The 57671-nt window shown below is 65.2% G+C and carries 47 protein-coding genes and 4 pseudogenes (1 of these 51 running past the window's edge); 23 read left to right on the top strand and 28 right to left on the bottom strand.

The window, feature by feature from the left end:
* The 3 genes in view from QOH60_RS26280 to QOH60_RS26270 are tightly spaced (at most 10 nt apart) and all read right to left on the bottom strand, a layout consistent with a single transcriptional unit that may run on beyond the window.
* Positions 1 to 564, bottom strand: the 5' portion of a protein-coding gene (locus tag QOH60_RS26280) for an EthD domain-containing protein (protein ID WP_526424818.1). 138 nt of this gene lie to the left of the window's left edge; 564 of the gene's 702 nt are visible here — the first part of the coding sequence; it begins with the start codon at positions 562 to 564; the stop codon falls past the left edge of the window.
* Between the two features lie 10 nt (positions 565 to 574).
* Positions 575 to 1273, bottom strand: a complete 699-nt coding sequence (locus tag QOH60_RS26275; RefSeq protein WP_526424817.1) for a response regulator — start codon at positions 1271 to 1273, stop codon at positions 575 to 577.
* Positions 1270 to 2826: an ATP-binding protein gene (locus tag QOH60_RS26270; protein ID WP_526424816.1), complete on the bottom strand. Its 1557-nt coding sequence runs from the start codon at positions 2824 to 2826 to the stop codon at positions 1270 to 1272. The genes QOH60_RS26275 and QOH60_RS26270 overlap by 4 nt, the downstream gene beginning before the upstream one ends.
* Positions 2827 to 2931: 105 nt before the next feature.
* On the opposite strand from QOH60_RS26270, the gene QOH60_RS26265 reads away from it, so the two are divergent.
* The 3 genes and pseudogenes from QOH60_RS26265 to QOH60_RS26255 form a co-directional block, all read left to right on the top strand.
* Positions 2932 to 4329: a dicarboxylate/amino acid:cation symporter gene (locus tag QOH60_RS26265; RefSeq protein ID WP_526424815.1), complete on the top strand. Its 1398-nt coding sequence runs from the start codon at positions 2932 to 2934 to the stop codon at positions 4327 to 4329.
* Between the two features lie 386 nt (positions 4330 to 4715).
* The gene (locus QOH60_RS26260) at positions 4716 to 5747 is read left to right on the top strand and encodes a YncE family protein (RefSeq protein ID WP_526424814.1); all 1032 of its coding nucleotides are present in this window, start codon (positions 4716 to 4718) and stop codon (positions 5745 to 5747) included.
* A 180-nt stretch (positions 5748 to 5927) separates the two neighbouring features.
* Positions 5928 to 6389: pseudogene (locus tag QOH60_RS26255) on the top strand (AAA family ATPase); the annotation flags it as partial.
* 300 nt (positions 6390 to 6689) lie between these two features.
* Here QOH60_RS26255 and QOH60_RS26250 read toward each other — a convergent pair.
* Positions 6690 to 7151 carry a hypothetical protein gene (locus QOH60_RS26250; protein WP_526424828.1) on the bottom strand — a complete coding sequence of 154 codons (462 nt, stop codon included), beginning with the start codon at positions 7149 to 7151 and terminating at the stop codon, positions 6690 to 6692.
* Positions 7152 to 7280: 129 nt separating this feature from the next.
* Here QOH60_RS26250 and QOH60_RS26245 point away from each other — a divergent pair, with 129 nt between their 5' ends.
* Positions 7281 to 8711: a helix-turn-helix transcriptional regulator gene (locus QOH60_RS26245; RefSeq protein WP_526424827.1), complete on the top strand. Its 1431-nt coding sequence runs from the start codon at positions 7281 to 7283 to the stop codon at positions 8709 to 8711.
* A 21-nt stretch (positions 8712 to 8732) separates the two neighbouring features.
* On the opposite strand, the gene QOH60_RS26240 is transcribed toward QOH60_RS26245, so the two are convergent.
* Positions 8733 to 9578 carry an SDR family oxidoreductase gene (locus QOH60_RS26240; RefSeq protein WP_526424813.1) on the bottom strand — a complete coding sequence of 282 codons (846 nt, stop codon included), beginning with the start codon at positions 9576 to 9578 and terminating at the stop codon, positions 8733 to 8735.
* A 37-nt stretch (positions 9579 to 9615) separates the two neighbouring features.
* Positions 9616 to 10722 (bottom strand): NDMA-dependent alcohol dehydrogenase, encoded by a 1107-nt coding sequence (locus QOH60_RS26235; protein ID WP_526424812.1) that lies wholly within the window; start codon positions 10720 to 10722, stop codon positions 9616 to 9618.
* A 97-nt stretch (positions 10723 to 10819) separates the two neighbouring features.
* Here QOH60_RS26235 and QOH60_RS26230 point away from each other — a divergent pair, with 97 nt between their 5' ends.
* The 4 genes and pseudogenes from QOH60_RS26230 to QOH60_RS26215 form a co-directional block, all read left to right on the top strand.
* A complete protein-coding gene (locus QOH60_RS26230) occupies positions 10820 to 12445 on the top strand; it encodes a long-chain fatty acid--CoA ligase (protein WP_526424811.1) in 1626 nt (541 codons plus the stop codon).
* Between the two features lie 9 nt (positions 12446 to 12454).
* Positions 12455 to 14086 (top strand): long-chain fatty acid--CoA ligase, encoded by a 1632-nt coding sequence (locus QOH60_RS26225; protein ID WP_526424810.1) that lies wholly within the window; start codon positions 12455 to 12457, stop codon positions 14084 to 14086.
* Positions 14087 to 14098: 12 nt separating this feature from the next.
* On the top strand, positions 14099 to 14674 hold the full coding sequence (locus QOH60_RS26220) for a hypothetical protein (protein WP_526424809.1): 576 nt from the start codon (positions 14099 to 14101) through the stop codon (positions 14672 to 14674).
* A 143-nt stretch (positions 14675 to 14817) separates the two neighbouring features.
* Positions 14818 to 15087 (top strand): annotated as a pseudogene (locus QOH60_RS26215) (diaminopimelate decarboxylase); the annotation flags it as partial.
* Between the two features lie 139 nt (positions 15088 to 15226).
* Here the strand turns inward: QOH60_RS26215 and QOH60_RS26210 are convergent.
* Together QOH60_RS26210 and QOH60_RS26205 are read right to left on the bottom strand one after the other, a co-directional pair.
* On the bottom strand, positions 15227 to 16015 hold the full coding sequence (locus QOH60_RS26210; protein ID WP_526424808.1) for an ANTAR domain-containing protein: 789 nt from the start codon (positions 16013 to 16015) through the stop codon (positions 15227 to 15229).
* Between the two features lie 146 nt (positions 16016 to 16161).
* Entirely contained in the window at positions 16162 to 18036 is a 1875-nt protein-coding gene (locus QOH60_RS26205; protein ID WP_526424807.1) for an acetate--CoA ligase, read from the bottom strand.
* A 125-nt stretch (positions 18037 to 18161) separates the two neighbouring features.
* Here QOH60_RS26205 and QOH60_RS26200 point away from each other — a divergent pair.
* From QOH60_RS26200 to car, 3 genes and pseudogenes are all read left to right on the top strand, one after another.
* A pseudogene (locus QOH60_RS26200) lies at positions 18162 to 19127 on the top strand (nitronate monooxygenase).
* Positions 19128 to 19168: 41 nt separating this feature from the next.
* Positions 19169 to 19300 (top strand): annotated as a pseudogene (locus tag QOH60_RS26195) (SDR family oxidoreductase); the annotation flags it as partial.
* A gap of 280 nt (positions 19301 to 19580) precedes the next feature.
* The gene (gene car / locus QOH60_RS26190; RefSeq protein ID WP_526424806.1) at positions 19581 to 23114 is read left to right on the top strand and encodes a carboxylic acid reductase; all 3534 of its coding nucleotides are present in this window, start codon (positions 19581 to 19583) and stop codon (positions 23112 to 23114) included.
* Between the two features lie 10 nt (positions 23115 to 23124).
* Here car and QOH60_RS26185 read toward each other — a convergent pair whose 3' ends face one another.
* The 6 genes from QOH60_RS26185 to QOH60_RS26160 are packed head-to-tail and all read right to left on the bottom strand — an operon-like array spanning position 23125 to position 31272.
* The gene (locus tag QOH60_RS26185; RefSeq protein WP_526424805.1) at positions 23125 to 23805 is read right to left on the bottom strand and encodes a response regulator transcription factor; all 681 of its coding nucleotides are present in this window, start codon (positions 23803 to 23805) and stop codon (positions 23125 to 23127) included.
* A complete protein-coding gene (locus QOH60_RS26180) occupies positions 23802 to 26372 on the bottom strand; it encodes a DUF4118 domain-containing protein (RefSeq protein ID WP_526424804.1) in 2571 nt (856 codons plus the stop codon). The genes QOH60_RS26185 and QOH60_RS26180 overlap by 4 nt, the downstream gene beginning before the upstream one ends.
* 23 nt (positions 26373 to 26395) lie before the next feature.
* Positions 26396 to 27346 (bottom strand): potassium-transporting ATPase subunit C, encoded by a 951-nt coding sequence (locus tag QOH60_RS26175; protein WP_526424803.1) that lies wholly within the window; start codon positions 27344 to 27346, stop codon positions 26396 to 26398.
* Between the two features lies 1 nt (position 27347).
* Positions 27348 to 29510, bottom strand: a complete 2163-nt coding sequence (gene kdpB / locus QOH60_RS26170) for a potassium-transporting ATPase subunit KdpB (RefSeq protein ID WP_526424802.1) — start codon at positions 29508 to 29510, stop codon at positions 27348 to 27350.
* A 2-nt stretch (positions 29511 to 29512) separates the two neighbouring features.
* On the bottom strand, positions 29513 to 31183 hold the full coding sequence (gene kdpA, locus QOH60_RS26165; RefSeq protein WP_526424801.1) for a potassium-transporting ATPase subunit KdpA: 1671 nt from the start codon (positions 31181 to 31183) through the stop codon (positions 29513 to 29515).
* Positions 31183 to 31272 carry a potassium-transporting ATPase subunit F gene (locus QOH60_RS26160; protein ID WP_526424800.1) on the bottom strand — a complete coding sequence of 30 codons (90 nt, stop codon included), beginning with the start codon at positions 31270 to 31272 and terminating at the stop codon, positions 31183 to 31185. The genes kdpA and QOH60_RS26160 overlap by 1 nt, the downstream gene beginning before the upstream one ends.
* Before the next feature lie 777 nt (positions 31273 to 32049).
* Between QOH60_RS26160 and QOH60_RS26155 the strand changes: the two genes are divergently transcribed.
* Positions 32050 to 32820, top strand: coding sequence for a type III PLP-dependent enzyme domain-containing protein (locus tag QOH60_RS26155; protein WP_526424799.1), 771 nt, complete (start codon positions 32050 to 32052; stop codon positions 32818 to 32820).
* 60 nt (positions 32821 to 32880) lie between these two features.
* Entirely contained in the window at positions 32881 to 33744 is an 864-nt protein-coding gene (locus QOH60_RS26150) for a patatin-like phospholipase family protein (RefSeq protein ID WP_526424798.1), read from the top strand.
* Between the two features lie 11 nt (positions 33745 to 33755).
* On the opposite strand, the gene QOH60_RS26145 is transcribed toward QOH60_RS26150, so the two are convergent.
* The 4 genes from QOH60_RS26145 to lpqV all read right to left on the bottom strand — a co-directional run bounded on the left by QOH60_RS26145 (position 33756) and on the right by lpqV (position 38487).
* A complete protein-coding gene (locus QOH60_RS26145; protein ID WP_526424797.1) occupies positions 33756 to 35786 on the bottom strand; it encodes a zinc ribbon domain-containing protein in 2031 nt (676 codons plus the stop codon).
* Between the two features lie 46 nt (positions 35787 to 35832).
* Positions 35833 to 37500, bottom strand: coding sequence for a S53 family peptidase (locus QOH60_RS26140; protein ID WP_526424796.1), 1668 nt, complete (start codon positions 37498 to 37500; stop codon positions 35833 to 35835).
* Positions 37501 to 37583: 83 nt separating this feature from the next.
* Complete coding sequence (locus tag QOH60_RS26135) at positions 37584 to 37979, bottom strand: hypothetical protein (RefSeq protein ID WP_526424795.1); 396 nt, start codon at positions 37977 to 37979, stop codon at positions 37584 to 37586.
* A gap of 70 nt (positions 37980 to 38049) precedes the next feature.
* Positions 38050 to 38487, bottom strand: a complete 438-nt coding sequence (gene lpqV / locus QOH60_RS26130) for a lipoprotein LpqV (protein WP_526424794.1) — start codon at positions 38485 to 38487, stop codon at positions 38050 to 38052.
* A gap of 107 nt (positions 38488 to 38594) precedes the next feature.
* Here lpqV and QOH60_RS26125 point away from each other — a divergent pair, with 107 nt between their 5' ends.
* Both QOH60_RS26125 and QOH60_RS26120 read left to right on the top strand, forming a co-directional pair.
* Positions 38595 to 39173 carry a cysteine dioxygenase gene (locus QOH60_RS26125; RefSeq protein WP_526424793.1) on the top strand — a complete coding sequence of 193 codons (579 nt, stop codon included), beginning with the start codon at positions 38595 to 38597 and terminating at the stop codon, positions 39171 to 39173.
* Complete coding sequence (locus tag QOH60_RS26120) at positions 39170 to 39556, top strand: rhodanese-like domain-containing protein (RefSeq protein ID WP_526424792.1); 387 nt, start codon at positions 39170 to 39172, stop codon at positions 39554 to 39556. The genes QOH60_RS26125 and QOH60_RS26120 overlap by 4 nt, the downstream gene beginning before the upstream one ends.
* A gap of 4 nt (positions 39557 to 39560) precedes the next feature.
* Here the strand turns inward: QOH60_RS26120 and QOH60_RS26115 are convergent, their stop codons facing one another.
* Genes QOH60_RS26115 through QOH60_RS26105 form a run of 3 tightly spaced genes read right to left on the bottom strand, consistent with a single transcriptional unit; the run spans position 39561 to position 43182 of the window.
* Complete coding sequence (locus tag QOH60_RS26115) at positions 39561 to 41321, bottom strand: alpha/beta hydrolase (protein WP_526424791.1); 1761 nt, start codon at positions 41319 to 41321, stop codon at positions 39561 to 39563.
* A gap of 11 nt (positions 41322 to 41332) precedes the next feature.
* Positions 41333 to 42106, bottom strand: coding sequence for an enoyl-CoA hydratase (locus tag QOH60_RS26110; protein WP_526424790.1), 774 nt, complete (start codon positions 42104 to 42106; stop codon positions 41333 to 41335).
* 14 nt (positions 42107 to 42120) lie between these two features.
* Positions 42121 to 43182 carry a 3-hydroxyisobutyryl-CoA hydrolase gene (locus tag QOH60_RS26105; RefSeq protein WP_526424789.1) on the bottom strand — a complete coding sequence of 354 codons (1062 nt, stop codon included), beginning with the start codon at positions 43180 to 43182 and terminating at the stop codon, positions 42121 to 42123.
* A 144-nt stretch (positions 43183 to 43326) separates the two neighbouring features.
* On the opposite strand from QOH60_RS26105, the gene QOH60_RS26100 reads away from it, so the two are divergent.
* Positions 43327 to 44169 (top strand): Bax inhibitor-1/YccA family protein, encoded by an 843-nt coding sequence (locus QOH60_RS26100; protein ID WP_526424788.1) that lies wholly within the window; start codon positions 43327 to 43329, stop codon positions 44167 to 44169.
* 94 nt (positions 44170 to 44263) lie between these two features.
* Positions 44264 to 45124 (top strand): hypothetical protein, encoded by an 861-nt coding sequence (locus QOH60_RS26095; RefSeq protein WP_526424787.1) that lies wholly within the window; start codon positions 44264 to 44266, stop codon positions 45122 to 45124.
* Between the two features lie 59 nt (positions 45125 to 45183).
* Here QOH60_RS26095 and QOH60_RS26090 read toward each other — a convergent pair whose 3' ends face one another.
* Positions 45184 to 46401, bottom strand: coding sequence for an acetyl-CoA C-acetyltransferase (locus tag QOH60_RS26090; protein WP_526424786.1), 1218 nt, complete (start codon positions 46399 to 46401; stop codon positions 45184 to 45186).
* 42 nt (positions 46402 to 46443) lie between these two features.
* Positions 46444 to 47409, bottom strand: coding sequence for an SGNH/GDSL hydrolase family protein (locus tag QOH60_RS26085; RefSeq protein WP_526424785.1), 966 nt, complete (start codon positions 47407 to 47409; stop codon positions 46444 to 46446).
* A 241-nt stretch (positions 47410 to 47650) separates the two neighbouring features.
* On the opposite strand from QOH60_RS26085, the gene QOH60_RS26080 reads away from it, so the two are divergent.
* The 5 genes from QOH60_RS26080 (at position 47651) to QOH60_RS26060 (ending at position 52054) form a co-directional block, all read left to right on the top strand.
* Positions 47651 to 48703: an alpha/beta hydrolase gene (locus tag QOH60_RS26080; protein WP_526424784.1), complete on the top strand. Its 1053-nt coding sequence runs from the start codon at positions 47651 to 47653 to the stop codon at positions 48701 to 48703.
* Between the two features lie 55 nt (positions 48704 to 48758).
* Positions 48759 to 50153 (top strand): cystathionine beta-synthase, encoded by a 1395-nt coding sequence (locus tag QOH60_RS26075; protein WP_526424783.1) that lies wholly within the window; start codon positions 48759 to 48761, stop codon positions 50151 to 50153.
* 67 nt (positions 50154 to 50220) lie between these two features.
* The gene (locus tag QOH60_RS26070) at positions 50221 to 50865 is read left to right on the top strand and encodes a GNAT family N-acetyltransferase (RefSeq protein WP_526424782.1); all 645 of its coding nucleotides are present in this window, start codon (positions 50221 to 50223) and stop codon (positions 50863 to 50865) included.
* Positions 50866 to 50867: 2 nt separating this feature from the next.
* A complete protein-coding gene (locus tag QOH60_RS26065) occupies positions 50868 to 51308 on the top strand; it encodes a signal peptidase II (RefSeq protein WP_526424781.1) in 441 nt (146 codons plus the stop codon).
* A 5-nt stretch (positions 51309 to 51313) separates the two neighbouring features.
* Positions 51314 to 52054: a prolipoprotein diacylglyceryl transferase family protein gene (locus QOH60_RS26060; RefSeq protein WP_526424780.1), complete on the top strand. Its 741-nt coding sequence runs from the start codon at positions 51314 to 51316 to the stop codon at positions 52052 to 52054.
* Here the strand turns inward: QOH60_RS26060 and QOH60_RS26055 are convergent.
* Both QOH60_RS26055 and QOH60_RS26050 read right to left on the bottom strand, forming a co-directional pair.
* Positions 52041 to 52394 carry a hypothetical protein gene (locus tag QOH60_RS26055; protein ID WP_526424779.1) on the bottom strand — a complete coding sequence of 118 codons (354 nt, stop codon included), beginning with the start codon at positions 52392 to 52394 and terminating at the stop codon, positions 52041 to 52043. The genes QOH60_RS26060 and QOH60_RS26055 overlap by 14 nt on opposite strands.
* A gap of 14 nt (positions 52395 to 52408) precedes the next feature.
* A complete protein-coding gene (locus tag QOH60_RS26050; protein WP_526424778.1) occupies positions 52409 to 53869 on the bottom strand; it encodes a glycine-rich domain-containing protein in 1461 nt (486 codons plus the stop codon).
* Positions 53870 to 54070: 201 nt separating this feature from the next.
* On the opposite strand from QOH60_RS26050, the gene QOH60_RS26045 reads away from it, so the two are divergent.
* Positions 54071 to 55063 (top strand): diacylglycerol/lipid kinase family protein, encoded by a 993-nt coding sequence (locus QOH60_RS26045; RefSeq protein WP_526424777.1) that lies wholly within the window; start codon positions 54071 to 54073, stop codon positions 55061 to 55063.
* A gap of 8 nt (positions 55064 to 55071) precedes the next feature.
* Here the strand turns inward: QOH60_RS26045 and QOH60_RS26040 are convergent, their stop codons facing one another.
* From QOH60_RS26040 to QOH60_RS26030, 3 genes are all read right to left on the bottom strand, one after another.
* Positions 55072 to 55410, bottom strand: coding sequence for a hypothetical protein (locus QOH60_RS26040; protein ID WP_526424776.1), 339 nt, complete (start codon positions 55408 to 55410; stop codon positions 55072 to 55074).
* Between the two features lie 112 nt (positions 55411 to 55522).
* A complete protein-coding gene (locus QOH60_RS26035) occupies positions 55523 to 56260 on the bottom strand; it encodes an IclR family transcriptional regulator (RefSeq protein ID WP_526424775.1) in 738 nt (245 codons plus the stop codon).
* A 345-nt stretch (positions 56261 to 56605) separates the two neighbouring features.
* The coding region (locus tag QOH60_RS26030; protein WP_526424774.1) for an acyl-CoA dehydrogenase family protein at positions 56606 to 57671 on the bottom strand (1066 nt) is incomplete at its 5' end.

Genomic DNA, 57671 nt, shown 5'->3' with positions numbered 1-57671 from the left:
AAACGCATGCAGGTCGGAAATGGCCGCGGCCGGGAAGAGCTCCTCGACGATCCCGTCGATCGGCGGCGCGTCGGGCGTCAGCGCGCGCCACACCGCGTTCTGCGTGTACCCGAACGTCGACTGTGTCTCGATGGCGACCGGCGTGTGATCAAGCTGCCAACGTACCAGCCAGCTGTCGCGGTCGAGATCCGCAGGTCGGCGCAACAGCGCGATGTTAGCCAAACCTGTAGTGCGCTGGCCTTTTTCGGTAACCGTCGGCGGCAAGGGCGTCGACTCGGTGACCAGATATGCTGCCGTCGCCTGGCACTGCTCCGCCAGCAGCGCGACGGCGTCGCGCACCTGTGGTCCGTAGCACTGGTCCGTCCACAGACTCACGACTGCGACGACGGGTGGGGCAAGCGTCGTCAGCGTCATCAGCGACGCGCGCACCGCGTCGTCGCGGACGTTGACCGACAACCCGGCAACCCCCATGGCGAGAATCTCATCGGCGACCGGCCCCCGCAGACGTTGACACCAGCCGTCGTCGCGCTCGTCGTCGCGCAGCAGCACGATCACTTTTTCCATGACGATCAACCTAACGAGGCTTGCGCCATTGATAGCGCGTGTTCGGCCGGCCCGCCTTGCCGTAGTCCGTCAGGCGCGTGACGGTGCCGTCGTCTGCCAGGCGCTCCAGGTAGCGCCACGCGGTCACCCGCGACACGCCAACGAGCTTTGCTGCTTCGTTTGCCGTCAGCCCGTCGGCGCGATCACGCACCGCGCGGGCGATCTCGTCCGTCGTGGCAGGCGCGGCGCCCTTCGGCGCCACGGATCTGTCCGCGCCGATCCTCAATTCACCCAGAGCCCGGTCGACTTCGGCCTGACTTGCCGCGTCCGTCCCGGGCGACAACGCTGTCCGGTAGCGCTGGTAACGCTCCAGGCGGTCACGGAATGCCGCGAATGTGAAGGGCTTCAGCAGATACGTGACGGCACCGTGTGCGACGGCAGCGCGCACCATCTCGAGATCTCGTTCGGATGTGATCGCGATGATGTCCGGCGCCGGCCGCAAGCCCGACAGGCCCGACGCGAGCGCGATTCCGCTGGCGTCGGGCAGACCGATGTCGAGCAGCACCAGGTCGATCGGTTCGGCGGTGCTCACAGAGGCGGCGGCGATACGCATCGCCTCGCGGGCGGTGTGTGCAACGCCTGCTACCGAAAAGCCTTCCAGCCGTAAGACGTACGCGTGGTGAGCCTCCGCGATCAGCGGCTCGTCCTCGACAATCAGCACGCTGATCATCGCGGCTCGCGCGCCTGTATCGCGGCCGTCACCACCGATCCGTACGTCACATCCGCCGTCAGGGTGCCGTGGTGGCGCTTTATCACCTGGGCGACCAACGCGAGCCCCAGGCCGTGATGATCGGCGTCGCCTTTCGTGGAATAGCCGCGTTGCATCGCGCGGTCGAATGTCTTGGCGTCCATACCTGTTCCGCTATCTGCGACCCGGATCTCCAGCACGGACTCGGATTGCCGCACGGTGACTTCGACCCACGGGTCATCGCGATCGCAGGCATCGATCGCGTTGTCGATGAGGTTTCCCACCACCGTCACCATCTCTTGGGGATCCAACAGGGCCCGGTCAGCACTCGGCGACAACTGGGTGTCCTCCGTGATCGTCAACGCGACACCTCGTTCGTCGGCCTGTGCGACCTTGCCCAACAACAGCGCGGTCAGCGCCGGTTCGCGCACGTCGTTCGACAGCCGGTCGACTAGCTGTTGCGACAGAGCCAGCTCCTTGGTCGCGAACGTCACCGCCTCGTCGGCCTTTCCCATCTCGACCATCGTGATTACGGTGTGAAGTTTGTTGGCCGCCTCGTGTGCCTGAGCCCGCAGCGAGTCGGACAGCACCTTCAAAGAGGTCAATTCGCCCAGCGCGCCTTGCAATTCGGTGCGGTCGCGGATCGTGACCACCTCGGATTCGGGAGCCGAGGTCACTGACGAGCGATTCACCACGAGCACCCGGTCATCGGTCACGTGGACCTCGTCACGCGCGCCGGTGCCCGAGGATCGCAAGAACTCCGGCAGCGCGGACGGCTCGACCGGACCGTCGGGTAGGCCGAGCAATCGGCGTGCCTCGTCGTTGACCAGTGCCACGCGGTCGCGGTCCAACACGATGAGGCCCTCGGAAACCGAGTGAAGGATCGCGTCGTGGTGGTCGTACATCACGCGTAGCTCGTCGGGGCGCAGGCCGTGAGTTTGCCGCATCAGCCGACCACGTATCGCCCACACCCCGAGCAGCGAAAGACCAAGCGCGGTAGCCGCCAGGGCGGCGATCACCGGCCACTGTGCGTGCCAGTGCTGCGCGAGCGTCTCGAGAGTGATGCCCGCAGACACCAGCCCAACGATCTGCCCTGCCGGATTGCGCACAGGCACGATCGAACGTATGGAGGGTCCGAGCGTTCCCGTGTAGACCTCAGTGAAATCCTCGCCACGCAAAGCGGGTTCGATGGTGCCGAGGTACCGGCGGCCGATCTGAGCCGGGTCGGTGTGGGTATAGCGCGTGCCGTCCGGGGCCATGATCGTGATGAAGGCGACGTCGGTCGCCTTGCGGACCGCTTCTGTCACCGGCTGCAACACCGCTGTGGCGTTGCCATTTTGGATCGCTTGAGCGGTTGACGGCGAGTCAGCCAGCGCGGTGGCGATGGCGAGCACCTGCTGGCGAGCCGCCGCGTCGCCGTCCTGGCGCGCGTCGAACAACGCCAGCGCGCCGCCTGCGAGCACCACCAGGACGATGACGCTGACCTGCAACGTGAACGCCTGTCCCGCCAGGGAACGTGGCCACCAGCGGGCCATCAGAACCTCCCGGACCGTGAACGTAATGAACTAAAACGTGACCCGGCTCACGTCCTGCGATGAACATCCTTGCAGATCACATTTGCATCCGATCGGAGGAAACCCATGACCGCCCACCCCGAGCAGATATCCGCTTCGGAGGCGCCGCCGCCGAAGCGTCGCCGCGATCGCACCCACTGGCTCTATCTGGCCGTGATCGCTGCCGTCATCGGCGGCATCGCCGTGGGCCTTCTCGCACCCGGCCTAGGTAAGAGCGTCGGTGTGCTGGGGACGATGTTCGTCAACCTCATCAAGATGATGATCGTGCCCGTGATCTTCTGCACGATCGTGCTGGGCATCGGCTCGGTGCGGAAGGCAGCGACCGTGGGCAAGGTGGGCGGCTTGGCCTTCGGCTACTTCCTCATCATGTCGACGGTGGCGCTCGGAATCGGGTTGGTGGTCGGTAACCTCCTGAGCCCGGGGTCAGGCCTGCACATTTCGGCCTCGACAGCGAGCAAAGGCAGCCAGTTAGCCTCAACGGCAAAGGAATCCGGCGGTTTCCTGGACTTTGTTCAGCACATCATCCCCACGTCACTGTTCTCCTCGCTGACCGAGGGCAACGTGCTGCAGGCGCTGTTCATCGCGCTTCTCGTCGGCTTTGCGATCCAGGCTCTGGGTACCAGCGGCCAGCCGATCCTGCGCAGCATCGACTCCCTGCAGAAGCTTGTGTTCAAGATCCTCGGGATGATCCTGTGGCTGGCGCCGATCGGCGCGTTCGGTGCGATTGCCAACGTGGTGGGACAAACGGGGTGGAGCGCCGTCGGCCAACTGCTCGTGCTGATGCTCGGCTTCTACCTGACGTGCGTGGTGTTCATCTTCGGCGTGCTGGGCGTGCTGTTGCGAACGGTCGCAGGCGCGTCCATCTTCCGGCTGGTCCGCTACCTCGCCCGCGAGTACCTGCTGATCTTCGCGACGTCGTCGTCGGAATCGGCGCTCCCGCGTTTGATTGCGAAGATGGAGCACCTCGGCGTCGAGCGCACCACCGTGGGTGTTGTTGTGCCGACTGGCTATTCATTCAACCTGGACGGCACCGCCATCTACCTGACGATGGCGTCGTTGTTCGTCGCCGACGCGATGGGCCACCCGCTGTCGATAGGTGAACAGCTGTCCCTTCTCGTCTTCATGATCGTCGCATCCAAAGGCGCGGCAGGCGTCAGCGGCGCCGGCCTGGCCACGCTGGCGGGCGGGTTGCAGAGCCATCGGCCCGATCTGCTCGACGGTGTCGGCCTGATCGTCGGAATCGACCGTTTCATGTCAGAAGCCCGCGCGGTGACGAACTTCTCAGGCAATGCGGTCGCCACACTGTTGATCGGCACGTGGACAAAGACCGTAGACCGCGACCGGGTGTCGTCGGTGCTGCGCGGTGACGATCCATTCAACGAACTCGACATGGTCGACGACGATGACGCGGTAAATCCCGGTGCGCAGACAGAATCGACGAAACGAGAGCCGGTTGGCGTCTGAGTGAACCACAGCGGCTGCGCCCGGCGACCTGCTCGGGCGCAGCCGCACACGTGATTTCAGGGCCAAGTCCCTATGTGATTTGCCCCTCATTTACCGGGCCGACACTAAGAATTTGTTACGAAACGTTGTGGTGCCGGGCGCGGCCCCCCTTTCACAGGGAGCGTGAACCCGCATGTCAGGCAGATGCTTCGGCGGCCGCGCATAAGTGCCGCGATATATCCCACACTTTGTCTAAGTAGGTCCTTAGAGAGTCGGGCCACGCCGGTGCGGCTCGCCGAGCAACTGGCGGGCGCAGCCCTTTCTCCTCGCTAGACTCGACCAAGACCTGCGCTAGTTCAGCGCAGCGAAATCTAGTGCCGGCGCACACCGCGCCGGCGGAGGTTCCGATGACAATGGCGAAAGCTTTGACGGTGACTGCTGCCGACGTGCGGCCTGTCGCCGAGGCGCGTCTGCTCGGCTCGATCGACGTCGGTCGCGGACCGATCGTCGACATCGCGGCCAGCGGCGCCACGATCGTCGCGGCGAACAGCTGCGACAGCAGCGTGACAGTTGTCAACGCCCACTCCATGACGCCTGAGGCGGTGATTCCGGTGGCCGGCGAACCGTCAGCGGTCGCTCTCGCAGGCAACCGGGTGTTCGCCGCCGCGGCGGCCCCGACCCACGACTCCGTGGCGGCAATCGACGCGGGTGCGCAGGCGTTTCTTGCGGCCCTTCCGCTGGAGCTGCAGATCGCGGGTGTCGTGGCCCGCCGTGATGGCCGGACACTCTTCGTCGCCGGAGACGCTGATGGCGCTCCTGCGCTCGCGATCGTCGACGTCGCATCCGGCCGGGTGGACACCATCGATATCCCGGCAGGCGCCGGCGGTGTCGTCAACGCAGTGCGGATCTCCCCGAACGGCAGGCTCGTTGTCGTCGCAATCTCGGATATGGAGAGCGGCAGCCTGGTGGTGATCGACCCCGCCAAGCGGCGCGTGATGACTTCGGTGCTGGCGACCTCGTCGATTCGCGACGTTGTGCTGCGCGGCAACGTGGCGCATGTTCTTGGCTGCGATCGCGAGTACGGCGGCATCGTGGAGACCATCGACATGAAGAGCCGACGGTCGCTGAGCACCGCGTGGATCGGCGGTACGCCGACACAATTCGCGCTCAGCGCCGACGGTGCCTACATGTACGTCGTCTATCACGACGCGATCGCGGTGCTCAGCATGATCACCAACGAGATCACCGGCACCATCGAGGTCGACGCGCAGCCGTCCTGCATCACGGTCAACCCCAACGGCAGTCGGCTGTTTATCGCCGATTACGCGGGCAGTATCACCGCGTATGCCCTCACGCCGGGGCCGACGATCAATCGCTACTTTGACGTCGAGGCGGTCGCGGTGGCCGGCGCTCGCGAGCTGGTCTCCGCCGGGGTCTGAGTTCGGTCACATCTGCGTGCGGGATGTGCGCAGATCGGCCCGGCTCACCGTGTCCTGACAATTTGCTGTGAGCCGTAGGGAGCAACTGCGATGAATCAGCTCCAATGATGTTGTGCGTAATCTCGCAATTGTCTTGGAGATCGGTGGACGGAAGCTTCGGATGCTGCGATTCTTCAACGTGTGTCGGGGATAGTTAGCAGGCCTGACGAAGCGCGGGCCATCGCGGACTTTCTGACGGTCGTTGCGCGCGAACCAGCATGTCTGCTGGTAGAGGGTGAAGCGGGCATCGGGAAGACCACCGTATGGCTAGCCGGTATCGAATCAGCGCGCGAGCAAGGGTTTTTCGTGTTGTCGTCCCGTCCTGCGCCTACAGAGTCGACGATGGCGTACGGCACGCTTGCTGATTTGCTGAAGACCGTAGAGACAGCGGTGCTGTCAGCGTTGCCCGGCCCTCAGCGTCATGCGATAAACCGGATATTGCTCCGGTCTGATGATGACGGTCCGGGTATCGAGCCAAGGGCCGTTGCCGCCGCGGTCCTGTCCATTGCAGAGGCCGTGGCGATTTCCACGCCGGTGCTGATCGCGATTGACGATGTGCAGTGGGTGGATTCATCGAGCGCGTTCGCCTTGAGCTTCGCGTTCCGGCGGTTGTCTGGGCGTGTGGGGGTGCTCGGTACTCTCCGCGCGGAACCATCCGCCTACGACGCAGCATCATGGCTACAGATGCCGAAGCCCCATACTCTACAGCGAATCACCGTGCCTCCCTTCGACATCAGCGAAATCTCCGAATTGTTGGCGCACCGGCATCGGCGCGTCTTCTCGCGATGGGCAATTTCAAGGATTCATCAAGTCTCGCGCGGAAACCCCTTCTATGCACTCGAACTCGGTCGAGTGGTGCACGAAACGACGCCCGGGGCGGTTGAGCCATTGCCGAGCAGTTTGTCAGAGTTGGTGCGTAAAAGGATCGACAGGCTTGACGAGCAAGTCAGAAATCTGCTCCTCGCTGCGTCGTGCTTGGGAGAACCGACCGTGGATGCCGTTGCTGCCGTGGCAGACATCACGACCAACGACGCCGCCCGCCTGCTCGAAGATGCTGAAAGCCGCGGCATCGTCAACATCGACGGTAATCGAATCACCTTCAGTCATCCGCTGCTTGCCCGCGGAGTGCACGACGAAGCCACGCCTGCTCTTCGACGCGCCATGCATCGTCGGCTGGCGAACATCGTTGAACAGCCCGAGCTTCGCGCTCGCCACTTGGCGCTGAGCGCGACGGCAGCGGACACGGATGTGTTGCAAGCCTTGGATATTGGTGCCGATATGGCGCGTGCGCGCGGTGCGCCTGCGGCAGCAGCTGAATTGCTGGATTTGGCGCTCAATCTCGGCGGATCTGAGCCCGAACGCCAAACGCGTGCAGCGACATATCATTTCGACAGCGGGAATCCGGCGAGGGCGCAAGCGTTGCTCGACGACGCCGTGAAACGCGCAGAACCCGGCCCTGTTCGAGCTGCGGCAGCGAATCTACTTGCGAACATAATGATGTACACCGAAGGCTTCGGCACCTCCGCAAGTCTCATCGAGAGATTCCTGCCCGACGCGGCTGGTGAAGTGCCGCTGTTGGTTCAGATGCTGATGACTCTTTCCTACATGCTGCTGAACATGGCCAGGAAGCGCGATTCGATGGACCGCGTCGACGAAGCGGTCGCGCACGCCGAGCGTTCTGCGCAGGCACATTTGTTGAGCCAGACGCTGAGCCTGCGGGTCGTGATGAAGTTCATGTGCGGCCTCGGTGTGGACCGCACCGATTTGCAGCGCGCGATCGACTCCGACGACGGGAGCGGCTCTGGCCCGGTGGCATTTCAGATGAGTGTTCAGCGGGCGTTGTTGATGTTGTGGACCGGCGAGCTCGACACCGCCCGCGACGATCTGCGGGCGATAGAACTTCGCCGCGTCGAAAATGGAGAGGAAGGTGAGTCGATCTTCATCTCGTATCACCGCGCGATGCTTGAGATTTGGCGTGGCGACCTCACAGAAGCGGATCGAATCGTGACCGACATGATGGGCCGGGCGACTCATCTTGACGGGGAGCTGGACCTGTTCGCAGCATTGAGCATTCGATCCGCATTGTCTGCCTACGCGGGCCGTGCTCAGGAGGCGCGCCGCGACGCGCAGGCGGCCGAAGAGGCGTCGAGGCGAACTGAAGCCAGGGAGCTCGGAGTCTGGCTGCTTTCTAGTCGCGGGTTTCTCGAGGTATCCCTCGGTAACTACGACGCGGCGCTGTCCTTATTGCAACCGGCTGTCGACGCGCTCTTCGAGGATCCGGACTATACGGAGATCATCGTCGCATCATTTGTCGCTGACGCTATGGAGGCCATGAGCCAGCTCGAGCGCTTCGACGACGCGGACAAACTGGTCGAGTTGATGGAGCGCAACGGTCGCAGGCTGGATCGACCGTGGATGCTTGTCGTCGCGTTGCGGGGTCGCGCGATGCTGCTGGCGGCCACGGGTGAGTTGGAGGCCGCCAGCGCGGCAGCGAAGCAGGCCATGGTCGAGCACGATCGATTGGCGATGCCCTTCGAACGAGCCCGAACCCAGCTGCTGTTGGGTCAAGTGCAGCGTCGGCTACGCGAAAGAGGTTCGGCCGTCGCGACATTGAATGAGGCGTTGCAGACGTTCGAGGCGTTGAACACGCCGCTCTGGGCCGACCGGGCGCGACGCGAACTGGCACGTGTGAAAGTTGTCCCGCGCCAAGGTCTATTGACGACCGCCGAACAGCGGGTGGCTGAACTCGCGGCCCAAGGCATGACCAAGGCCGCCATCGCCGCTGCCCTGTTCGTCAGCCCGAAGACGGTCGACACTCACCTCGTACGGATCTATCGCAAGCTGGACATTCACTCTCGAGTCGAACTCGCCCGGTGGGTGTCACAGTTCGCGGCGGAGACCGGCGCCGACAACCAACTCTCCTGACCGGTCCGCGCGTAAAGAAGTTCAGACCGCCGCGGCGTCCTCGTGATCGGTCGACGCGGCAGTGGCGCGCTGACGTTCGACCTCCCCGCCGACCGACGCGAGCTTGTCCTGCACCACTGCAATCGTGTCGCGTCCGAGGAACAGCCGAACCGGGAACTCGCCGCTGTCGACGGCAGCCACGATGGCAGCCGCACCTCGCACCGGGTCGCCGGGCTGCGCGTGGTTGACGTCCGCTGCTCTCGTGCGTGTCTGTCCCGACGGGCCGTCGGCGTAGTCGGTGATCTCGGCTGAGACGTGCAGGCTCGACCCGTCGAGGAAATCGGTGCGGAAATAGCCGGGTTCCACAAGTCCCACCGTGATGCCCAGCGGAGCGAGCTCCTCGCGCATCGCCTCGGTGATGCCCTCGACGGCGAACTTCGTCGACGAATAGATCCCGAATCCGGCCGCACCACGAAAGCCGCCGACCGACGAGATGTTGACGATCGTGCCGCTTCGCGCGGCACGCATTACCGGGGCAATTGCCCTCGTCGTGGCCAGCAGGCCGAACACGTTCACGTCGTAGATCGAGCGCACCTCGTTGTCGGTGGCCTCCTCTACCGCGCCAAGCAAGCCGCGCCCGGCGTTGTTGATCAATACGTCGATGCCGCCGAACTTCTCGGTGGCCGCACGCACGGCGGCGTCGAGTTGCCCTCCGTTGGTGACATCCAGCGCGACCGGCAGCAGCGCGTCTCCGGCGTCGGGGAACGCTGACCGCACACCGTCGACGTTGCGGGCGGTCGCGACGATTCGATGTCCCCTCGCGAGTGCGGCGCGGGTGACCTCCGCACCGAAGCCCCGGGATGCGCCAGTGATGAACCAGATAGACATTCCTGAAGCTTTACCGGCGAACGGGGCGTGCGCAAGCTCAGTAGCGGATCAGCCCGCGTAGATTGACCCCGCTCAGCATGTCGTCGAAGCCCTGGTTGATGTCGTCCAGCGCGTATTCGCGTGTGACGAGTTCGTCGAGCTTGAGCGCGCCGCTGTCGTGCAGCGAGACGAGCTCGAGGATGTCGGTGCGCGGGTTGGACGACCCGAAAAGGCTTCCTCGCACTTGCTTTTCGAAGAGTGTTAGCTCGAACAGCGACATCTCGACTGCGGTGTCGGAGGCCCGTCCGATCGCCGTCACGACGACGCGCCCTCTCTTGCCGACGAGGCTGAGCGCCTGTGCCACATACGATCCTTCGGCGACATCGGTGGTCACGACGCACACGTTGGCCAGTTCGCCTCGAGTGAGATCTGCGACCAGTTCTCGTGCCTCTTGCGCAGATCTCGCGACGTGGGTGGCGCCGAACTCGAGCGACCGGTCGCGCTTGAACTCGACCGGATCAACGGCAACCACGTTGCGCGCGCCCGCGATCTTCGCGCCCTGGACCGCGTTGATGCCGACCCCGCCGATCCCCATCACCACGACGGTGTCACCGGCGCGTGCTTCTCCGGTACGAACCACGCTTCCGTAGCCCGTGGTGACGCCGCAACCCAGCAGCGATGCGGTGTCCAAGGCCACGGCGTCATCGAGCTTGATCACCGAGGCGGTCGGCACGACGGCGTATTCGGAGAAGGTGCCGAGCAGCAGCATCTGGCCGATATCGCTGCCGCGGGCGTGGAAGCGGCAGGTGCCGTCGAGCTGGGGGCCTTTCATGATCTTCGCGCCGAGATCGCACAGGTTGCTCATCCCGCGGGCGCACGGTCGGCACCGTCCACATGCCGGCTGGAAGCTCATCACCACGTGGTCGTCGCCGGCGATATCCTTCACCCCCGGGCCTACCTCCACGACGACGCCGGAGCCCTCGTGGCCACCGACCATCGGCAGCGGTGCCGGAAGGTCACCGGTGACAGTGTGGTAATCGGAGTGGCACAGTCCGCTGGCGGCCATCTTGACCAGGACCTCGCCGTCCTTGGGGCCGTCGAGGTCCACCTCCTCGACCTCCCATTTCTGGTTCACGCCCCAGAGGATCGCGGCCTTCGTCTTCATGCCTGCGCCCTTCCTGTGAATCGTTCGGCCGAATGCTTGCGTCGAGGATGCCCCTCCGCGCCAAGATGGACAACAACGCACACATGAGGGGATAGCAGTGGACAGCACGATGCAGGACTTCCCATTGACCGTGACGGCGATCCTGCGGCACGGAACGGCGTGGCACGGCGATCGCAAAGTGATCACGGCAACCAGCGACGGTCATCGCGAAGCGACCTACCGGGCCGTCGGCGAACGCGTCGCGCAGCTTGCCCACGGACTGCGCGCTCTCGGGATCACCGGAGACGAACGCGTGGCCACGTTCATGTGGAACAACCAGGAACACCTCGAGGCCTACCTCGGCGTCCCGAGCATGGGCGCGGTGCTGCACACCCTGAACATCCGGCTGCCCGCTGCGCAGCTCGCCTATATCGCCGAGCAGGCCGACGATCGCGTCGTCATCGTCGACGGTTCCCTGGTGCCGGTGCTCGCGGCGGTGCTGCCGCAGATGCCGACGGTGCAAACCGTTGTGGTGGTGGGAGAGGGGGACTTGAGCGAGCTCACGGCATCGGGGAAGAAGGTGATCCGCTACGACGAGCTACTCTCCGACCAGCCGACGGTGTACGAGTGGCCGGAGCTGGACGAAAGATCGGCTGCGGCAATGTGTTACACCAGCGGCACCACCGGCAACCCGAAGGGTGTGGTCTACAGTCACCGGTCGACCTATCTGCATGCGATGGAGGTGTGCTGGTCGAACTCGATCAACGATGGCGACCGCACCCTGCCGATCGTGCCGATGTTCCACGCCAACGCGTGGGGCCAGCCGTACGCGGCGGTCATGGCCGGGGCCGACTTGCTCATGCCCGACAGGTTTCTGCAGTGCGCGCCGCTGGTCGACATGATCGAGAAGCACCGGCCGACGGTCGCTGCCGCGGTCCCGACGATCTGGAACGACGTGCTGCAGTACCTCGACGCCCATCCCGGCCACGACGTCTCGTCGCTGCGGCTGGTGGCATCCGGCGGCTCCGCGGTGCCGTTGTCGATGATGAAGGCGTTCGAAGAAAATCACGGGGTGCGGGTGCTTCAAGGCTGGGGCATGACCGAGAGCTCACCGCTGGTCGCGCTCGCCAAACCCCCTGCGGGCGTGAGTGGCGACGAGTATTGGATGCTGCGCAACACCGCTGGCCGTATCCTGCCCGGCGCCGAGGTTCGCGTGGTCGACGACGGCGGCGATGTGTTACCGAATGACGGAAAAGCCGTGGGAGAGATCGAACTTCGTGGCGCGTGGGTCACCGCCTCCTACTATCAGAACGCCGACGAGTCGAAGTTCCACGACGGCTGGCTGCGCACCGGCGACGTCGGACGAATTGACGAATTCGGGTTCATCACGCTGACCGACCGTTCCAAGGATGTGATCAAGTCCGGGGGCGAGTGGATCTCGTCGGTGGAGCTGGAGAATCACCTGATGGCCCACCCGGGGGTGTTCGAGGCCGCTGTCGTCGCCGTGCCCGACCCTCGCTGGGAGGAGCGGCCGCTGGCCGTAGTCGTTCGCACCGAGGGCGCAGACATCAGTGCCGACGAATTGCGAAAGTTTCTGCAGGACAGAGTGGTTCGCTGGTGGTTGCCCGAACGCTGGACCTTCATCGACGAGGTGCCCAAGACAAGCGTCGGCAAGTTCGACAAGAAGGTGATCCGTTCGCGCTACGCAGACGACGGCTACGACGTCGTCGAGTGCCGGGATTAGGCGCCGACAATGCTGAGCACGATCATGGATTTCCCGCTGACGGTGACGGCGATCCTGCGCCACGGCGCGGCGGTCAACGGTTCCCACATCGTGAGCACCGCAACCGATGACGGGTTCACCGACTGCACCTTCCGCGAGTTGGCGAGCTCCGTGGGCCAGCTCGCCAACGGGCTGCGGCGCCTCGGTGTGTCGGGCGACGAACGGGTGGGCACGTTCTTGTGGAATACCCAGGAACATTTCGAGGCGTACTTCGCGGTCCCGTGCATGGGCGCTGTGCTGCACACCTTGAACATCCGGCTGTCCGACGACCAGCTCGCGTTCATCGCCAACGACGCGGAAGATCGGGTTCTTATCGCGGATCTGTCGATGTCCGATCAGCTTTGCAGGGTGTTGCCGCAGATGGACACGGTGCGCACCGTGGTGGCGGTCGGCGACGGCGACGTCGACGAACTCGTGGCGACCGGCAAGGACGTGGTCCGCTACGACGAACTCGTCTCCCGGGAGTCTAGCGAGTTCGACTGGCCCGACTTGGACGAAAAGTCAGCTGCGGCAATGTGTTACACCAGCGGCACCACCGGCAATCCGAAAGGCGTGGTGTACAGTCACCGGTCGACCTACCTGCACAGCACATTGGTGTTGAGCGCCAATGGAATCGGCCTTGCCGAAGGGGATTGCCTGCTGCCGGCGATTCCGATGTTCCATGCCAACGGATGGGGGCTTGCTATCGCAGCCTTTGCGGCGGGCGCCGACGTGGTCCTGCCCAATCGCTTCCTGCAGGGAGACCGGTTGCTGGACATGATCGAGACAAGGCGGGTGACCGTGGCGTCGGGGGTGCCGACGATCTGGAACGACGTGCTGGGTTGCCTGGAGCGGCGCCCGGGCCGGGACATCTCGTCGCTGCGGGGCATCTTCTCCGGCGGCTCGGCGGTGCCGGAATCGTTGATGGACGTCTACCAGAACAAGCTGGGCATCACGTTGACGCAACTGTGGGGGATGACCGAGACGTCGCCGCTGGTGACCATCGCTCGGCCGCCCAAAAACGCTGAGCCGCAGGAAGCGTGGGCGGCGCGCAACACCGCGGGACGCGTGCACTTTGGTTGCGAAATCCGCGTGGTCGACGAGGACGGAAAGGTGCTGCCCAACGACGGGCAAGCGATCGGAGAGGTGGAGGTGCGCGGGCCGTGGATCACGGGCTCCTACTATGGTGGCCGTGACGCGGAGAAGTTCGCCGACGGCTGGCTTGGCACCGGCGATGTCGGAAAGATCGATGACCACGGGTATTTGACCTTGACCGACCGCGCGAAGGACGTCATAAAGTCCGGCGGAGAATGGATTTCGTCGGTGGAACTGGAGAACCACATCATGGGTCATCCCGATGTCCTGGAGGCAGCGGTCGTCGGCGTGCCAGACGAGCGGTGGCAGGAACGCCCTCTGGTCGCGGTGGTGCTCCGCGACGACGCCAGCGCCACCGCGCCCGAATTGCGGAACTTCCTGCGGGACAAGGTTGTCCGCTGGTGGCTGCCTGAGCGTTGGACGTTCGTCGACGAAGTGCCGCGCACGAGCGTCGGCAAGTTCGACAAGAAGGTGATCCGGGCCCGCTACACCGACGACGGCTACGACGTCGTCGAGTGCGCAGACTAGGTCAACGCTGACATGGTCGCTGTTCCTGCCTGGGTGTGGCGCTTCGGTGTGTTTGTGCGGGCGCTGATCGTCACCGCCGCGTTCGGACTCGTCACGGGACTGCTCGCGTACTTCGGCTCGAACCTGTGGATCGCGGGCGTCGCGGCGTTCGTCAGCATCATGGTGATCTACACACCGTTCCTGGCGCGCCGGATGGTCAAGTTGTGGCCCGGTGCAAAGGACCTGAGCGGCGACGACCGGGTCACCGTCGTGACGGCGGCGCGCACGGGTGCGGACATCGGCGATTCACGGCTGGCGCCCGCTGTCATCGAATACAGCGACGGTCTCAAAGCCGCAGCCGACCGCCGGCTGTGGCGGTGGTTCCTCGCACTGCTGGGGAGTGCGGCTCTTGTCGTCGCGATTCTCGACACCCTCTTCTCTCCTGTCGGCGAGTACGTGGTGTCGTGGCTGTACTTCGCCTACTTCCCGATCGAGGCGTGGTGGTGGCCGCGCAGACAGTCGCAGCTGGTCGCCAACGCGGAAGAGGCGTCGGAGGCGGCGCGCCAACTCGTCCGCCGAGCAGACGCAGAATCGCACGAATCAGAGTGATTTTGTGCGCTTCTGCGTCTGCTCGCGCAACTCCAGGCCGTCAAAATCCGCCTCACCATCGTTAAGAGAGCGTCAACCTTTGTTCCGCGACACAAACGCGGATGCCAGTGTGGAGCTGTGACATTGCGAGAGCTGCTCCCGTCCCTGCGATCGTCGTCGAACCTGGGCGCGCGATCAGCGCTCATGCCGGCGTCACGCTCTACCGCGTGCTCACGGTGAAGTCACAACCGGGGTCACGCACGTTCGTCGCGGTGGACGGCGGGATGAGCGACAATCCCCGGGTGGCGTTGTATGGTGCGAAATACACAGTGGCCCTGGCTAACCGGCATCCGGTGACACCGACACGATCGATGACTGTGGTGGGGCGGCACTGTGAATCGGGCGACGAGATTGCCCGCGATGTCGAGCTGCCGGTGATCTGCTCGCCGTCGCCCACACCGGTCCGGCCACCGGCCGCAGGAGCGGATTGAACACAGCGATCGCGGCAGTGCGTCAGTTGGCGCCCCGATCAAAACACCACGGCCGACGACGGACGACGTCCTCGCCGATCTGTCAGCCTGCGGCGTAACGCGCGCGGGCGCGGCGCACCGCGTCATCGCGAACCTGTTGGGCGACCTGGGCGAGCTTTCGGTGCTCGGTCTGGCTGATCACGCGTAGCTTGTCGAACGCCTCCTCCGAGCTGCAGCCGGTGCGACTCATCACGATTCCGATCGCGTGATCGATGATCTGGCGGCTGGTCAAGGCCGATTCAAGCTGCGCGGCCAGCCGCCGTGCGGTGTCCAATTCTTTCGCCGCTTGCACCGCGACGGCGGCCGGGACGGCGAACAACTCGCCGAGCTCGATTGCGCGCTCGTCGAAGGCGTCCTTCGCGTAGGCGTAGATGTTCAACGCCCCCAGGACAGCCGGATCCGAGCCCAACAGCGGGAGCGACACCACACTGTGCACGCCCAGCCGGCCCACCCGCGGACCGAACCGAGGCCAAAGTTTTTCTCCTCCGAGCGACCCCGAGCTGACCGTGTGTCCCTGCGTAGCCACGGTGATACACGGGCCCTCACCGATGCGATATTGGATTGCGTCGACTTGGCGCACGAACTCCGCGCTGGCGACCACCGTGGCGGGGCAATCCCCGTACAGCAGCGTCAGTCCCGCCCCGTCCGCAGCTCGAATCGCCCTTGCGGCGAATTCGGCGACATGAGTGAGCATTGCCGCTAGACCGTGGTGATCCAGCGCAAGCCGGGACAATCCGGCCAGGCCTTCACGCAGATCGGTGTCTTCCTCCGCTGCCTGGCGCCGCGCGGCTGCATCCAGAACCGGTATGGCGGGAGGTTCGGGTGAGCTCATCGTGACTCCTTTCCTCAGTCCTCCCGTCGGGCACGTACAGGCCGCCTGTCGGCAGTTACGACACGGGTCGCGCCCGGTGCGTCTGGCCTGCGAGTACCCCGAATCGTGTGCCTCAACCACACCCGGTGAACTTGCTACCGCCCATGTCAGGCGGGTCGCAGGATCGGCCCTAGCGCGTCGAGCACATTGGGATCCTCGATCGTCGACGGCACGGGTTCTTCTCTGCCATGGGCGATCCCGCGCATGGTCTTTCGGAGTACCTTGCCCGAGCGCGTTTTCGGTAGTGCCGGAACCACGTCGACCTGCCGGAAACAGGCGACCGCACCGATTTCGTCGCGCACGCTGGCCACAAGATCCTCGGCGAGGCCCTCGGGGGAGGCCCCTGCCTTAAGGACGACGAGTCCGCGCGGCACATGCCCCTTGATGTCGTCGGCGACACCGATCACCGCGCACTCCGCGACGCTGGGATGCGCTGCGAGTACCGCCTCGATTGCGCCCGTTGACAACCGGTGGCCGGCCACGTTGATGACGTCATCGGTGCGGCCCATCACGAACAGGTATCCGTCGTCGTCGAAGTATCCGCCGTCGCCGGTGAGATAGTAGCCGGGATGTTCATCGAGATAGGCCGCGACATAACGGTTGTCGTCGTTCCACAGCGTCGGCAGCGTTCCAGGCGGCAGCGGCAGCCGTAAGCAGATCGCGCCTTCTTCCCCGGGGTCGCAACAGCTCCCATCAGGCCGTAGGACAGCCACGTCGTAGCCTGGCATTGGCACGCTCGGAGAGCCCGCCTTGATCGAAAGCGCTTCGGCGCCCATCGGATTCGCGACGATCGCCCATCCCGTCTCGGTCTGCCACCAGTGGTCGATCACCGGAATGCCGAGCTTGTCCGATGCCCAGGCGTAGGTGTCGGGATCCAGCCGTTCTCCAGCCTGGAACAGGTACTGCAAACAGGTTGTGTCGTGCTCCGCGAGGTGGCCGGCGTCGGGGTCTTCCTTGCGGATCGCCCGAAGCGCGGTCGGCGCGGTGAACAGTGCCTTCACCCGGTGCTCGGCCACGACGCGCCAAAACGCGCCCGGGTCGGGGGTGCCCACCGGCTTGCCCTCGTAGAGCACAGTCGTCGCACCGGCCATCAGCGGTGCGTACACGATGTAGGAATGCCCGACGACCCAACCGATGTCGGAGGCAGCCCAGAACACGTCCCCCGGTGCGATGTCGTAGATGTTCCGCATAGTCCAGACGAGAGCAACCGCGTGGCCGCCGTTGTCGCGCACAATGCCTTTCGGCTTGCCCGTCGTGCCGGAGGTGTACAGGACGTACAGCGGGTCGGTGGCCGCGACCGGCACCGCGTCGGCGGGATCGGCAGCGTCGATCGCGTCCTGCCAGTCCACGTCGCGATCGGGATCGAGCGGGCAGGGGTGCTGCCCGCGCTGCACGATCACGCAGTGGCGCGGCGGATGCTTGCAGGCCTTGATCGCGGCGTCGAGCATCGGCTTGTACTCGACTGTCCGGGATGGCTCGATTCCGCAGGACGCGGACACGACGACGACCGGCTGGGCATCGTCGATCCGCACGGCGAGCTCGTTCGCGGCGAAGCCACCGAATACCACGGAATGGACGGCACCAAGCCGGGCGCAGGCGAGCATCGCGATGACCGCCTCGGGGATCATCGGCATGTAGATCACCACGCGATCGCCCTTGCCCACGCCCAGGCTGCGCAGCGCGCCCGCGAATCGTGCTGTGGCATCGAGCAACTCGGCGTAGCTGTAGCTTCGTTGCGTGCCGGTGACGGGAGAGTCGTAAATCAGCGCCGGCTGGTCACCTCGGCCGGCGGCGACGTGGCGGTCGAGCGCGTTCGAGCAGGTGTTCAGCTCGCCGTCGGGAAACCATCGGTAGAACGGGGGATTGCTGTCGTCGAGGATCGTGCGCGGCGCGCGGGTCCATGACACGTCGCGCGCGGCGTTCGCCCAAAACGTCGTCGGATCATCGATGCTCGCAGTGAAGAGCTCTTGATAGCCGCCCATACCGGCACCGTACAACCCGAGTGGTGTCGCGCACCGGTGAAATCTCAAGTCGCAGCGCAGTGAATAAGACGGGGCGGTGAGTGGTTCATTACTACGGACGACGATCAACCTGGAGGTTCGCTGCCATGACTGCCTTGCGACTCGACTTACGAGATTTGACCGTGCCGGTGCTTGGCGCACCGATGGCAGGCGGACCGTCGACACCGGAACTGGCGGCTGCGGTGACGAGCGTCGATGCAGCGCGCCGATTGACCTCGGGTCCCCTTGGCGTGAATCTGTTTGTGCCCCAACCGAGTACCGACGCGTCAGCGGAATTCGCGGCATATGCCGCGGCGCTGGAACCTGACGCGAAGCGGTAGGGTGTTCAGGTCGGTGAGCCGCGGTATACCGACGACGGCTGGCGGGCGAAGTTGCAGGTGGTATTCGACATTCGCCCAGAGGTGGTGTCGTTTACGTTCGGCCTTCCACCCGCCGACGTGTGCACGCACCTGCGCGACGTCGGCGTCACAACCGTCGGCACCGTCACGACCGAGCAGGAAGCGAAGATGGCAGTGGCCCACGGGGTGAACGCACTCGTCGTGCAAGGTCCCCTGGCCGGGGGGCACCGCGGCACGTTCGACGCGACGGCGCACCCGCCAAGCGAGTCGTTGCAGGAGCTGTTGGCTGCGATCGTCGCAAACGTCGACGTTCCGGTGGTGGCCGCGGGTGGCCTGGCCACGGCTGCCGATGTCGCCGGGGTCGTGGCAGCCGGCGCCGTCGCCGCACAGCTCGGTACCGTGTTCCTCCTCGCCGACGAAGCGGGTACCAATCCCGTGTATCGCACCGCGCTGCGAGATGGTGAATTCACCGAAACTGTTGTCACTAAAGCTTTTACCGGACGGTACGCGCGTGCATTGCGTAACCGTTTCGTCAACGAACACGACGCCGAAGCGCCATTCGGGTTTCCCGAACTGGCACTGATGACGGGTCCGCTGCTGAAGGCGGCGGAAAAGGCCGGCGACCCCCATGGCATGAGCATGTGGGCGGGCAGTGCGTTCCAGCAGGCGAAGGCCGGTTCGGTCGCCGAGATCATGGAGGGACTATTCCAATGAGCCATCCCCAACATTCGCAGAAGGTCGCTCTCATCACGGGCGCTGCGATTCATCCGTTGCGCCGGATGGGCGAGATTGATGACGTCGTGGAAGCGATTGCCTACCTTGAGAATGCGTCGTTTGTCACGGGGGAGATCCTGCAGGTGGACGGCGGCCAGAGCGCAGGACACTAAGGGGCTCGTGGCCACGCCTGCCGGTCGGCGGCATGCGACGAAGATCACATGAACGCGGCAACGGCCCTTCCGCGTAACCGTAGTGGGGGCCAGCGTGATTGGGACCAGCGAAAAGGCGGGTGATTGAGCATGCGAGCCCGAAGTCCTTACAGCGCAGCGTAAGTCGATGGTCAGCACATTGATAGGTCGAGCCGGGAATATATTTAGCACTACTAACGTCATAGGATCTGGACGCAGCGCCGCGCCACTAATTCGTTTAATCGATTGTTCAGGAACGACGATGTCAATCCAAGAATCTCAACAGCGCCTCGCGCGTCGCATTGCCGATTTGTACGCCACTGACCAGCAGTTTGCCGCGGCCCGGCCCAGCGACGCGATCACCTCGGCTATCGACCAGCCGGGGATGCGACTCCCCCAGATAGTGCAGACCGTCATGGACGGCTATGCGGACCGGCCCGCCCTCGGGCAGCGTGCCACGCGTCTTGCCGATGATCCGCACACCGGCCGCACCACGCTGGAACTGCTCCCTCGGTTCGACACGGTCAGCTACCGGGAACTGTGGGCACGGGCCGGCGCGGTCGCGGCGGCATTCTCCTCGGATCCGACGCCTGCGGTACGGGCCGGTGATCGCGTCGGTGTGCTGGGCTTCACGAGCGTCGACTACACCGTGGTCGACCTGGCACTGATCCGGCTGGGTGCGGTGGCGGTGCCGTTGCAGACCAGTGCGCCCATCGCGCAACTGCGGCCCATCGTTGCCGAGACCGAACCCGCTGTGCTCGCCGCGAGCATCGACAGCCTTGCCGACGCCGTCGACCTTGTCTTGACGGCACATCAGCCCGCGCGGCTAGTCGTCTTCGACTACCACTCAGAAGTGGACGACCACTGGGATGCGTTCGAAGCTGCCCGCGCGCAGTTGGCACAAGCGGACAACCCAGTGATCGTCGAGACGCTCGCCGACGTGCTCGACCGCGGCAATGCGCTGCCCGGCGTGCCGATGCCCGCCCCCGACGACGACGACCCGCTGAGACTGCTCATCTACACCTCCGGGAGCACCGGCACACCCAAGGGCGCGATGTACCCCGAGCGCCTGATCACCAAGCAGTGGCACGCGTCAGGCCGAGGAGCCTGGGGCATGGCGAGCCTCGAGCCGTCGATCACGTTGTCCTTCTTGCCGATGAGCCACGTGATGGGGCGAGGAGTTCTGTACTCGACTCTCGCCGCAGGCGGCACCGCGTACTTCGCGGCCAAGAGCGACCTCTCGACACTGCTGGAAGACCTCGCACTGGTCCGGCCAACGCATTTGAGCTTTGTGCCACGGATCTGGGACATGTTGTTCCAGGAGTTCCACAGTGAGGTGGACCGGCGCACATCCGACGGCCACGATCGCGCGGCGGTCGAAGCCGAGGTCATCGCCGACCAGCGTCAGCGCCTTCTTGGCGGGCGCTTCGTTTCGGCCATGACCGGCTCCGCGCCGATCTCGGACGAGACGAAGGCCTTCGTCGAGTCCTACCTCGACCTTCATCTGCTGGAAGGGTACGGCTCCACTGAGGCCGGGGCCGTCTTCGTCGACGGTCAGGTGCGCCGCCCACCTGTCATCGACTACAAGCTGCTCGACGTCCCCGATCTGGGCTACTTTCACACAGACCGGCCCTATCCCCGAGGCGAGCTCGTCGTCTTGTCGGACAGCTTGTTCCCGGGCTATTACAAGCGCCCCGACGTCACCGCCGAGGTGTTCGACGACAACGGCTACTACCGAACCGGAGACATCGTCGCCGAGATCGGTCCGGACCAGCTCAGGTATCTCGATCGCCGTAACAACGTGCTGAAGCTCTCGCAGGGCGAGTTCGTCACCGTCTCGAAGCTAGAGGCGGTGTTCGACGGTAGCCCGCTCGTCCGGCAGATCTATGTCTACGGCAACAGTGCACGCGCCTACCTGTTGGCGGTCGTCGTGCCCACCGAGGATGCGTTGTCGCGCGTCGGCGCCGATGTGGAAGCGCTGAAGCCGCTCATCGGCGATGCGCTGCAGAACGTGGCCAAGGAGGCGGGACTGCAATCCTATGAGATCCCGCGCGACTTCATCGTCGAGACAACGCCATTCACGCTCGAGAACGGTCTGCTGACCGGTATCCGCAAGCTGGCCCGACCGAAGCTGAAGGAACACTACGGCCCGGTTCTGGAGCAGCTGTATGCCGAATTGGCCGAAGGGCAGCTCGACGAGTTGCGCGCATTGCGCCAGACCGACGCTGATCGACCCGTCCTGGAGACCGTGAGCCGGGCCGCGGCGGCACTGCTGGGGGCAGCGACCGGCGATCTGCGTCCCGATGCGCAATTCACCGACCTCGGCGGAGATTCCTTGTCCGCGTTGACATTCACCAACCTCTTGCACGAGATCTTCGACATCGACGTGCCGGTGGGCGTCGTCGTCAGTCCGGCAACCGATCTGCAAGCCATCGCGGATTACATCGAGGCGGAACAGTCAGGCGGGGCCAAACGGCCCACCTTCGCGGCCGTACACGGCCGTGATGCGGCGCAGGTGCACGCCAGTGACCTCACGTTGGACAAGTTCATTGACGCAAAGACGTTGGTGGGCACCGGGAATCTGCCAGGCCCGAGCGCCGAGGTCCGGACTGTGCTGTTGACCGGCGCCACCGGCTTCCTGGGCCGCTACCTGGCGCTGGAATGGCTGGAGCGGCTGGACCTCGTCGACGGCAAGCTGATCTGCCTGGTCCGCGCGAAGGACGACGCCGCAGCTCGTGAACGGCTCGACAAGATCTTCGACAGCGGCGACCCGGAGTTGTTCCGGCATTACCGAGAATTGGCCGCCGAGCATCTGGAGGTCGTCGCCGGCGACAAGGGAGAGGCGAATCTCGGTCTGGATCAGACGACTTGGCAACGACTGGCCGACACTGTCGATCTGATCGTCGACCCGGCAGCGCTTGTCAATCACGTCCTGCCGTACGACCAGCTGTTCGGCCCCAACGCGGTCGGCACCGCCGAGCTGATCCGGATTGCGCTGACCACGAGGCTGAAGCCCTTCGTCTACGTGTCGACCATCGGCGTGGGCGATCAGATCTCCCCGGCTTCGTTCACCGAGGACGCCGACATCCGAGACATCAGCCCCACTCGCGCGATCAACGACAACTACGCCAACGGGTACGGGAACAGCAAGTGGGCAGGCGAAGTCCTGCTTCGGGAGGCCCACGATCTGTGCGGCCTGCCGGTATCGGTATTCCGCTGCGACATGATCCTGGCCGAGACCAGGTATGCGGGTCAGCTCAACCTTCCCGACATGTTCACCCGATTGATGCTGAGTCTGGCCGCCACCGGCATCGCGCCTGGCTCGTTCAATGAGCTTGATGCGCAAGGTAACCGGCAACGCGCTCACTATGACGGGCTACCCGTCGACTTCATCGCCGAGGCGATATCGACACTGGGCGCCAGCGTGGTCGACGGATTCGAGACATACCACGTGATGAACCCGTACGACGACGGCATCGGGCTCGACGAGTACGTCGACTGGCTGATCGACGCCGGCTACTCCATCAACCGCATTCCCGACTACGCGACGTGGTTGCAGCGGTTCGAGACGGGCATGCGGTCCCTGTCGGATCGTCAGCGCCAGTACTCGTTGTTACCGCTGCTGCACAACTACCAGCGGCCCGGGAAGCCGATCAACGGGTCGATGGCGCCGACCGACCGGTTCCGGTCCGCGGTGCAGGACGCGAAAATCAGCCCGGACAAAGACATCCCGCATGTCTCGGCCGCGGTCATCGTCAAATACATCACCGATCTGCAGCTGCTGGGCCTGCTGTAGGGGCTCGCGGTCACTGCTCGAAGCGGTAGCCCATCCCGGCCTCGGTGAGCAGGTGTTTGGGATGCGACGGGTCATCCTCGAGCTTGCGTCGCAACTGTGCGAGATAGACCCGTAGGTAGTGGGTCTCCTTGGCGTAGGTGGGTCCCCACACTTCCTTGAGCAGTTCCTCGCGTCCGACGAGTTTGCCCCGGTTGCGAACCAGCATGTCCAGCATTCCCCACTCGGTAGGCGTGAGGTGGACTTCTGCGCCGTTCTTGGTGACCTTTTTCGCTGCGAGATCGACTGTGAACGAGTCTGTTTCGATTACCGGTTCGTCGGTCTCTGCCGCCGCGGCGCCGCGCCGAACGGCAGCGCGCAGGCGTGCGAGGAGTTCGTCCATCCCGAACGGCTTGGTCACATAGTCGTCAGCGCCGCTGTCGAGTGCCTCGACCTTGTCGCTGGAGTCGGTGCGTGCGGACAGCACGATCACCGGCGCCGAGAGCCAGCCGCGCAGGCCGTGCAGCACCTCGATGCCGGACATATCGGGCAGCCCGAGGTCGAGCACGATCACGTCGGGCCGATGGTCGGCCGCGGCGCGCAGTGCACCCGCGCCCGTCGACGCGGTGGTCACCTCGTACCCGCGCACCGACAGGTTGATCCGCAACGCCCGCAGGATCTGCGGCTCGTCGTCGATCACCAGGACCCTTGTCATTGCGGTGTCGCAGCAGCGAGGTCGATCTCGAGGGTCAGCCCGCCGCCGGGGGTGTCGGTGGCCTCGATTGTTCCGCCCATGGCCTCGACGAAGCCGCGCGCAACTGAGAGGCCCAGACCGACCCCGGTGGCGTTGTCGCGGTCGCCGAGCCGCTGGAACGGGTCGAACAGCTGCTCCTCAGTGCCACGCGCGATGCCGGGGCCCTCGTCGACGACCGTGGTCAGCACTCGATCGCCGACTTTGCATGCGTTGACGCGCACGACGCTGTCGGGCGCGTAGCGCAGCGCGTTGTCGATCAGATTGGCCAGCACGCGCTCCAGGAGCCCGCTGTCGGCCATCACGACTGCGTCGCCCACGTCCACCTTCACCCTGTCCACGCTGCCCCGGCCAAACCCGGTGGCGCCCTTGCTGATACCTACCAGCGCACGCTGCACCACTTCCTCCAGGTACGCCCGCCGCAGCTCGGGCCGCACCACCCCGGCGGCGAGTCGGGAAGAATCGAGAAGGTTGTCCACCAACGCCGTCAGCTGGTCGATCGACTCCTCGATCGTGGCCAGCAGCTCGGCGGTGTCCTCGGGTGAGAAGCCCACATCGTCGGCGCGCAGACTCGACACCGCGGCTTTCGCCGCGGCCAGCGGAGTACGCAGGTCGTGGCTGACGGCCGACAGCAGGGACCTGCGCAGCTCGTCGGCGTGTGATATCGCTGACGCCTGGCCAGCCTCCTCGGCGAGGTCACGCTGCTTGACGAGCCCGGCCGCCTGCTTGGCCACCGCGGTGAGCACGCGAAGGTCGCGCGCTTCAACCTTGCGGCCGGTCATCAGCATCCAGAACTCGTCACCGGAGCCGCCCAGCCGGCGACCTTGATCGGGGTCCACCTCCACCGCGGTGTCGGCACTGTCGACATCGCCGCAGGGATCCGTGCCGACACTTGCGATGATCTCGCCCTCGTCGGAGTCGCTCGTGACGCGCAACAAGCTCACCGACCGCTGGGAATAGGTCTCGCGAACCCTTTCCAGGAGCGTGTCCAGGTCCGCGCCGCGTAGTACCGACCCCGAGAACAACGCCAGCAGTTCGGCCTCCTGCGACGCTCGTCGGGCCTCGCGGGTGCGCTTGGCGGCGCTGTCCACCAGGCCTGCCACCGCGACCGCGACAGCCAGCAGCACCAATTCGGTGACCGCCGCGTCGGGTTCGGCGATCGTGAACGTGTATCGGGGCTCAGTGAGGAAGTAGTTCAACAGCAGGCCCGACAACACTGCCGAAAGTGCCGCTGGCGCAACACCACCGAGTAGTGCCACCACGAGCACCCCGACGAAGAACAGTGCGCTCTCACCGCCGATGCCCATGAACCGGTCGAGGAGCATTACCGTTACCGCGCAGATCACGGACGGAACCACGACCGCAGCCAGCCACGACACGAGATGACGTTGCCGCGGAGTCGCTCGCGACCACGAAAATCCCTTGGCGGCTTCCCCGTGGGTGACCATGTGCACGTCGATTTTCTCGGACTGCTGCACCGTTCGTGCACCGATGCCTTCGTCGAGGGCGCGGGCCCACCGCGACCGCCGCGAGGTTCCGAGCACGAGCTGCGTCGCGTTCACTTCGCGCGCGAATTCGAGAAGCGCTGTGGGGACATCGTCGCCGACGACGGTGTGCACGGTGGCCCCGAGGCTCATGGCCAGCTCGCGAACCTTGCCCATCTGCGGCGCGGAGACACCGGAGAGACCGTCGCCGCGCACGATGTGGACGACCATCAGCTCGGCGCTCGACTTCGACGCAATGCGAAACGCCCTACGCACCAACGTCTCTGACTCGGGACCGCCGGTCACCGCGACCACAACGCGCTCACGTGCCTCCCACGGCTCGGTGATCTTGTGGTCCTCGCGGTACTTGGCCAGCGCTGCGTCGACCTGGTCGGCGAGCCACAGCAGAGCCAGTTCGCGCAGCGCGGTCAGGTTGCCGGGCCGGAAGTAATTGGACAGCGCCGCGTTGACCTTGTCGGCGGCGTAGACGTTGCCGTGGGACAACCTGCGGCGCAGGGCTTCTGGCGTGATGTCGACGAGCTCCACCTGAGAGGCGGCGCGGACCACCTCGTCGGGAACCTTCTCCTGCTGCTCGATGCCGGTGATCTGCGCGACGACGTCGTTGAGGCTTTCGAGATGCTGCACGTTGACCGTCGAGATCACGGTGATGCCGGCATCGAGAAGCTCTTCGACGTCCTGCCAGCGTTTGGCGTTCTTGCTGCCCGGCGTGTTGGTGTGAGCGAGCTCGTCGACCAGAACGACCTGAGGGTGGCGGCGCAACACCGCCTCGACATCGAGTTCGCCGAACTGGGTGCCGCGGTACTCGATGTAGCGCGGCGGGATGGTCTCGATGCCCTCGAGCAGCTCTGCCGTCTTCTTGCGTCCGTGAGTCTCGACGACCGCGGCGACGAGGTCGGTGCCGCGTTCCAGCCGACGATGAGCCTCGCCCAGCATCGCGTAGGTCTTACCGACACCAGGAGCAGCCCCGAGGTAGATGCGTAGCTCGCCGCGCTTGTGTCGCCCGAGGGGCTCGTCGGCAGTGCTCACCTACTCATCATCCACCGCGATTATCAGCTCTTGGCAGGGAACTTCTGGTCGAGTTCGACGTTGAGCGCCAGCACGTTGACACGCGGTTCACCCATGAATCCGAGTGTGCGGCCGCTCTCGTTGTCGCGTACCGCCTGGCGCACCTTGTCCTCGGTGACCCCGCGCGCCTTCGCGACGCGTGGGACCTGCAGTTCGGCGTACGCAACAGAGATGTCGGGGTCCAGGCCGCTGCCGCTGGCGGTGACGGCGTCGGCGGGCACGACCGGATTGGCGGGCGCGTTGCCGCGGATCGGAACGATCTGGCCCGTCTTGTATTCCTCGGCGTCGGCGAACTTGGCGCATTGCACCGGCTGGCCCTCGTAGATGGGTTGGAAGACGGCCGGTGTTTGTTCTGCTCCTCGCGTCCGCGGCGTCGTCTCGCACGGTTGGTTGACGCTGACCACTTTCCAGGGCTTTGTGACGTTGCCGCGGTTATCGCGAGGGCCCATCACCGACAACACCTGGCCCTTGCCGTCGGGCGTGCAGTACGGCCGCGCCCCGGCCTCTTTTCCGAGACCCTCGGTTTCGGCGACCGTCAGGCTGCGCGTGCAGACGGTCGTCAGCAGGCTGTCCTTTGACCCGTTGTCTTTCGGATCCGAGGCTGACGGATCGCCGAGCGTGTCGACGATGTCTTCGGGCCCGAGGTTGCTTGCGCTCGTTTTCAGCGGGTCGTAGCCGTCGCCGGCCGCTGACGGGCGGCTCTGGAAGTACTTGGGGATCGCCTTGTCGTCGGCGGTAAAGCTCTGGCCGATCAGGCTGCTGCCGACGGGCTTGCCGTTGGCCTCGATGATCGAACCGTTGGCGTTGTCACGCAGCCCGGGGATCTGTGCCACCAGCCAGATGAAAAGCGGGTAGGCGAAACCGGTGATCACTGTCAGCACCAGCAGCGCGCGAATGGCTGCCCAGTGCACGCGGATAAGGTTTGCAAGGTTCATGTCAGGACATCCCTGGGAGGAATTGGATTACGAGGTCGATCAGTTTGATTCCGATGAACGGGGCGATGATGCCGCCGAGTCCGTAGATATAGAGGTTGCGGCTCAACAGCTTTGACGCACTGCTTGGCGTGTAGCGCACGCCGCGCAGCGCCAGCGGGATCAGCATCACGATGATGATCGCGTTGAAGATCACCGCGGACAGGATCGCCGACTGCGGACTGTGCAGCCGCATGATGTTGAGCAGGTCCAGCCCCGGGAAAAGCGCCACGAACATGGCCGGGATGATCGCGAAGTACTTCGCGATGTCGTTGGCGATCGAGAACGTCGTCAGCGCCCCGCGGGTGATCAGCAACTGCTTGCCGATCTCCACGATCTCGATGAGCTTGGTCGGGTCGGAGTCGAGATCGACCATGTTGCCGGCCTCTTTGGCCGCCGACGTGCCCGTGTTCATCGCGACGCCGACGTCCGCTTGCGCGAGCGCGGGCGCGTCGTTGGTTCCGTCACCGGTCATCGCGACGAGCTTGCCGCCCTCCTGCTCACGCTTGATGAGCGCCATCTTGTCCTCGGGCGTGGCTTCGGCGAGGAAGTCGTCGACACCGGCCTCGTCGGCAATCGCCTTGGCGGTCAACGGGTTGTCGCCGGTGATCATCACGGTACGGATGCCCATCCGGCGCATCTCGTCGAACCGCTCGCGCATGCCCTGCTTGACGACGTCCTTGAGGTGGATGACGCCGAGCACGGATGCCTTGCCGTCCTTCACTTCCCCGACCACCAGCGGGGTTCCGCCTGCCGCCGAGATGCCGTCGACGATTCCGCCGAGTTCTGCCGGGATTACGCCGCCCTGGGCGCGCACCCATTCCGCGACGGAATTGGCCGCCCCCTTGCGCAGCTGATGATCGCCGAGGTCGACACCGGACATCCTCGTCGCAGCGGTGAATTCGACCCAATGCGCATTGGCGAGCTCACCGGGCGTGCGTGCCCGCAGCCCGTACTGGAGCTTGGCGAACACCACAATCGAACGGCCCTCAGGGGTTTCGTCCGCGAGGCTGGACAGCTGGGCTGCATCGGCCAGCGCCTCCGGCGAGATGCCGGGCAGCGGCAGGAAATCGGACGCCTGACGGTTGCCGAGCGTGATGGTGCCCGTCTTGTCCAACAGCAGCGTGTTCACGTCACCGGCGGCCTCGACCGCGCGTCCCGACATGGCCAGCACGTTGCGCTGCACCAGCCGGTCCATGCCGGCGATCCCGATCGCGGACAGCAAGGCGCCGATCGTGGTCGGGATGAGGCACACCAGCAGGGAGACCATGACGATGCCGGTGACGCCGTCGCCCGTCAGCGCCAGGCTGTCTGGCACGCCGGGGTTGTTCGCCTTCGAGAAGATCGCCAGCGGCTGAAGCGTGGCGACCGCGAATACGAAGATGATGGTCAGCGCGGCGAGCAGAATGTTCAGCGCGATCTCGTTGGGCGTCTTCTGCCGGTTGGCGCCCTCGACGAGCGCGATCATCCGGTCGATGAAGCTTTCGCCCGGCTTCTGCGTGATCTGCACGACGATGCGGTCCGACAGCACAGTCGTGCCGCCGGTCACCGCGGACCGGTCGCCTCCCGACTCGCGGATCACCGGCGCGGACTCGCCGGTGATGGCCGACTCGTCCACCGAGGCGATGCCTTCGACGACATCGCCGTCACCCGGAATGACCTGTCCCGCTTCGACGACGACGATGTCGCCCTGCGCAAGCAGTGGCGCAGCGACCTCCTCTTCAACTGCCTCGGCGTTCGGCCTCCATCCGACGAGACGCCGAGCCATTGTGGAAGTCTTTGTCTTGCGCAGGGTTTCGGCCTGCGCCTTACCGCGGCCCTCGGCCACGGCTTCCGCCAGATTGGCGAAAACCACTGTCAGCCAGAGCCATACGACGGTAATCCAGGCGAACCAGGACGGGCTGATGATCGCGAGTATTGTGCTCCACACCGCGCCGATCTCGACGATGAACATCACTGGATTGCGCCACAGGGTGCGGGGGTCGAGCTTGAGCAGCGCGCCCGGTGCGGACTTCAGCAGCATTTTGGGGTCCAGCAACCCGCCCTGCACCCGGCTCCTTCCCGGTGTGCCCGGGCTGGTGCCGGGATCGGCTGGCTGAGATGCCAAATCGACTGTGTCAGTAGCCATTCTCAGTGGATTCCTTCAGCGAGTGGACCGAGCGCGAGCATCGGCAGGAATGTCAGCGCGACGAGGATGAGGGTGACGGCGGCCACCATTCCGACAAATTGCGGCCGGTGCGTCGGCAGTGTTCCGATGGACTCGGGCGTGGTGCCCTGCTTGGCCAGCGAGCCTGCCAGCGCGAGCACGAGGACCATCGGCAGGAATCTGCCGAACACCATCGCCAATCCCAATGCGGTGTTGTACCAAACGGTGTTGACAGTTATCCCGGCGAACGCCGATCCATTGTTGTTGGCCGCCGACGTGAACGCGTACAACACTTCCGAGAGGCCGTGCGGGCCGCTGTTGAGCATCCCGGCGCGCTCTCCGGGCAACGCCATTGCAATGGCCGTGCCCAGCAGCACGAGCAGCGGAGTGACGAGGAAATAGCTTGCCGCAAGCTTGATTTCCCGCGGGTTGATCTTCTTACCGAGGTACTCGGGAGTGCGGCCAACCATCAGGCCGGCGACGAACACGGTGATGACCGCCAGGATCAGCATGCCGTACAGGCCGGATCCGGTGCCACCGGGGGCAACCTCACCGAGCTGCATGTTGAACATCGTGACCATGCCGCCCAGGCTCGTGTAGGAGTCGTGGAACGAGTCGACGGCACCGGTGGACGTCAGCGTGGTGGCATCGGCGAACACAGCGGAATCGGCCACGCCGAAGCGCTGGTCGACGCCCTCCATCGCGGAAGTCACGGAACCGGGCACTGTGCCGTGGTGCTGAAGCTGGAACCACATCATCAGCGACACGCTGATGATGGCGAGGCTGCCCATGACTGCGGCGATCGCGAGGCCCTGCTTGCGGCTGCCGACCATCCGGCCGAAGGTGCGGGGCAGAGAGAAGCTGATGACCAAAAGAAGGAAGATCTCAAACCAGTTCGTCCACGTTGTCGGGTTCTCGAACGGGTGGGCGGAGTTGACGTTGTAGAAGCCGCCGCCGTTGGTGCCGAGTTCCTTGATGGCCTCCTGGCTGGCCACCGGACCGCCCGTGATCGTCTGCGGTTGGCCGGCAAGGGTGTTGACGATCTGGTCGTGGAGATGGAAGTTCTGAATCGCCCCACCCGCGATGAGCACGATCGCGGCCACGATCGAGATCGGCAGAAGGATGCGGACGGTCCCGCGGACCAGATCGACCCAGAAGTTGCCCAGTTCACGGGTATGCCGGCGGGCGAACGCCCTCACGAGGGCGATCGCGACGGCCATCCCGACCGCTGCCGATACGAAGTTCTGCACCGCCAAGCCGGCCATCTGCACGAGATGGCCCTGCGTCGATTCCCCGGAATAGGCCTGCCAGTTCGTGTTCGTCACGAAGCTGATTGCGGTGTTCCACGCCAGGTCTGGGGTCATTGGCGTCTGCGGGTCGTTCAGGTGCAGCGGCAGTTTGCCCTGCACCAGTTGCAAGACGAACAGAAAAAGGATGCTGATCGCCGAGAAGGCGAGGACGCTGCGCGCGTAGGCGCCCCAGGTCTGTTCCGAGGACGGGTTGGCCCCGATCGCGCGGTAGATCCACCGCTCACCCCGGAGGTGCTTCTCCGACGTGTACACGCGGAACATGTAGTCGCCCAGGGGCACATGCACCGCCACCAGCGCAATGATCAAGAGTGCGAGGAAGAGGATCCCGGCGGTGGTGGTAGTCACTAGAACCTCTCCGGAAACAGCAATGCGACACCGAGGAACAGCGCAAGGACTACGGATAGGGCGAGGCCCACCGCGTTTTCTATGCTCATCGGTCCTCGACCAACTTCTGGATAAGGCCGAGCAGACCGAAGATGGCCACGGTCAGCAGCACGTAAATCAGGACAGACATGTTGGCTTCCTCAACAATTCGTTCGCCGCAGCATTCGTCGGGCCCTGACGGGCGAGGACCACATTGAGTTAAGCGCTGCGTCACGGCCTATCAGCCCTGCGTTGACGCTTTCTTGACGTGCTTGCGGAGCACCTTTACGGTTTCCTTTCCGCCCCGCGTAAGGGCCGCAGGTCCACTCATTGTCAAACAAAATCGCGCGCAGAAAGTAAGTCCTGCAGTTTCGGCGAAAATCAGCTCTGCAATTGACGTAGGCCGTCCGCGAGCGGCCGAGCGCGAGCGCCGGGAGGTACTCGCGACCGACGGTGATCACGAATCTCGGCCGAGGATCGGCCCGCCACCCGCAGCCATTACGCAATCGATACGCGAACGGCGCGATGTTCGCGCGATCTTGACGCCCGGACGAAAGAAGGCCCACGGCAACGGCAGGTCCGGGTAAAAGTTCTCGGTCCAGGGCAGCAGGCACCGTTCGTCGCTGGTCCCGCTTCGATCATGCTCAGCGTCTACTACTGGCACCGGCGCGGACAGGCGCGGCTGCGCATGCGCAACCGCCGATGAGCGTGCCGACGCCAACCCCGCGTCAATGTTTGGTGCGGCGGCGTAAAGGAAGCGCTAGGACACTCCCAAATCCCAGTTTCTAAGCGAAATCTGGATGTTGTTGCTCCGGCAGAACCGCCGGCGCCTCGGCAGAAGGCCACTGATGACTATTTCCGACACGATCCGGCTGGTGCGGGTACGCACTGCGGTTACCACCGACGACGAATCATTGACGACTATCGGCAACGAACCCGATGTCGTCGCTGCGTGCCGTCGATGGCGTCGTGCATTCCGGTACAGCGCCATCGCATTTCCCGCGACGGTCCTGACACTGCCGGACGCCGCCAACTGGATCCGGGCGCACCGCTGTGAGGTCGACGCGCACTCGCCGCAGGGTATCGCGTTCGCGATGTCGGCCTCAATCCCATTGAAGCGCGTTATGTTCCACTGCGCCAACGCAACTGACCGCACCATTACCGACGCTCTCGATGCGGGGATTGGGCAGTTCATCGTCGATTCCGAGAGCAGGGCGGTGAAGCTCGGTGCGTGCGCGGTCGAGCCACTTCCTGTGCTCGTCGACGTCACCGATCTCCAGTCAGGCGCGGTGACCGCGCTGTCTACTCTTCGCGCGAGCGGCTCATCGCGAGCCGTTCGCGCAGAAGAGTACCTGGACTTAGCCGGCGTCTACCGGGAAGCCGGCACTCCTGAGGACGCCGTCCTGCCTGCGCTCGAAATCATGGCAGAACTCCGTGTTCGCGATCACATACTGCCCTCCCGGTTGGCCGTCGCCCTTCACCCCGAGTGCTCCACCTCGCCCGAATCTCTTGCTGATGCGTTGTCTGATGCAGTGGAGGAGGGCTGTGCTCGATACAGGTTGCCCCGGCCCGCATTGACCGTCTTTCCGGATTGGACCGCGCTCACTCACGGGGTGTGATCAGCGCCGGGGACACCGTCGGGCACTGAAGGCAGGGCGGTTGAATACACTGAGGCGCTGATGACTCAGACCACGCGGCTTGCACTGGTGCTCGGCGGCGGCGGAATCGCCGGAATCGCCTGGGAGACAGGGTTTCTCCTCGGCGTGCAGGACGAGCAGCCGGCAACCGCCCGTTTCCTGCTTGCCGCCGACCTGTTGCTCGGCACGTCGGCGGGCTCCACGGTGGCCGCGCAGCTGTCCAGCGGCGTTTCGCTGGAAGAGTTGTTCGCTCGACAGCTCGCACCGAATGCCCACGAGATCGAACCGCGGGTCGCTCTCGAGGACTTGATGGAGCTGTTCGAGGATGTGGTTGCCAACACCGGGCTATCGAGTGTCGCACGACTCCACGAGGTCGGCCGCCATGCGGTCGCGGCGGAGACAGTGGCCGAGGACGCGCGCCGTGCCGTGATTGCCGCGAGGCTGCCGTCACACACGTGGCCGGACCGGCGGCTCGTCGTGACCGCGATCGACGTCGAATCCGGCGAGTTGGTGTTGCTCGACAAGAACAGCGGCGTGTCCCTGGTCGATGCGGTTGCCGCGAGTTGCGCTGTGCCGGGGGTGTGGCCGCCGGTGACGATCGGCACACGGCGGTTCATGGACGGCGGAGTGGGCAGCACCGCGAACGTGGCCGCGGCCACCGACATCGACGCGGTGATCCTGCTCGCACCGATGCGGGAGCCGGGCGTCTTCGGGCGCACGCTGGCGGACGAACTCGCCGAGTTCGCCGGTCCGACTCTGGCCCTATTCGCCGACGACACCTCGATCGCGGCGTTCGGCGCCAACGTGCTCAGCCCCGCCTGCCGCCCACCGTCGGCTACCGCCGGCCGTGAGCAAGGCCGCAGACAAGCCCACGACATCGCGGCCTTCCTTGAGACGCTCGGGTGACGCGACGACAGTCAGCGCGGCGGGTCGCCTCTCCACATGAAGCTGTTGACGTAGTACCCCAGGGTGTATGCGAGGTTGAATCCCACGCCTGAGGGGTGTCCCCACGAGTCCTCTGCATAGGGGCCGAGCGCCTCGACGGCGAGCGCGAGGTCGTCCTTCACCGCGACCATGAACAGTGCCCGCACCTTGACGAACTGGCCGTTAGCGGTTTGTCTGACGACCTCGTCGACCTCGCCGTAGCCGGCCTGGTAGCCGAGCGTGGCGTTCGGTAGCTCGTACACCACCTGCCCGCCCGCCATATCGGCGTCGGCGAACTGCTTGGCGATGTCGCGTGCCGATTGGGATCGCGCGGGCACGCTGAACAGCACCACCTGGCCGTCGAAATCTGACCAGGAGACGCCGTTCCGCATCAGTTTGGCGCCCTCCGGATGCGCCACCGACCACGCGTAGTCGGCCCGAGTCCAGCGTTGGAAGCTCTCCACTGGCTCCGCGGCGAGCGTCTGGACCTTATTGTCGGCAGGTCCGGCAGGCGTGATAGCGGAACCACTGGCCGAGCCGCCCTTCGGGGGATTCGGCACGTCCGTCGGTGCGTTCGGACCTGGACCGACCTTCCCGGTCGGCGGCCGGGTCGGCGGTTGCTGGCAGTCTTCTGGGCAGTGCAGTTTCGGCGTGGGTTTGGTGGTCACCAGCGATACGACGACGATCACCGCGACAACCGCTGCCAGGCACGCGCCGAGGATCACGAAGAGTCGGCCGGATGACGTATACGGTTCCTTGGGCACGCGATAGGTCCGCTCGGGCAGAGCGAATCCGGGTGCCTCCGCCGGTGATGCGTCTTCCTCGCCCGACCCGGCTACCGCAACGCGCCGCTGCGTGCGCGAGGTGCGCGAGGCTGCGCGCGTCGAGACCCCGCAGTTGGGGCAGAACGCCATGTCGGGCACCACGTTCTCGCACTCCGCGCACAGGATCGGCTCGCCCGCCATTTCTTCGTGTGTCTCTTTGAGCAGCGAGAGATGCACGCCGATGCGCAGGGCGAGCACGGCGACCGCGGCGATCAGGAGGTGCAGTACGAGCTGGACCCATGGCCCGATGGGGGCGATGTCGATGAGGCCAATGCCGGCGTAGAGGACCACCACGATTGCGCACGCGGGCAGCGCGGCTTCCAGCAGGCGGCGTCGTTGTTGTGGTTTGGGCTCGCCTTGCCAGGTGAACCACAAGGCCGCGCCGAACAAGCCGCCCACGGCTGCGGCAGTCAAGGGCACCGCGATGCCCTGAAGGCCCGCCTCCATGATGAAGACCTGAACTGGCAGCGAGCGGTCGACCAGCCCCGACGCGATTTGGGGCGCCAGCCGCACCAGCGTTCCCGCCGCGGCGAAGGCGACCGCACCCAGCGCGCCGATGAGGAAGCCGTCGAGTGACTCCAGGTTCTTGGGTCGCGACAGCCGCACGATCACTGCGGGCACCAGCATCAGCACCGCGCCGCCCACCGGGATGAGCAGCCCGTTCACCAGGATCTGCTGGGTGGATGCTGCGCCGATCGTGGTGTAGCCGGCAGTGATCACCGGTGCGGTGAAATATGCCCATCCCACACCGAGTGCCGCGCCGATCACCGCGGCCAGCAGCAACGTCCGTTCCGGCAGGTCGTCGTCGCCGTAGACGTCGGACTCCTCGATGTAGACCAAGAACAGCAGCGGCAGCCCCAGCGCGCAGACCGCGATCAGCGGTGCCTGCCATTGCAGGAGTGCAAAGACAGCAAGCAGGACCAGCAGAGCGCCCAGCCCGAACCGGAACGTCGTGCGGGAGCGGTGCGGTAGGTGCGGGAACAGCGAGCTGACCACCGATAGCCCCAGCACGTTCTCACCGTCGGCGGCCCCGTACGCGCGCGCCCGCAGCCAGTCGGGTCCGTCGCCACGCACACGGGAGAGACGCGAGCCGCAGTGTCCGCAGAACTTGCCTCCGGGCACCTCGGTGCCGCACACCCGGCACGTCGTGGTGGGTATCGGCGCCGAGGCGGTAGATCCCGGCGTGGGTTCGTCAGTCATGGGTGGTCACCTTGTCGCGGGCTCGGGACGGGCACGTCGGGCATGGCTATCCGCCGGCTTTCTGAATGTCGAGAATGTTTTGCACGAGGTTGAAGGTGTCCGGGGTGCCCAGCCCGGTGGCCAGGTCGAAGCCCTCACCGCTGTTGTAGGCGACGTTGCCGCCGAAGGTGACGTCGTGGAACGCCGGCCGCGATCCCGTGGCTGCCTTGTACAGCACGGGGTTGATGTCCCCGATCTTCTTTCCGCCGTGCCCAGTCAGATACTGATTCATCAACATGGTCAGTGCGGCCAATATCGGCGCCGACAGCGACGTGCCGCCTCCGGGGATGAGCTTGCCGTCCTTGTAGAACCCGGCCCCGGTCGCGCCGTCGGCGACCGCGGAGAAGTCCGGAGTGAGCCGCTGCGTCTGCGGGTCAGGAACGCCTTGGTGGTCCCCCGTGAGGTTCTGGGCAAGCTGCACCGTGCGCTGCCAATCGGGGCGGGCGTAGACGTTGGAGACGCCGCCCCCGGTCCCGAACCCTGACGGGTAGTCCGCCCATCCCGCTTCGGTGACCCACCCGCCGTTGGAATCCGTCGACAAAGTCGTGCCTCCTGCCGAGACCACCTCGGGGATCGACGCGACGGCATTGAGCCCGATGTCGCCTTCCACCGGCGGGGCGAAGTATTCCGAATGCCCTTGCTGGCCTTTGCATTCATAACCGCCGTTGTCCCCACTGGACATGAAGACCGAGGTGCCGTGCTGCTCCGCCGTCCGGATGGCCTCCTGAATCGGGGCGAGGTTGGCGGCGTTGACCCGCAGGTCGCAGATCCAGATCAACGAGATGCTCCACACTGCGCCCGGGTAATCCCTGTCGATCTGTGCCATCGAGTCGGCCCATTCTTTGGTGGTCAAATTCCCGTTCGCCGCCACGGGCAGATACAGGATGACCTTCTGGGCTGCAGGGGCCATGCCATGGACCACCTCCACATCCATCGGCGTCTCACCGCCCTCCTTCGGGCGGTTTCCGATCTCAGTGGGCTTGAGCGGGACCGGAATGTTGAATTCCTGCGTGAACTTGTCGTAGTCGGATTGATTGCCACTGTCGATCTCGAAGAAGACGATGGTTTGCCCCTTGCCGTCGGCCTTCAACGGCGCGGCGTTGTACGTCTTCATCAGTCCCGTCGGCGAGAGGGCCCCGTCGGGTACGTCACGTGGAATCACCGGCGGCCGGGCCGTATTCACCGGGCCGCTGACGATGCGGCCCACCTCGGAGACGTCCCCGCGCACCGGCGCCGGAATCTCCGGCGCCTGCTTCGCCTCGTAGTACGTTTTTCCGTCAGCACTGCGGTAGTCGTGGATCGACACACCGAATGCGCTCCCGACGTCAGCGGGCGAACCCATCAGGTACGCCCAGCTGTGCCCCGGGCTCCAGTCGACCGACAGATGATGGCTATCGGCCCAGGCGATCAGGGCCTCCGGGCGGGTCGTGCCGTTGAGCGACACTGTGACGTCCACCGGGTGGCCTTGAGCTGGACCGAGATCGGTCGAGCCGTCGAGCATCTGCGTCGACGAGCTACCGGCCGAGGGCTTGGGCCCGGCCCCGGCATTGTGTGTCGGTGGGTCGCCGGCACGCGCGCACGACGCCAACACCAAGGTTGCTGTTGCGGCAAGGACGAGAATCCGCCGCTGAACTCCGCCTGGACGCCCTCTGGCGCCCTCACTATGACTATCCACCCGGGCGCTCTCCTCCGAAGGCCGAACGACTTCTCAACAGTAGCGCGACTTGCCAGCACACTCCCGTGGTTTTGCCAGCAACGTTATTTCTGCGGACTCTCAGGGCGACGCACCGGCTGGGCGTCGATGATCCGGCCGACCTCGGAAACCTCGTCGCGAAGCGGTGCCGGCACCGGGGGATCATCGTTCGAGGCGTAGAAGACGTTGTCGTCGGGATCGCGGTAGTCGTGAATCTCAACACCGAACGCCGATGCGATATCAACTCCCGCGCCGCCGACGTAGGCCCACGTCGCCCCGTCTCGCCACTTCACCGATAAGCGATGTTCTTCGGCCCAGTCGATCAGTGCAGAAGGCCGGGTTGAATCCGTGAGTGACACAGTGAGCTCCACGCGGCCCCGAGTTGGGCCCAAATCGGTCGGGTCGCGGTGCTTGCGTGGCGCCTCGACGGGGTCCGGCTTTTCCTGCTGATCCTCGGCCACGACGCGATCCTAACCAGTCGGTGGCGGCTGCGGGACGAACACCGGCTCATCGACGGCTGCGCTGTCGGGCCTAGCCGCAGCCGTCGTCCGCGGCCCAGTGGGCGGCAAGGATCACTCCGGCTTGGCGCTCGGGTGTCAGCTTCGCCCACGGCGTCTGCCACGTGCCGTCTTCGCCTGTCGGTGACGCTTGGACCATCGCCAAGTAAGGCTCGATCTGCGCGTGCGGGTCGCCTGGCTGGCTGGTCATCCATACCCGCGCGAAGTGGCAGGCCTGAAAGAACTCCTCCTCGGTCGCGCCGGACGGCGCGCTCACTGACGTCGTGACGCCGTTGGGCGAGACCCCGGACTGGCCGGCCGGCGGCGGTGGGGCGCTGGTCACCGCGCTCGAGTTCGTCGGTGAGGATGGCGCCCCCTGCTGAGTCGACGAGCAACCGGCCATGACGGTCATCGCGGCGAGCGCCGCCGACGCGCCCGCGATCGGCCCCCGGAGTCTGCCAACACCGTTCATATGTGCCAGACTATTTGCCGTGATGGGTTTCATCGGCACTCGGGAGTGTTGTCAGGCCTAAGTGCCTGCCCCCGATCTGCCCACCCATCATCCGAAAGTCCGGCCTCATGCCCGCTTTGTCCTCTGCGTTGGTCCCCTCTGCCATACCCACTGTCGGCGATCCCACTCGGCTGCGCCTGCCCGATCTGCTGCGCATCACAGACCTCAATGCCGAAGATGTGCTCAGCGGCCGCTTCGACCATCTGATCCCGGCCGGCGGCATCCCGCCAGATGAGCGGTGGTTCACGCGGCTGCACAGTGACGGCGAGCTTGACGTGTGGCTGATCAGCTGGGTGCCGGGGGAGGCCACCGAACTCCATGACCACTCCGGCTCCCTGGGCGCGCTGACGATTCTCAGCGGTGCATTACGTGAAACACGTTGGGCCGGTGACCAATTGCGTCGTCGTCGGCTGACAGCCGGAGACCAGGCCGCCTTCCCGCTTGGCTGGGTCCATGACGTCACGTGGGCCCCTGCGGACGCGAGGAGCAATGAAGAATCTGCGGAGTCCGCTGCGGCGCCCACTCCGACGCTCAGCGTGCACGCGTACTCGCCGCCGCTGACTGCGATGTCCTACTACGAAGTCACGGAACGCAACACGCTGCTGCGGACCCGCACCGAGCTCACCGATGCTCCCGAGGGCCGATGACGACCAGCCGGATCGACCAGATACTCGAGGCGGCGCGCGCACGGCTGCGCCGGCTCGAGGCCCCGGAGATTCCCGCAGCAGTGAGAAGGGGAGCGGTGCTCGTCGACATCCGGCCGCAGGCACAGCGCGAACGCGAAGGGACGGTGCCCGTCGCGTTGGTGATCGAACGCAACGTGCTGGAGTGGCGCTGCGACCCCACTAGCGACGCGCGTCTGCCGCAAGCCGTCGACGACGACGTCGAGTGGGTAGTGCTGTGCTCGCAGGGCTACACATCCAGCCTTGCCGCGGCCGCACTGCAGGACCTCGGGCTGCGCCGCGCGACCGACGTCGTCGGCGGCTACCAGGCCCTTCGCGACTCCGGGACACTGGCTGAGCTCGTCTAGCGGCCTACTCGGGCGCCTTCACGATCTCGCGCAGATCTTTGGTCTTCTGCGGCGTCCAGCCGGGCGGGTTCAAGATCGCCGCCCACGCGTCGACGACATTTCGGACGTAACGGTGGCCGTGACCGTCGGGCACGTCGACCGCGACGGCCATGTCGGCGGATACCTGCAAAAACGTCACGATCGGGATCCAGAACATGTCTTTCGGCCGGTCGTATCCCGGGGCCTCCCTGAGCCAGTCGGGCTTCTCGAACACCAGGTTGGGATTCCACCACGCGATCGGGTCGGACGCGTGCTGCAGGTAAACGACTTTGGGGCGGTATTGGTCGGTGTCCGGCCACGGACCGGGACGATCGAGATCTTCTTTGATCGCCACGAATCGGACGTTTCGCCCGCCGTCGTAAATCGGCAGCCACTCCGGCGAACCCGGGTCGCGATCATGCGTGGCTTCCAGCCACATCGTGTTCTGAAATGTCGGACCAGAGAACAGCGCGCCGTCGGTGCGCGCGAGGATGTTGTTCACCGACAGGAACGGTGCCTCGCCCCCGAACGAGCCCAGGCTCTCGCCGAACACCACAAGTTTCGGCCGGTGGTCCTCGGGAATCGCGCGCACCTTCGCCGACACCGCCTCGAACAGCGCCACACCGGCTTGGCGCGCCTTCTCCTTGTCGACGATGAACGACAGCCAGCTCGGCAGGAACGAGTACTGAATGCTGACGATCGCGGTGTTGCCGTTGTACATGTACTCGACGGTCTCGGCTTCCGCCTCGTTGATCCAGCCGGTGCCGGTGGTCGTCGCGACCGCGATCACCGCGCGGTCAAATGCGTGCATGCGATCGAGTTCCTCGACGGCCTTGTCGGCTATCGCCTCGATGTTGGGCGCCGAGTGCAAGCCCGCATACGCCCGGATCGGTTCCTTCGCGGCCGCCCCGCCGTTGAATTTGGACAGCTCTTCGACGGTGGGACCGTTGGCCACGAACGTGCGTCCCTGGTTGCCGAGGTCTTCCCACTTCACCGTGGAACCCGGGCCGCCGGAACGGTTGACGCTCGTCGGTGGCGGATTGTCGGGATTCTCTTCGTCGTTGACCGCCGCGAACGTCGAGTTCAGCGATCTCATGCCGTACCGCGCGACTACACCGTTGAGGATCGCGATGAACAGCGCCGCCACCAGGAGAGCCGCGATGACGGCTGAAACCCTCCGGGGCGCAATGCGATTGAGCTGACGTTCGAGGAACAGGATGAACTTGCCGATCAGCTGGCCGATCTCGACCAGCACGAACAGGACAACGATCGACAACACCCCGGCGAGGGGGTAGGCGTGCCACGCGAGCCGCGGCACCTGCACCATGTCGCGGACGTGGTCCTGCCAGACGTGAAACCACCAGACCATCCCGACGGTGCCGGCGATGCCCACGATTACCAGAGCGAGCCACGCGGCCTTCGGCGCAGGCGGGCTGGTGTCTTTGGACCGCATGAACTTCACCAGCCAGACCGCGAAAACACCGAGGCCATACCCAATCGCGCCCGCGATACCGCTGACGATTCCCTGGAAAAGCGGGCCGCGCGGCAGCAGCGAAGGCGTCATCGACAACCACAGGAACACCAGCCCGACCGCGGTACCGGTGAAGGTGTAATGGCGCACCCACCAATCCGGTCTTTTGGCCGGCTCGTCCGCCGCCTTCGCCGCCGGTGGCTCGGCTGGGTCTACGTCCGGCGTCGTCTCGGCGGGTTCGTCAGGGCTCGCCTCGGCGGCCTGTGTTTCGGTCATTCACCAAGTGTTCAGCGGTGAACGAACTTTGGTGGGCGTTTCTCGACAAACGCGGCCATGCCTTCGCTCTGGTCGGACGTGGCGAACGCGGAGTGGAACAGCCTGCGCTCGTAGAGCAGACCCTCGGCGAGCGGTGATTCGAAGGCGCGGTTGACCGCCTCCTTGGCCATCCGCGCCGCGGATAGGGACATCTGCGAAATCGTGGTCGCCGCTGCCATCGCCTCACGCATCAGCTCGTCGGCGGGCACGACTCGCGACACCAGCCCGGTGTGCTCGGCCTCCGCGGCGTCCATCGTGCGTCCGGTCAGGATCAGGTCCATGGCTTTGGCCTTGCCGATCGCCCGTGTGAGCCGCTGCGAACCGCCCATTCCGGGAAGCACGCCGAGCTTGATCTCGGGCTGGCCGAACTTCGCGGTGTCGGCGGCGATCAGCAGGTCGCACATCATCGCGAGCTCGCATCCGCCACCCAGCGCATAGCCAGCCACCGCGGCGATGGTCGGGGTCCGCACGGCGGCGAAGCGGCCCCACGTCGCGAAGTAGTCCTGGGAGAAGACGTCGGAGAACGACAGTGCCGACATCTCCTTGATGTCGGCGCCCGCGGCGAAGGCTTTCTCCGAGCCGGTGACGACGATTGCGCCGACGCCCTCGTCGGCGTCGAGATCGGCTGCCGCCGTGGTGAGTTCCGTCATCACCTGGCTGTTCAGCGCGTTCAGCGCATTCGGCCGGTTCAGCGTGATCGTCGCGACGCGATCCTGACGGTCGACGAGGATGGTCTCGTAAGTCATCTCAGGAGTCCTTTCTAGAACGTCAGATCATTCTCGACGGGGGCGAAGAAGTCCTCGACGTCGGCAGCGGTGACCGCCGGGATTTGGGCCGGTGACCATTTCGGGCTGCGGTCCTTGTCGATCACCTGCGCGCGGATGCCTTCTTCCAGGTCAGGGTGACGCAACGTTCCGCAGGACACTCGATACTCTTGCTGCAGAACGCCTTCCAGTGTGAGGCTGCCCGCCCGCCGCACGGATTCCAGCGCCACCGCGAGTGAGGTAGGGGAACGGGTGGCGATCAGGTTGGCGGCGTCGTTGGCGGGCCCGGCGTCATGTCCCCGCAGCGCGGCAACGATGTCGGCGACGGTCTCGCCGGCGTAACATTCGTCGATCCAATTCTGTTGTGCGACAAGATTGCTGTGTGGTGGTGCGACCGCGTGACGGTCCAGCGCGGCTTCCAGGCCGTCGCTGACGACGGTTTCGGTGAAGTCGTCGAGATCCGTGTGCGGGACGTAGTGGTCGGCGAAACCGATTGCGATGGCGTCGGATCCGGCGAACGGCGCGCCGGTGAGCGCGGCGTGAAGGCCCAGGCGCCCGGGCATGCGGGCCAGGTAGTAAGTGCCGCCGACGTCAGGGGCGAAGCCGATTCCGACCTCGGGCATCGCGATCTTGGAGGTGTCGGTGACGATGCGGGACGACCCGTGCACGCCGACGCCGACGCCGCCGCCCATCACGATGCCGTCCATCAACGCGATGTACGGCTTGGGATATCTGGCGATGTAATGGTTCAGGACGTACTCGTCGTACCAGAACTGCCTGCTCTCGCTGCCGCCGTCGGCGCGGATGCTGTGATAGATCGCGACGATGTCGCCGCCCGCACAGAGGCCGCGTTCGCCGGCGCCCTCGACGACCACGGTGTGGATGTCATCGTCGTGCTCCCACTCGGCAAGCACTGCGTGCATCGTCGTGACCATCGTGTGGGTGAGCGAGTTGATGGCTTTGGGCCGGTTCAGGACAAGAAATCCGACACCGTTGTCGGTGCGGGTCAGGATCTCGTCACACGGTGTAGCGGTTTCAAGCGGCGATTCATCCGTCACGGAACAGCAATCTAGATCGTCTCCCGAGCTTGATCACTCACGGGTAAGGTTTACCTTGCAGAAACTCACAGACGGGAACTGGAATGCCGGCGTCGATCGTTAGACCGTTGTTCCCCCATATTCAGCACAGGAGAGGATCCGACGGTGCGGGAGAGTAGCAATCCGGTATTTCGCTCGCTGCCTAAGCAGCAGAGTGGATACGCGCAGTTCGGCACCGGTTATGCCGCCGGTGCGCAGCAGGTTTATCAGGGCACCGAGACCGAGCCATACGTACAGAAGGGCGTCGCGCGCCCGCTGACCATTGACGACGTCGTCCAGAAGACCGGCATCACGCTCGGCGTGGTCACGCTGGTCGCGGTGGTGTCTTACATCCTGGTCGGCCAGAATCTCGGCCTCGCGATGCCGTTCACGTTGGTCGGCTTCTTGGGCGGTTTCGTCCTCGTGCTGATCGCCACCTTCGGCCGTAAGCAGGACAACCCGGCGATCGTGCTCAGCTACGCCGCGCTGGAGGGCCTCGGCCTCGGTGCAATCTCGTATCTGTTCGCCAACTTTGTTGTGTCCGGTGTCGGCGCCGGCGTCTTCCTCATGCAGGCGGTGCTCGGCACGCTGGGTGTGTTCTTCGGCATGCTCGTCGTCTACAAGACGGGGGCGATCCGCGTCACGCCCAAGCTCACCCGCATGGTCGTGGCCTCGCTGTTTGGCGTCTTGATTTTGATGCTCGGCAACTTCCTGCTCTCCATGTTCGGTGTGAATGGTGGCCAGGGTCTGGGTATCCGCAGCGGCGGCACGATCGCGATCATCTTCTCGCTGGCGGTTATTGCTCTCGCCGCGTTCATGTTCCTGATCGACTTCGATCAGGCGGACCAGATGATCCGCGCCGGCGTGCCGGAGAAGGCGGCATGGGGCATCGCGTTGGCGCTGACGGTCACCCTGGTGTGGCTGTATCTGGAGATCCTGCAGCTGCTCAGCTACTTCTACCGCGACTAGCACGCTATTCAGAAAGGCCCGGCACTGTGGTGCCGGGCCTTTCTGCATGCCTGGAGGTTCGCCGAGAGGCGGCGGCCGGCGAGAGGCTGGCCTCATGGAGCTTGGCGAGGAGCCGTTTGTCGGCAGTGAGGCGATACTCCGGGGGTTGGTTCGCAAGCACGAACTGCGAGCTCGCTACCGGTCCGTCTACCCAGACGTCTACGTCACAAAGGAACTGGTGCTGACGCTGCATCAGCGGGCTCACGCAGCGTGGTTGTGGTCCCATCGGCATGGCATCATCGCCGGCCTTACAGCGGCTGCACTGCATGGCTCGAAATGGGTCGACGACTCTCGCCCCATTGAGCTGATATGGCCGAATTCCCGCCGGCCGCGTGGACTGCGCACATACGACTTTCGGCTTCGTGCGCACGAATACGCCCACATTGGCGACTTTCTTGTGACCACGCTCGAGCGCACCGCCTTCGACATCGGCCGACACGGTTCATTGAACGAGGCGGTGGCCCGGCTCGATGCGCTCGGCAACGCAACAGGTTTCCACCTCGATGAAGTGCGTCGAATCGCCCGCGACCATCCAGGAGCGCGCGGGGTTCGTCAGCTACTGACCGGTTTGGACCTCTACGACCCTGGGGCTGCGTCTCCAAAAGAAAGGTGGCTGCGGCTATTGATCATCCGAGCCGGATATCCGCGCCCGCAGACGCAAATACCGGTTCGCAGTCCCGATGGCTCGCAGTGGTACTACCTCGACATGGGTTGGGAGAACCTCAAGTTGGCGGTCGAGTACGACGGCGATCAACATCGCGTCGACCCGGTTCGATTCGCGTACGACATCCGACGTCTCGAGGATTTGCAAACTCTCGGTTGGACCGACATTAGAGTGACAGCCCGACACCCTTCTTCGGATGTCATGCGCCGGGTGCAGCGGGCATGGGACCAACGCGCGCGTCGAGACTGCTGACAGATCGCGAGGCAGCTCGAAATCGCGATCTCACAGCAGTCTCGGTGAAGGAAACGCCGCTAGGACAGTCGCTCGATGATCATCGCCATGCCCTGGCCGCCGCCAACGCACATCGTCTCCAGGCCGAACGTCTTGTCGTAGGTCTGGAGGTTGTTCAGCAGCGTGGCTGTGATCCTCGCACCGGTCATGCCGAACGGATGGCCCAGCGCGATCGCCCCGCCCGAGACATTGAGCTTGTCCTCGTCGATGCCGAGCTCGCGCGCCGAGCCGAGCACCTGAACGGCGAATGCTTCATTGATCTCGACGAGATCGATGTCGTCGATTGACATTCCGGCGTTGGCCAGCGCCTTGCGGGTGGCCTCGATGGGCCCGAGGCCCATGATCTCCGGCGACAGCCCGCTCACCCCGGTCGCCACGATCCGCGCCAGCGGCTTCAGACCCAGCTCGCGGGCCTTCGCATCCGACGTGATCACCACCGCGGCGGCGCCGTCATTCAGCGGACACGCGTTGCCTGCCGTCACCGTGCCGTTGGGCCGGAACACCGGCTTGAGCTGGCTGATCTTCTCGTACGTTGTGCCCGCGCGGGGGCCGTCGTCCTTGCTCACCGTCGAGCCGTCCGGCAGCGTCACCGGCACGATCTCACGTTCGAAGAAGCCGTTGGCGATCGCCTGTTCGGCCCGGTTCTGGCTGCGCACACCCCAGTGATCCTGGTCCTCGCGGCTGATACCTGTAAGTAGCACAACGTTTTCCGCGGTCTGGCCCATCGCGATGTAAACGTCCGGCAGGTTGCCGTCCGTGCGGGGGTCGTGCCATTCGTCGGCGCCCGCAGCGGCCTGCACGGTCCGGTCTTCTGCGTCCGCGTACTCGGGGTTGTGGGTGTCAGGCCAGCCGTCCGACGTGCCCTTCGGGAAGCGCGACACGGTCTCCACGCCCGCCGAGACGAATGCCGATCCCTCACCCGCCTTGATGGCGTGGAAGGCCATGCGGCTCGTCTGCAATGACGACGAGCAGTAGCGGTTGACCGTTGTGCCGGGCAGGAAGTCGTAGCCGAGTTGAACGGCCACCGTGCGGCCGATGTTGAATCCCGACTCGCCGCCGGGCTGTCCGCAACCCATGATCAGATCGTCGAGGTCGTGTGGATCAAGCGCGGGAACCTTGTCCAGCGCGGCGCGCACCATCTGCGCGGCGAGGTCGTCGGGGCGGATGTCGACCAACGATCCTTTGCCGGCGCGGCCGATCGGCGATCGGGCTGTCGAGACGATGACGGCTTCGGGCATGACGCCTCCTGTTGTGACGGAACTAGAACAACCTAGTCGGCGTCAGTTGGCAGGCACGACCACGGGTGCCGGAACACCCGTGGTACGCCGCCAGACCCGGCTGAACCGGCGCAACCGGCTCTTGATCGTCCTGGCCTCCGCCGCCCGCGACACCCACGGCAGCTCCGGCACAGGACCGCCGGTCCATTCCCCAAGTACGTTGCACAGGGCGGGAAAAAGCTGCTTGGCTGCCAGTGCATACCCCGCCGCCGACGGGTGGTACTTGTCCTCGGCGAACATCAGCTCGGGCGCTTGAAGAAACTCCGGTGCGAGCAGGTCTGCCAACGGCACCGATGCTGCATCGGCGGTGCGCACCGCTGCGGCCTGGGCACGTGCCAGCCGCAGGCCGCGCGTGCGCAGCGTCCACCGAAGCGGCTGCGGAATGGCTGTGATGACCCCGAAATCCGGACACGTGCCGACCACGACGACCGCACCGCTGGCCCGCAACCGCCGGACCGCGGCTCGCAGACGACGCGCCGACTGGTTGATGCCGTTGAGTGCGGTGATGTCGTTGGCGCCGATCATGATGACCGCCGCGTCGGGAGGCGGGCCCGCCACGAACATCGCGTCTACCTGACCGGAGAGGCCCTTCGAGGTGGCACCAGATATGGCCTTGGTGCTCAACCGGATTCGCTTGCCCGTCTCGTCGGCGAGGCCGCGCGCCAGCAAGACGCCGGGGACCTCGTCGGCGCAGTCGCAGCCCAGCCCGGTGGCCGTCGAGTCGCCGAAGATCATCAGGTGCAGGTCGAACGGCACGTCTCGGGACCAACGCTCGACCGGACCGCCACCTGGTGAATAGACACCGTCGGCGCGCGGCGGCGGTGTCCAGGTCCTCGGGATGACGCTGCGGGCCCGATCTGCCTGCCCGTACAAGAGATTTCGGGCCCCGACATAGGCGGTCCCGGAGGACGCGACGGCTCCCACAGCCGCCAGCGCGATAGTCGACCGACGCGGTGCGCGCATGCCCACACCATCAAGTCTAGGTGTGAATGCGACGGAAAACCTGCAACTAGGGCCGATGAGCGCTCGCGCGAAGAGGAAAAGGAGGCGATGAGCCCAGGAACTATCGAGGCGGTCACGAGCCAATATCGGATCCGGTATCAAAACACCTTCGTTGATTGTTGAAGTTGGGAAGGGTGTCAAGCTAAGTTACCGGGAATTGACGGTTGCCCCGTCGGAACCCGGCCTACAACGGCGTAGGAGTGTGAACATGACCGCACCGAGCAAGGTTTCGGGTTCTCCGAGGGCGCATATCGGCGCAGCTAGATCGGTAAAGAGCCGAAGATATCCGGTCAGCGACGGCGCGCCTGTCGAGGTGGTGGAAGACGGGCCTAGTATCGCCGGGCGCCTGGCCTGGTTGGGCGCCCGGCTCACCATCCGTCCGACGCTGACAGTTGGCAGCCACGCCCCGTTTGTTCCGTGGCCATGGGGCCTGATCGACTTTGTCTCGCGTGCAATGCTGCCCATCCCAGGCACAGTGCGCGCCACCATCAAACTCCCTCACTGCACCGCGCAGGTGGTCCGCGCGAAAGGCGTGCTGCCCGCCGACGGCAAGCGCCGGATCGTGCTGTATATGCACGGCGGCGCGTTCCTGACGTGCGGCGCGCACTCGCACGGCCGGTTGACGACGATGATCTCCCACTACGCCGATTCGCCTGTGCTGGTGCTCAACTACCGGATGGTCCCGAAGCACTCGGTCGGTGAGGCGATCGACGACTGCTACGACGGTTACCAGTGGCTGCGCGACCTCGGCTATCAGGCGGATCAGATTGTGCTGGCAGGAGATTCGGCAGGGGGCTATCTCGCGCTCGCGTTGGCGGAGAGGCTACTCGCCGATGGCGAAGAACCCGCCGCGCTGGTATCACTGTCCCCGTTGATGCAGCTGGACCCGGAGGCGAAGAAGGCGCACGCCAACATCGCGACCGATGCGATGTTCCCGCCCAAGGCTTTTGACGCGCTGGCCGAACTCATCGCGCGCGCAGCGGCTCGCCGCACAGTCGACGGGGAACCCGAGGGTGTGTACGAACCGCTGGACCACATCGAACCGGGTCTTCCCCGCACCCTGATTCACGTGTCAGGGTCCGAAGTGCTGCTTTACGACGCCCGGTTGGCCGCACGCAGGCTGGCCGCGGCCGGAGTTACCGCCGAGGTGCGCGTCTGGCCGGGGCAGATGCACGTGTTCCAGCTCTGCGCACCGATGGTTCCCGAAGCCGTGCGCTCCCTGCGACAGATCGGCGAGTACATTCGCGAGGCCACCGGCTAGTACCGACTCACGGGTCGTTATCGCCGGGGATTCACGCGGCTGCGATCATGTACCCATGCGGATTGCCCGGCACATCAGTGAGCTGATCGGCAACACCCCCCTGGTCGAGCTGCACTCAGTTGTGCCCGACGGGGCCGGGCGCGTTGTGGCGAAAATCGAATACCTCAACCCGGGCGCCAGCGCCAAGGACCGCATTGCCGTCAAGATGATCGACGCAGCCGAGGCCAGCGGTGAGTTGCGGCCCGGCGGAACGATTGTCGAGCCGACGTCGGGCAATACCGGCGTCGGCCTGGCTCTTGTGGCACAGCGGCGCGGGTACAAGTGCATCTTCGTCTGCCCGGACAAGGTCAGCGAGGACAAGCGCAACGTGCTGCGGGCCTACGGCGCCGACGTGGTGGTCTGCCCGACCGCAGTGCCGCCGGACCACCCCGACAGCTACTACAGCGTGTCCGATCGCTTGGTGTCCGAGGTCGACGGCGCATGGAAACCCGATCAGTACTCGAACCCGAACGGTCCTGCCAGCCACTACGAGACCACCGGGCCCGAGGTGTGGGCCGACACCGACGGAACGGTAACGCATTTCGTCGCCGGCGTCGGCACCGGCGGCACGATCACGGGCGCGGGGCGTTACCTCAAGGAAGTGTCGGACGGCAGGGTCCGCATCGTCGGTGCCGACCCGGAAGGCTCCGTCTACTCGGGTGGCAGCGGCCGGCCGTATCTGGTGGAGGGCGTGGGAGAGGACTTCTGGCCCGCCGCGTACGACCCGGCAGTTCCCGACGAGATCATTGCCGTATCCGATGCCGACTCCTTCGACATGACGAGGCGGCTGGCCCGCGAGGAAGCGCTGCTCGTGGGAGGCTCCTGCGGCATGGCGGTGGTTGCGGCGGTCAACATCGCCGAGCGGGCCGGGCCGGATTCGCTGGTCGTGGTGTTGCTGCCCGACGGCGGCCGGGGCTACATGTCGAAGATCTTCAACGACGACTGGATGTCGTCCTACGGGTTTCTGCGCAGCAGGCTGGACGGCTCGGTGGAGCAGCCGACCGTCGGAGATGTGTTGCGGGGCAAGTCCGGTGCGCTGCCAGACCTGGTCCACACGCATCCGTCGGAAACGATTCGCGACGCGATCGGAATCCTGCGCGAGTACGGGGTGTCGCAAATGCCGGTCGTCGGTGCCGAACCGCCAGTCATGGCAGGCGAAGTCGCGGGCAGCGTATCGGAGCGCGAGATGCTGTCCGCGGTGTTCGAGGGCCGCGCCAAACTTGCCGACGCCGTATCGCAGCACATGAGTCCGCCGCTGCCGATGATCGGCGCCGGTGAGCAGGTCGGGACTGCGGCGAAGATGTTGCGGGACTGCGACGCGCTGATGGTGGTCGAGGAAGGCAAGCCGGTCGGCGTGATCACGCGCCAGGATCTTCTGGGCTTCCTGTCGGGAACCTCCACTCGCGGGTAAACGACGGTCCGCTCAGCGGACCGCGCTGTTGAAAGCGGTAATCGCGCGACATTGGGTGAACCCCGATATGTCAGTCGCGGAAACCACAGTCGTCCTGCCGGCGCCCGGCGTCGCAGTTCGGCCTGCTCGCCGCGAGGATCCGGTAGCCGGTCTGGTGTATGACGCTGCGCCGCATGCTTACAACGCGATCGCGGGCTCCGAGCGCGAGGCGCGCCGCGCGCTCGAACAGCTGTGGCGCACGCAGGGCCATTCGGCCAGCTTCGAGCACGCGCTCGTGGCCGAGATCGACGGCAAAGTTGTCGGGGTTCTGATCGGCTTCGCGGCCCGCGAGCGTTACCGGTTGCATCTTGCCCTGCTGCACAAGGGTTTACGGTACGCGAGCATGCGCCGGTGGCCGCTGCTGTTCGCGTCGCTGCTACACCTGATCGCCGCAACGCCGAGACCTCCGCGGCGCGCCTACTACGTCGGCACGATCGCTATCGCCCGCCACGCTCGTCGCCGCGACGTCGCGTCAACGCTCGGGTATCACGCTGAACTGGTGGCGCAGCGCGGCGGATTCCCGGTCATCGTCGCGCATACCGGCTCGCGGCACCGCCCGGCCAGGAGTGCTCTGGAACGCTACGGTCTTCGGCCCGTCAAGGACCGTCGGTGGGGTTACGTCCTGTATGCGAAACCGGTTGCGCCGAAAGTCGCACTGTCGCAGGTGATGTGACTATGGGAGGCATCGTCGTGATGGCGGGCGTGATCGTAGTCGCCGACTTCGCGACGAAAGAACTCGCGTTGCGAAACCTGGCTGGCCGCCGGGGAATCCTGCGTCTGGTCACCAGCGGTCGCCAGTTGATTCCGCGCGACGACTCGCTGCGCAGGATGGTCGTGTTGTATTTGTCGGCCGTCGCATCCGTGATCGCTGCCCTGCTCTGGGCTCCCGCGCTCAGCGAGAACAGGGTCCTGATCCTCGGCCTGACGGCGGCGCTGGCCGGTGCGGCGGGCAACGTCGCCGACCGCCTGTTGCGCGGCGTGGTAGTGGATTTCATCGCGATCGGCCGCTGGCCGGTGTTCAACCTCGCCGATGTCGCGATCGTCGGGGGAGCAGCACTTGCCGGCGCATCGCTGCTCTGGCGTCTGGGCGATACACCCGTGAGCTGGGGAGGGTAGTGCGCGTGCGTCGCATATTGTTCGACGTTGGCGGGCTTCGGATTTGGAGCTATCCGGCGATGTTGTACGTGGGGCTGGTGTGCGGCTTCTACGTGATGTATGCGGTCGCGCCGAGCCTTGGCATTGAGCGCACTGCCGCGTCGGTGGCGGCGTTGATCATGTTCTTGCCTGCGGTGGCGGGGGCGCGCATCTGGTTCGTGCTCGATCACTGGGAGATCTATCGCCATGACCCACGCCGCATCTGGCGATATTCAGAAGGCGGCATGGCGCTCTACGGCGGCCTTTTACTTGCGCTGGTGCTCTCGGTTCCGGTGTTGGCCGCACTCGGGCTCGGATTCGCGGCGTTCTGGGACGGCGCGACATTCACGATGCTCACGGGGATGATTTTCACTCGGGTCGGCTGCCTGCTCAACGGCTGCTGCGCGGGTCGGCCACACGACGGCCGGCTCGGGTGGCGCCTGCCGGATCACAAGGGCCGTTGGGTGCGCAGGTATCCGGTGCAGCTGCTCGAGATGGCGGCCGCAGCGGCATTGCTCGCCGCGTCGGTGGTGCTGCTGTGGGTCGGCGTCCCACGTGGCACGATCTTCCTTGCCGCGCTCTTCGGTTATGCAGCAACGCGTTTCGCTATCGATCCGCTGCGCGAGCGATCAGCGGGTGTCACCGTCGATCATCGGAGGGCGTTGGCCGTGTTCGTCACGTGTGCAGTGGCGTTATCAGCGCTCGGCTGGTTCGTCACGACTGCTTGAAGACGGGGTTGAGCACGATCTGACCACCGCCGTTCATCGTGATGGCCGATGGGAACATGCAACTGTCGATCATGTTTGCCCCGTCGATTCCCTGGCACAGGATCGCATGGGTGTAGGTCCCGTCGTCGACGTCGATCGTGACTGATCCGGTCGCGACCCCTGAATCGTTGACCGTCCAGTTCGAGGGAACGCGGCGGTAGGTGTGGGAGCCGCCGGTGTCCGGTTCATGTGCGGGTTGCGCGTCGTTGCCTGGATCGCCCTTGGTCACCCCGAAGAACGCGCCGAGTTCCTTATACGTCTCGGCCAGCGCCTTTTTGGTCGCGTTGTTGCGAATCGTCATGCGTGCCGTTTCTCCTAGCTGTTGTTGATCTGGCGGGCGACCACCCACGCGATGCCGTCCGCGCCGGAGCCGCCGGCGAAGAATCCGCCACCTGCGCCGCCGCCCCCCGGCTCGTTTCCGGGCTGCCCCGCGTTGGTCTGGTCAGATCCGGCCGTCTCCGTTGTCGGGCCCAGGGTTTGCTCGGAAGGTTGAGGCCCTACGCCCGTGAGGCTCGAGCTGCCCGCGGCGCCGCCTCCTTCGGCGGTCTGATCCGAGATCCCGTCAGCCGTGGCAGTGGTGTCACCGCCGTTGGTGGGCTGATTGGTCACCGTTCCCCCCGCACCGCCCGCTCCGACCGTCATGGTGATCAATGTCGTGGTCGGAGGCAACGGGACGACGTTCTCCCCGTGCGGGGGGTCTCCCGGACCGCGCCAGAGCGACGTGGTCTTGAAAGCGCCCGCGAGGCCGCCGTTGTTCGACGACGCGCCCCCTCCGCCACCGATAAGGAAAAGGTCGACGTAGTTACACCACGGCGGGATCGTGTACGTGGTCGTGCCCACCATCATCGGCGGCTCCGCCTGCAGGTCGTGCGGGGCGAAAGCGGCCGTGGCCGACAGTGTGCCTTCATTGCCGAGCTCGATGTCGCGGCTGGCGCCGTCCTCGCCGACTTGCTGGAACCCGGTCGCGAAGACCGACCAATGGTTGACGACGTCCTTGAAGGAAAGGGCGCGGTTGTACACCGCTACGTCCTGCAGTGTGCCTGCAAAGAATTCACCGGGTGCGTTGGCGTCTGCACTCGCGCCGATGTGCAGTGCGCCGCCGGTGGCCGGGGGGATGTGGCGGGACGCGGAGTTGAACCGGGAGTTGTCCGGGTTCTCCTGGTCGAGGAATGTCCCTTCGCCGTCGCTGGCGGCCGGGTTCACCCACAGGCTGAGGGTCGATCCGTCGTAGGTCATCGCGGTGTAGAAGGGCCCCGGGCCTGCTTCGCGGGCGTGCACGACGACGGGCGGCTGGAAGCCGTTGGCACCTCCGACGGAGGCCTCGAAATCGGTGCCGTGCACCGCCAACTGGTATGCGCCGCCGGATTCGACGATCACCTGCCTGCCGGTCCCGACGCCCGCCGGCTGCACGAGGGCCTCGACGCTGAACTCGGGGGCATTGAGGTCGAGCGTGAAGGGCACCTCCACGAATCCGGTCTTGCCGTCGAATTCGGCTCCGAAGTTGGACAATTCGACGGCGGCGGCGCTGACCAAGCCCTTGACATGGTTCGATACCCCGCCGTGGTAGGTGCCGTCATGTCGGTTCATGTGGTCTACGGCAGTCGGGGGTGACGAGTCGTTCAGCTCCCACAGGCTGATCAAGCCGTCAGATTGGGCGACTATCCCGCTGTACGACTGCGGTATCGGATCGGCATCGAGCGTGCATCCGACGAACCGGACCGCCATCAACATGGCGGCGATCAGCAACGGTGCCGCGAGGATGACCGCGAGGGTCATATCAGTTCTCCTACCCGTCGACGCATCGCCCGAACTACGGGGACCATTGCGCATCGGTCGCCTTCGCCCGACAAGATCCTGGTCCGCTCAGCGGACCGCAGTCGCGACGGCGCGTACGTCGGTGTGAAAAGGTTTCGGATCGAATGTCGTTGGGGTGTCTGCTAGGAAGCCGGCGCCAACCGCCAGGAGGATGATGCCCCGATGTATGTGGGCGTCGTTGTCAATCCCTTCGCACGGAAGAACCGCGGCAATCCCGGCGATCGCACCGCCAAGCTCCGTCGCGTTCTCGGCCGGTGGGGTGAGGTGCACGAAACCCGTTCTCTCGATGAGCTTCGCGCGGTGGTGAGCAGCCTCGACACTCGGGTGACCCACCTGGTCAGCGACGGGGGTGACGGGTCGCTGAACTGGTTGATCAACGAGATGCACTCGCACATAAGCGATCCCGCACTCTGGCCGACGTTCGTGCCGACCAGCGGCGGCACCATCGATTTCGTCGCCCGCAAGGCGCGGATCGGCGGGCGCGCGGAGGCGATCGTGGGTGCGCTCGCCGCGTCGGCCGAGACCGGTGGATCGCCGCGGGAAGTCACGCTTGACAGCTTGGAACTGTGCGGCGAAACCGTCGATGGCACAACGTTTCACCGGGTCGGATTTGCGCTGGCCGCAGGTGGCGTCGGGAATCGCTTCTTCGACGCGTATTACCGGGATCGCGATCCGGGACGCGCGACCATCGTGCGCGTCATCGTCCGTGCGGTCGGCGACTACGTTCTCGCGAAAGCTGTGGGCAAAGGATCGGGCGGGCGACGGTACGCCGAGGAATTGTTCAACCCGACCCGAGCCCGCGTGGCGATCGACGGCGTCGAGGTCCCGACTCGTCACCACACGGCATTGCACGCCGGTGCATTCGACGTGAATCTTGGTGGGGTGGTTCGGCTTTTCCCAAAGGCTCGCGAGCCGGGAGCGTTGCATTTCCAAGCAGGCGAGCTGCCGCCGGCGAAAATGATTGCCCAGCTTCCCGCGTTGATAGCCGGACGCGGGATTCGTGGTGATCGGCTCTGCGACGTCGAGGGCCGCGAGATGATCATCGTGGCCCAAGATGAGCCGCTGTCGCCGATCATCGACGGCGAGCGCTTCGCCGCGATTGTGCATCTCGTTGTGCGTGCCGGGCCGGGCGTTCGTATCGCGCGGATCGGCTGATTACCGCTTTACCGCCCGCAGGCGTCGATGGTTTCGGTGTTGCTCCACATCACCCGGGCTGCGCCACCTATGTAGTGGCGGCGGTGGTCGGTGGCGGTGATGTGCAACGTCCCGCTATCGGCACTGGTGGGCAGTTCGGCGCGGAACTGGCCAACGGCGTCGGCGGTGAAGGTGATGAAGTCGCTGGCGTCGTCCGCGGTGTACGAAACATGAACTGTCACTTCGTGATTCGGTAGGAATCCGGTCCCGGCAACCACGCATCGGGCGGCGGACGTCACAGTGATCGATGGTTGCGCCTCGATGACACGTTGGGGCGTGCCGGGCTGGTTCGGCGCGAGATAAGCCATCACATCCTCCGATTCGCTCGGCGCGTTGACCGCCCGCGCAGGAGCTGCCCGAATCTCACAGCAAACGTACAGGAATGGGCAAGTCGGCGGTCCGGCCACCGGACCGATGCCGCTATGACAACCGGGCGCCGATGCGGCGAGCGGCAAGCGCCACGAGATCGCAGACCCGGGTGGTTGGTTTGGCAGCTCCTAAGAGTGCCGTCACGGCGGCTGTGCATGTGCCATCCGGTGCCCAGACCGGGGCGGCCACGCAACACACCCCTGGCAGGGCCTCTTGATCATCGATCACCGTGGTGTGCAGCTCGCGAATGGAATCGCGCAGCCGGCGCCATTCATGGGCGGACCAGCAATCTGGCAGCGTGATCTCGGCGTCCGCTTGAGCCGCGTAGAGGACCCGCCCGGTCGCCGTGCGCGCCGTCGACTCCGGGTCCGCGGGGCTCGGCAAGAAGGCGTGCCCGTGCGCCACAGTGGTGCAGATGACCCGCAATCTGCCCTCGTGCAGCGTGCGCAGTGAGGCCATTGCCCGCGTTTGCACGGCCAGACTGTGCACCGGTGCCTGACCGGCCTGTCGCAGCACGGGGTCGGGCTGCCAGCGCTGTCCGATGTAGCCGATTCGGGGTCCGAGGTAGTAACGGCGCTCGACGCGCTGGACTGCGCCCAAGTCGGCCAATTGTTCGGCGAGCCGGTACGCAGAGGTTTTTGCGAGGCCTGCCGCGCGGGCCAATGCGGTAAGTCCCAATCCTTCGTCGGCGTCGGCGAGGGCGTCCAGCACGCCGAACGCTCCGTCGAGCACCCCGCGCCTTGACTCGCCTATCGGCGACGAGTCCGAGTTGACTTCGGTAATGCTCAAGGGCCGCACCACAGTGACCACTTCCTCTGAATCGCGGCGACAGAGAACGCCACAGAGACCTTAAACGCGGACAGAGTATGGAATCGGGCTATCGCGGTATTCCACGCAGGTTTTGTTTTGTGTTTATTTACGCGCACCGCAACCCGTAGCGGTAGGCGTCCGAATCTGAATGCCGTTTTCGAAGGAGAAGTGCTGTGTTGCAACGGTTATCAGCCAGCCGAATACTGCTCGGGAAAGGCGCGCGGAATTGTCATGTGCGCAAATTCGCATCGACGAAATGTCCCGGTAATGACACTCCATGACGGCGGACCGGTGGTGACGTCGGGCCGGCGGCCCAGCAGCCGGCTATCTGAAGGCCGACTCCCCGGTCAGCGCTTCGCCGATGACGAGTTGGTGCACCTCTGAGGTGCCTTCGTAGGTGAGCACGGACTCCAGGTTGTTGGCGTGCCGAATCACCGGGTATTCGAGCGTTATCCCATTGGCGCCCAACAGGGTGCGGCATTGTCTCGCAATCGTGAGGGCTTCGCGGACGTTGTTGAGTTTGCCGATGCTGACCTGATCGGGGCGGATCTGCCCGCCGTCCTTGAGGCGGCCGAGATGGATCGCCAGCAGTTGCGCCTTGGCCAACTCGACGGCCATGTCGGCGAGCTTGGCCTGCGTGAGCTGATAGGCGGACAGCGGCTTGTCGAACACCTGACGCGTCGTCACGTAGTCCAACGTGGCCTCGAGGCAGTCACGGGCTGCGCCGACGGCACCGAACACGATCCCGAACCGCGCTTCCGACAGGCACGCCAGCGGGCCCGATAACCCTTGTGCTTCAGGCAGTTTCGCATCAGCAGGCAACCGGACGTCGTCGAACGCCAACTCCGAGGTGACCGATGCGCGCAAAGACACCTTGTGCGTCATCGTGCGCGCAGAGAACCCCGGCGTGTCCGTCGGGACGACGAAACCAGCGATGCCGTCCTCCGTTCTGGCCCAGACGATCGCGACGTCGGCAATCGACCCGTTGGTGATCCACATCTTCGATCCGTTCAGGATCCAATCGCCGCCGTCTCGACGCGCATTCGTGCGCATGCCAGCAGGATTGGAGCCGAAGTCGGACTCGGTGAGCCCGAAACAGCCGATCGCCTCGCCCGTGGCCATCGACGGCAGCCACTGCTGCCGTTGTTCTTCGCTGCCGTGACGGTGGATCGCGAACATCGCCAGCGAACCCTGCACCGAGACCAGGCTGCGCAACCCGCTGTCGACGGCCTCGAGCTCCTGGCACACCAGCCCGTAGGCGGTGGCGCTGGATCCGGAGCACCCGTACCCCTTCAGGTGCATGCCCAGCAGCCCGAGCTTCCCGATATCGACGGCGACCTCTCGGGCCGGCATCTCACCGGTCTCGAACCACTCGGCGACGTGGGGACGC

This window comes from Mycobacterium sp., assembly GCF_032159765.1.
GTDB lineage: Bacteria > Actinomycetota > Actinomycetes > Mycobacteriales > Mycobacteriaceae > Mycobacterium.
This window is presented reverse-complemented; position numbering and strand designations above follow the sequence as displayed.

Excerpts from the sequence above, each read along its gene's own strand:
- car (WP_526424806.1), top strand. The coding sequence starts at position 19,581 with ATGTCAATCCAAGAATCTCAACAGCGCCTCGCGCGTCGCATTGCCGAT.
- QOH60_RS26225 (WP_526424810.1), top strand. The coding sequence starts at position 12,455 with ATGCTGAGCACGATCATGGATTTCCCGCTGACGGTGACGGCGATCCTG.
- QOH60_RS26055 (WP_526424779.1), bottom strand. The coding sequence starts at position 52,394 with ATGACGATTCGCAACAACGCGACCAAAAAGGCGCTGGCCGAGACGTAT.
- QOH60_RS26120 (WP_526424792.1), top strand. The coding sequence starts at position 39,170 with ATGACGACCAGCCGGATCGACCAGATACTCGAGGCGGCGCGCGCACGG.
- QOH60_RS26275 (WP_526424817.1), bottom strand. The coding sequence starts at position 1,273 with ATGATCAGCGTGCTGATTGTCGAGGACGAGCCGCTGATCGCGGAGGCT.
- QOH60_RS26260 (WP_526424814.1), top strand. The coding sequence starts at position 4,716 with ATGACAATGGCGAAAGCTTTGACGGTGACTGCTGCCGACGTGCGGCCT.
- kdpB (WP_526424802.1), bottom strand. The coding sequence starts at position 29,510 with ATGGCTACTGACACAGTCGATTTGGCATCTCAGCCAGCCGATCCCGGC.
- QOH60_RS26050 (WP_526424778.1), bottom strand. The coding sequence starts at position 53,869 with ATGACCCTCGCGGTCATCCTCGCGGCACCGTTGCTGATCGCCGCCATG.
- QOH60_RS26075 (WP_526424783.1), top strand. The coding sequence starts at position 48,759 with ATGCGGATTGCCCGGCACATCAGTGAGCTGATCGGCAACACCCCCCTG.
- QOH60_RS26245 (WP_526424827.1), top strand. The coding sequence starts at position 7,281 with ATGATGTACACCGAAGGCTTCGGCACCTCCGCAAGTCTCATCGAGAGA.
- QOH60_RS26070 (WP_526424782.1), top strand. The coding sequence starts at position 50,221 with ATGTCAGTCGCGGAAACCACAGTCGTCCTGCCGGCGCCCGGCGTCGCA.
- QOH60_RS26045 (WP_526424777.1), top strand. The coding sequence starts at position 54,071 with ATGTATGTGGGCGTCGTTGTCAATCCCTTCGCACGGAAGAACCGCGGC.
- QOH60_RS26145 (WP_526424797.1), bottom strand. The coding sequence starts at position 35,786 with ATGACTGACGAACCCACGCCGGGATCTACCGCCTCGGCGCCGATACCC.
- QOH60_RS26150 (WP_526424798.1), top strand. The coding sequence starts at position 32,881 with ATGACTCAGACCACGCGGCTTGCACTGGTGCTCGGCGGCGGCGGAATC.
- QOH60_RS26235 (WP_526424812.1), bottom strand. The coding sequence starts at position 10,722 with ATGAAGACGAAGGCCGCGATCCTCTGGGGCGTGAACCAGAAATGGGAG.
- lpqV (WP_526424794.1), bottom strand. The coding sequence starts at position 38,487 with ATGAACGGTGTTGGCAGACTCCGGGGGCCGATCGCGGGCGCGTCGGCG.
- QOH60_RS26065 (WP_526424781.1), top strand. The coding sequence starts at position 50,868 with ATGGGAGGCATCGTCGTGATGGCGGGCGTGATCGTAGTCGCCGACTTC.
- QOH60_RS26110 (WP_526424790.1), bottom strand. The coding sequence starts at position 42,106 with ATGACTTACGAGACCATCCTCGTCGACCGTCAGGATCGCGTCGCGACG.
- QOH60_RS26125 (WP_526424793.1), top strand. The coding sequence starts at position 38,595 with ATGCCCGCTTTGTCCTCTGCGTTGGTCCCCTCTGCCATACCCACTGTC.
- QOH60_RS26175 (WP_526424803.1), bottom strand. The coding sequence starts at position 27,346 with ATGAACCTTGCAAACCTTATCCGCGTGCACTGGGCAGCCATTCGCGCG.
- QOH60_RS26080 (WP_526424784.1), top strand. The coding sequence starts at position 47,651 with ATGACCGCACCGAGCAAGGTTTCGGGTTCTCCGAGGGCGCATATCGGC.
- QOH60_RS26270 (WP_526424816.1), bottom strand. The coding sequence starts at position 2,826 with ATGGCCCGCTGGTGGCCACGTTCCCTGGCGGGACAGGCGTTCACGTTG.
- QOH60_RS26160 (WP_526424800.1), bottom strand. The coding sequence starts at position 31,272 with ATGAGCATAGAAAACGCGGTGGGCCTCGCCCTATCCGTAGTCCTTGCG.
- QOH60_RS26115 (WP_526424791.1), bottom strand. The coding sequence starts at position 41,321 with ATGACCGAAACACAGGCCGCCGAGGCGAGCCCTGACGAACCCGCCGAG.
- QOH60_RS26095 (WP_526424787.1), top strand. The coding sequence starts at position 44,264 with ATGGAGCTTGGCGAGGAGCCGTTTGTCGGCAGTGAGGCGATACTCCGG.
- QOH60_RS26090 (WP_526424786.1), bottom strand. The coding sequence starts at position 46,401 with ATGCCCGAAGCCGTCATCGTCTCGACAGCCCGATCGCCGATCGGCCGC.
- QOH60_RS26210 (WP_526424808.1), bottom strand. The coding sequence starts at position 16,015 with ATGAGCTCACCCGAACCTCCCGCCATACCGGTTCTGGATGCAGCCGCG.
- QOH60_RS26240 (WP_526424813.1), bottom strand. The coding sequence starts at position 9,578 with ATGTCTATCTGGTTCATCACTGGCGCATCCCGGGGCTTCGGTGCGGAG.
- QOH60_RS26185 (WP_526424805.1), bottom strand. The coding sequence starts at position 23,805 with ATGACAAGGGTCCTGGTGATCGACGACGAGCCGCAGATCCTGCGGGCG.
- QOH60_RS26220 (WP_526424809.1), top strand. The coding sequence starts at position 14,099 with ATGGTCGCTGTTCCTGCCTGGGTGTGGCGCTTCGGTGTGTTTGTGCGG.
- QOH60_RS26265 (WP_526424815.1), top strand. The coding sequence starts at position 2,932 with ATGACCGCCCACCCCGAGCAGATATCCGCTTCGGAGGCGCCGCCGCCG.
- QOH60_RS26040 (WP_526424776.1), bottom strand. The coding sequence starts at position 55,410 with ATGGCTTATCTCGCGCCGAACCAGCCCGGCACGCCCCAACGTGTCATC.
- QOH60_RS26155 (WP_526424799.1), top strand. The coding sequence starts at position 32,050 with ATGACTATTTCCGACACGATCCGGCTGGTGCGGGTACGCACTGCGGTT.
- QOH60_RS26205 (WP_526424807.1), bottom strand. The coding sequence starts at position 18,036 with ATGGGCGGCTATCAAGAGCTCTTCACTGCGAGCATCGATGATCCGACG.